We start from the raw sequence: 57,671 nt of genomic DNA, 5'->3' as shown, positions 1-57,671 counted from the left end.
CACGCCCGGCAGCGACGCCAGACGCGCTTTATCTTGCGCAAACTCCGGCAACGCGCGTAGCAGTGCCTGGGTGTAGGGATGACGCGGCGCGCGGAAAATATCCTGCGCAGCGCCGGTTTCGACGACCTGCCCGGCGTACATGACGATAATTTTGTGCGCCGCTTCCGCCACCAGCGCCAGGTCATGGGTAATCAGCACCAGCGCCATGTTCTCTTTTTGCTGCAACTCCAGCAGCAGCTCAATGATTTGCGCCTGAATGGTCACATCCAGCGCCGTGGTCGGTTCATCAGCAATTAACAGCTTTGGTCGACAGGCTATTGCCATCGCAATCATCACGCGCTGACTCATGCCGCCAGAAAGCTGGTGCGGATAGACATCCAGACGAGAGGCCGGATCGGGAATGCCCACCTGGTTCAACAGGTCAATCGCTCGCTGACGACGGGTTTTCTTGTTCCCGCCCTGATGTACCTTGATGGCTTCCATAATCTGAAAGCCAACGGTATAGCAAGGATTGAGGCTGGTCATCGGGTCCTGGAAAATCATCGCCACTTCAGCGCCCACCAGGTTGCGACGTTCCTTCTCGGAAATGCGCTTCAGATCCTGTCCGTTAAAGAGCAGGTTTTCCGCCATCACGCGGCCTGGGTAATCGATAAGCCCCATAATCGCCAGCGAGCTGACGGATTTGCCGGAACCAGACTCGCCGACAATACCGACCACCTCACCCTGCTTCACGCTGTAGCTAATGCGGTCGACGGCTTTGAACGGTGTCCCTTCGTCGCCGAAGTGCACCGATAATTGATCTACATTTAATAACGCCATCTCGAACCTCTTACTGCTTCAGTTTGGGATCGAGCGCGTCACGCAGACCGTCACCCATCAGGTTAAATGCCAGTACCGTCAGCAGAATCGCCAGCCCCGGGAAGGTCACGACCCACCAGGCGCTTTGCGCGAACTGCAATACGTCAGAGAGCATGGTGCCCCACTCCGGCGTTGGCGGCTGTGCGCCCATGCCCAGGAAGCCGAGGGCGGCCATATCGAGAATGGCGTTAGAGAAGCCCAGTGACGCCTGAACGATCAGCGGCGCAAGGCAATTCGGGAAAATATTGACGAACATTTGACGCATCGCACCTGCGCCCGCCACGCGGGAGGCAGTCACATAATCGCGGTTCACCTCTACCAGAACCGCCGCGCGGGTTAAGCGGACATAGTGCGGCAGCGCCACAAACGTCAACGCCAGCGCTGCGTTGCCGATGGAGGGGCCGAAGATCGCCACCAGCACCAGCGCCAGTAGCAGGCTTGGCAGGGCCAGCATAATATCGACCACGCGCATGATAATGTTATCGACCAGACCGCCGAAGTAGCCCGCGACCAGGCCGAGAATAATCCCCATTACCAGCGACAGGACGACCACCAGACAGCCGACCAGCAGTGACAAACGCGCGCCATACATCAGGCGCGAGAGGACATCGCGACCAACATCATCCGTTCCCAGAATATGCGCCCAACTGCCGCCTTCCTGCCAGACCGGCGGCGCCAGCAGCGCATCGCGGAACTGCTCTGCCGGGTTGTACGGCGCAATAAAGTTGGCAAACACCGCAATCAGGATCACGATGAGAACATACGCCAGCCCGACGACCGCGCCTTTATTGCGTTTGAAATAGTGCCAGAACTCCCGCAATGGCGTCATGGGCGCCGGTGCGGCATTAACATTATTTTCAGTAACCTGTGACATGATGGCCCCTTACTTCTTATGCCGAATACGCGGGTTCACCACGCCGTACAGCAGGTCTACCAGCAGGTTGACGAGAATAATCATCGTCGCTACCAGTAACACGCCGCCCTGCACTACCGGATAATCGCGGCGTTGCAGCGCATCGATCAGCCAGCGCCCCAGACCGGGCCACGAGAAGATAGTTTCTGTCAGAATCGCGCCCGCCAACAGCGTCCCGACCTGCAGGCCGATCACGGTGACGACTGGCAGCATGGCGTTACGCAGAGCATGGACGATAATGACGCGCATCCTGGTCAACCCTTTGGCGCGTGCGGTACGGATGTAATCCTCCCCCAGCACTTCCAGCATCGACGAACGGGTCATACGCACAATGACGGCCAGCGGGATTGTGCCGAGCACCATCGCAGGCAGGATCATATGCGCCAGCGCATCAATAAAGTTACCCTCTTCGCCCCAGATAGCGGTGTCGATCAGCATAAAGCCCGTCAACGGATTGGTATCATCAAGGAACACCATATCGCTCACGCGCCCGGAAACCGGCGTCAGGTTCCAGTGGACGGAGACCAGCATGATCAGCATCATGCCCCACCAGAAGATAGGCATAGAGTAACCAGTCAGCGCCAGGCCAACGGCAGTGTGATCGAAGATAGAACCGCGCTTCACTGCGGCCAGCACGCCCACCGGAATCCCCACGGCGACGGCAAAAATCATGGCGCAGACGCCAAGTTCCAGCGTCGCTTTAAAGCGAGGCACGAACTCGTCCCACACGGGGATTCGGCTTTTCAGCGAGATGCCTAAATCGCCATGCATCACCCCCCAGATATAATGGAGGTACTGCTGCCACATCGGTTTATCAAGACCGAGTTCAGCCAGCAGTTGAGCATGGCGCTCAGGGGAAATACCTCGCTCACCCGCCATGATCATCACCGGATCGCCGGGGATCATGTGGACAAAGGCAAAGGTGAGAAGGGTAATACCGATAAACGTCGGGATAACGAGTCCCAAACGTCGGAGAATGAACTGCAACATAACCCGAATTCTCTCTCATGACCCACGGCCTGGAACCGTGAGTCTGTATTGCTCACAAATCTTATCCCACGCAAACTGCATCGCGGATAAAGCATTACGCCGGATGGCGCTGCGCTTATCCGGCCTACACAACACCGGGGCGCAGCGCTCTTTTAATTATTCGACAGAGACGTTTTCGAAGTGATGTTTGCCTAATGGATCAACCACATAGCCTTTAACTTCTTTACGCACTGGCTCATAAACCGTGGAGTGAGCGATGATCAGCGCTGGCGCCTGGTCATGCATCACGACCTGGGCCTGTTTATAGAGTTCAATACGCTTGTTGTGGTCATCGGTCGCACGCGCAGGCTGAATCAGGTCTTCAAACGGCTTGTAGCACCATTTTGAATAGTTGGAGCCTTGCTGGGCGGCATCGCAGCTGAACAGCGTGGCGAAGAAGTTATCCGGATCGCCATTATCGCCGGTCCAGCCCATCATCACCGTCTGGTGCTCGCCATCTTTAGCGCGCTTGAGGTATTCGCCCCATTCATAGGTGACAATTTTGGCCTGAACGCCAATCTTCGCCCAGTCCGCCTGGATCATTTCCGCCATACGACGCGCATTCGGGTTATAGGGACGCTGTACCGGCATCGCCCACAGATCGATGGTGAAGCCTTTTTCCAGACCGGCTTCTTTCAGCAGCGCCTTCGCTTTTTCCGGATCGTAGCCGTAGTCTTTAATATCGTCGTTGTAGCCCCACATTGTCGGCGGGATCAGGTTTTTCGCCGCAACGCCCGCGCCCTGATAAACGGCTTTGATGATGGCCTCTTTATTCACGGCATAGGTCAACGCCTGGCGAACTTTGACATCATCCAGCGGTTTTTTCTGTACGTTATAGGAGAGATAACCCACGTTCAGACCGGCCTGCTCCATCAGATTGATGTTTTTATCCTGCTTCATACGGGCGATGTCAGCCGGGTTCGGATACGGCATCACCTGACATTCGTTCTTCTGCAGTTTGGCGTAACGCACGGAAGCGTCAGGCGTGATGGAGAAGACCAGACGGTCGATCTGCGGCTTCGTGCCCCAGTAGCCGTCAAAGGCTTTGTAGAGAATGCGGGAATCTTTCTGATATTGCACCAGTTGGAACGGGCCAGTGCCGACCGGGTTCAGATCCACTTTTTCCGGCGTACCGGCTTTCAGCATGTTGTCAGCATATTCTTTGGAAAGAATAGAGGCGAAGTCCATGGCTAAATCGGCAAGGAACGGCGCTTCCGGACGCGTCAGCACAAACTGCACCGTGTGATCGTCGACCTTCTTCACTTCGCTAATCAGATCCGGCAGCCCCATGCCTTCAAAGTATTCATAGCTGCCGCCAGACACTTTATGGTACGGATTCTGCTCGTTTTTCTGCCGGTCAAAAGAGAACACGACATCATCGGCGTTCAGCTCGCGCGTGGGTTTGAAATCCTTGCTGGATTGCCATTTCACCCCTTTACGTAAGTGGAACGTATAGGTTTTACCGTCTTCGCTGATATCCCACTTCTCAGCAAGACCCGGGATCACTTCCGTGGTGCCGATTTTGAATTCCACCAGACGGTTATAGATAGGTACGGAGCTGGCATCATAGGTGGTGCCAGACGTAAAGAGCTGTGGGTTAAAGCCTTCCGGCGAGCCTTCTGAACAATAAACCAGGGTTTTGGCCTGCACGCTGGCAGCAACGGTCATGGCCACCAGGCTCAAACCAAGCTTCAGCATCCCTGACTTCTTCAAGGAAATACTCATTCTTCTGCTCCAATTGTGATGTATGTTGTTTTGCCCTTTGCAGTGGCTTTTACCGCCCGGCCTTTTTTGTTTTTTACCTGGTCAGGTCAGTAGTGTGAGGTGGGGATTCCGTTCGCATAATCGACTGAGTTGCAGTGCGGATTCTCCATAAAATGCCCCTCATTCCCTACAATCTGTCAATAGAATGTCAAAACGTCAATACAGGTAACCAGCTTTTACAACAACGGTGAGAATTAACAAACAAAGATTAAAAAAAGTTCAAAAGGGTATTTTCAGCAGAGAAATTTGTGCTATGGGCAGAAAGGCAGAGTTATTCACTTAATATTTTGCAACAGTTAGTGATTAACAATTAGACATTAATTAAAAAATTTCTTTCGATATGTTGATTATCTGAGCGATTAATACCACTAACGCTAAAACGCCCAGGCGAAAATGCTGAGGTTATCCATAAACCGTGTGCAAAAAAGAGTTATCCGGACATTGAAAAACACCATCGAATATGTCACAAAATTGTAAATAAGTAGGCCGTCGTGCGGCCTACCGCGATCACAAAAACTAACTTTTGACCCTGGCCTGCGTGCGCTTTTCGCTCCAGTTAAACAACGAGTTCACCAGAATCGCCGTCAACGTCCCTGCTGCCATGCCGTTGCCAAAGACCATCTGTACGCCCGCCGGGAAATTCTGATACAGGCCGGGTACCAGTATAGGTAGCATTCCCATGGCCAGCCCCATCGCCAGCGCGTAGGTTTTACCCGGCGTATGCAGTGGCTCACGCGCAATCATATCAATGCCGATGACCCCGATAATGCTGAAGACAATCACCGCCGTACCGCACACCACCGAACCTGGCAGACAGGTCGCCAGACGTACCAGCGGCGCGAATATGGCAATCAGGATTAACAATCCTCCGGCAGCCGCAGTCACGAAACGCGATTTCACGTTAGTGGTGCGTACCACCCCAATATTTTCGCCGGAGGTGATAATTAAGGAGGTGCCAAAAATCCCCCCCAGCAGCGACATTACCGCATCACCACGAATGGTACGTGGAATCGCCTGCTGCACATTTTGCGTGGAATTGACTATTTCCGCGGTCGCAATCGTTTGCCCGGTTGCTTCAGCCATAGAGATGACCGCGTAAATCAGTAACGGCAGCGAGGCGGAGAGATCAAAAATCGGCCAGCCGAACGGCAAAAGCTGTGGGAAACTAAACAGCGGCCCGTGACCAACACCGCTAAAATCGGTGCTGCCCAGCGCCATTCCCAGCAACGTTCCCGCTAAAAGGCCGAACATCACCGCCAGCTGGCGCAAAATACCGCTAAACGCCAGCGCGAAAATCAGCGTTATCAGGATAGTCCCCAGCGATAAAATGATACTGGTTGGATGAGCGAAGTCGGCGCTCCCTGGCTGGCCAATGATCAACCCGCCGTACAGGCGAATAAGGTTAATCGACACCATTAGCAGCATGATGCCAATGATAAAGGGGGGAAAATGGTGCAGGCAGCGGCGGAAAATCGGCAACGCGATAAAGTAGAACAGCGAGGTCAGAATTACGGCGCCAATCGCGGTCTGGATATTGGTCTGTAAAGCGATCGCAACGAAAATCGCAATCGGCGCGCCCCCCGGTACCATAATAAACGGCAAACGCGCGCCCACCCCTTTCACACCCAGGCTTTGCAAAATAGCGCCCAGACCGCACATCAGAAAGGTCGCGCTAAGTACCGAGGCGGTCACCGTATCGGTAAAGTGGAGCGCTTTGGCGATCAGGAAGACGGAGGTAATGGGGGTGGCGGCAACGACCAGCACATGCTGAAGCGCCAAAAGTAAGGTGGTTTGCCAGGGTAATGCATCGTTATCCGGCGTAGTAAGGCCAGGCTGCGGCATGATTAACTCCCATAAAACATCAAAAAAATAACCGCCAGCGCGGGCTGGCGGTCTGCATTATTTCAACCAACTAATGGCATCAGCGGCATAGCGATGCGCACGGAAGGCGCTGTTCTGTTTTCCAGGAATAATGCCTTTACTGAGGTGCTCCGGATATTCATTAAAGAACGGAATGATATATTCCCATACCGTTTCGCCTTCCGGGGTGACTTCAAACAGGCGGCCAAACGCCGATTCACAGATAAAGGTGTTGCCGTTCGCCAGCCGCTGCGCGCTCCCCATATACGGCGAGAAAAACGCCGACGGGAAGATATCGCGATACTGCCAGGTAATCGCTTTGGTCTGCGGATCGAACTCCAGCACCGTGGAATGTGGCGAGGTGACGCCGGGACGCAGGTTGCCGTTATCGAAAACCAGAATCGACCCGTTCTCCATCTCAACCGGCGTGTGCTGCTGCGCTACCACTTCCGGCCCTGCATGCCAGATAACCTTCCCGCTCTCTTTATCCACGGCAATGACGCCGGAAGTGGTACGCAGGCTCATCAGCACCAGGCCATCACGGGTGACGGACAGGCCGTTAATCATCGGCCAGTGGCGGCGGTCGAAAATATCATGAATCGGGAAATCTTCCGGATTCAAATGCTCCCAGGCACGCCATTCCCAGACCACTTCACCGTCGCGATTGACCTCTTTGACGACGTCGCTCTGAATCACGCCGTCCGGCGCATCACGTCGCGGGTCGCCGCCGGTAACACGGGCGGCGATATCGGCAGGTAACGGCGACGCGGCGGTATACAGCAGATTACCGTTTTCCAGCCACTGAGCATCGTGGTGATGGTAAATATCTTCATAGTGCCAGACAATTTCGTTATCCGGCGTCACTTCGTAGAAGTCGCCGCCGTGCCAGAGATCCCACACCGGATAGAGGTTCGCTGAAGTGCGGTGGCTGCCGTTATAACCCAGATTACCGTTCGGCAGCAGCACCGCATCACGCCCGGCGCGAACCGGAAGCTGCCACTGATGCGCAACTTCGCCCTGCTCGTCCACCAGGTAAACCCGCCCTTCGGCGGTTTGCGGCGCAAAAAGCGTATAGCCGCCAAAGCTCTTCGCATTATCAGCGTAGATAAGGCCCGCCGGACGGCGTCCAAGGGTGAAAGTCGAATCCTGAGTTAAGTGTGCCACATCGCCTCCTGAGGAATAAATTTGCGCCAAAATACCCCATTAAAACGTTTTAATGAAGAGTTTTTTACGATCATCATTGAAAAAAAGCAAACGTTACCGTCAGGTAAATATGCTACCCTGTGCGCAAATTTTCGCAGGTCAGGAAGCAGATGGCTGTTCAAAATAAAAAACGTGCAAAGTTGATTGATGTTGCCCGCCATGCAGGCGTGTCGCCAGGGACGGTATCCAATGCATTGCACAACACCCGCTTTGTCGAGCCGCAGACGCGACGGCGTATTGAAGAGGCCATTGTTGCGCTCAACTACACGCCGAATATTCGCGCCCGCCAGTTGCGAACCGGCAAAACCAATACCATTGCCTTGCTCTCTTCGGTGCCGCTGGCGATTGCCTCCGGCGCATCACGACTGGGATTTATGATGGAGGTGGCGTTAACGTCCGCGATGATGGCGCTGGAAAAACAGCATGCGCTGATTCTGGTGCCGCCGGGGGCAAATCCACTGGATGCCGTCAGCTTTGACGCGGCGATCCTGATTGAGCCGGCGGAGAACGACCCGCAGCTCCAGGCGCTGGCGCAGGCTGGCATTCCTTGCGTCACCATTGGCCGCACGCCAGGCGCCGGGACTCCTGCACCCTGGGTTGAGCTGCACTCAGCGGCAACAGCACAACTTCTGCTAACGCATCTGGAGGCCTCCGGTGCCAGCAAATGTGCGTTATTTGTCGGTAACACACCGCGAACATCAGTTCTGGAGAGCAAAGCGGCTTACCAGCGCTGGTGCGCGGGACGCCAGGCCCCCGTCGTCTACTCTCTCAATGAAAGCGAGGGTGAAAATGCTGGCTACCAGGCCGCGCAACAGCTATTACAGGCACATCCCGACGTTGACGGCGTGCTGGTGCTGATCGATACCTTTGCCAGCGGCGCGGTACGCGCTTTCCAGGAACAGGCAGTCGCTATCCCGGAGCGGATGCGCGTGGTCACCCGCTATGATGGTATCCGCGCGCGCGAATCGCTGCCGCCGCTGACGGCAGTCAACATGCATCTTGATGAGGTGGCGCGACAGGCAATCACACTATTATTTGATTTGCTGGCGGGCAAGAAGGTCAGTCACAGCGACGGGATCATGCCTGAACTGGTGGTGCGAGCGTCAACCTGTCGGTGATAGAGGATGACTCGCCACTGCGTGGCTCGCCCTGCGGGCCGTTGCTGACGCAACGTTCTCTCGCTGCGCTCGAGTCGAACCTCTTGCCCCCGGAGGTTCTCATCCTCTTCAGGCTTCAGATACAAAAAACCCTGCTCGTTGAGCAGGGTTTCTGAATTTGGTCGGTGATAGAGGATGACTCGCCACTGCGTGGCTCGCCCTGCGGGCCGTTGCTGACGCAACGTTCTCTCGCTGCGCTCGAGTCGAACCTCTTGCCCCCGGAGGTTCTCATCCTCTTCAGGCTTCAGATACAAAAAACCCTGCTCATTGAGCAGGCTTTCTGAATTTGGTCGGTATAGAGGATGACTCGCTACTACGTGGCTCGCCCTGCGGGCCGTTGCTGACGCAACGTTCTCTCGCTTCGCTCGGGTCGAACCTCTTGCCCCCGGAGGTTCTCATCCTCGTCAGACTTCAGATACAAAAAACCCTGCTCGTTGAGCAAGGTTTCTGAATTTGGTCGGTGATAGAGGATTCGAACCTCCGACCCCTTCGTCCCGAACGAAGTGCGCTACCAGGCTGCGCCAATCACCGAATGCGGGCGCATCTTACTGCTCAGGCGCACGCCCGTCAATCCCTTAGTCGCAAAATACAATTCAATCGGCGAGAAAGTCGGCAGACAACCTACTTCGCGGCGACTTTCTGCGCATCGGAAATATGGCACCAGTTGTTGTTCTGGTTAATACCGCCGTTCGGCGATGTATACCCCAGGCAGCCCATTATCGTATCGTACAGCTCCACATGACGACGCGGCACCTTGATCTCCGCCTGCTGTTTCAGGTGAGCGAACATCTGCGCATGTTGCGGACTGGCAAGATATTTATCCGACATCCATACCAGCATCGGAACACGGAATTGCTCCGGCGGCGCCATATTGCGCGGCGTACCGTGCAAATGTTCGCGTTCGTTAATCGACTCGCCGTGGTCAGCCGCGTAGAACACAATCGCTTTTTTATCACGTAGCTGATCGAACACACTGGTAATAAAGTGATCCACATAGGTCACGGAGTTATCGTAAGAGTTGATCATCTGCGCTTTCGTGCAGCCGCTATCGACCCCAATACATTCGGGCTTCCACTGAGCGTAGCTGCGCGGATAACGTTGCGTATAGTTAAAATGCGACCCCTTAGTATGCAGGATAATCAGATGCTTACCCTCCGGGTTCTGGGCAAGTGAGTTCTGCATCTCATCAATCAACAGCATGTCATCAACCGTTTTACCGCGGTTACGCGGCTCGGCGCCGATCTGCTCGCGGTAGGAGATATTATCCGCCATGGTATTGCTATAGAACCACATCTCGCTCTGCATGGCGTACAGATCGGAACTGAATCCGAGCTGTTTGAGTACGGCAAAAACATTCTGCTCTTTTAACGTACGCTGCGGGTTATTATCCGCCCCGCCTTCCCGTACAAACATACAGCGTAAAGAAAGCTTCGTCGCGGTATCGCAGGAATAGCCGCGGAACGCCGCCAGATTTTTTTCCTGCGCCAGCTTCGGCGTGGTATTACGCTCGTAGCCGAAAATCCCCATGTGATCCCAACGGGTCGTCTCACCGATAATGAAAACAACGTAGGTGTCATCCCCATCCTTCGGCGCAACATAGGTAAATTTCCTGGCCGGGTTGATTAACGAATTATTGTCCGACGACTCATCTACCTGCGCCCAGGCATACAGCCCTAACGCAGATAACCAGTTTGAAGGCAGATAGGAGTTCGCCACCACGCCGCCATAGCTGGGTAAGTCGATACCTGTCGCCCGTTCAACCTTTTTTTGCTGTACATCCAGCAGGCGGATAGGCGCCCACACCATTACGCCTGCGAGTACCACTACAGCGGCGCTGCGAAAACGCTGCCCCGGCGTACGTAGCTGGCGCAACAACGTGTAGCGACAGTGGTTACTCCAGATAAAGATGAGCGGAAGCACGCTCACGGCAATCAGCCACAATACGAAGTGCAGCCCCACCACCTCTTTCGAGAGATCGATATCGGTGGTCATAACAGACGCAATAATGCCGTAGCCAATCACCACGTTCAGGAAGGTCATGTAATAACTGGCGCCAGCGGAAAACAGCACCACCAGCGTGGCCAGCACACGCCAGACGCGTCGGCCAAACAGTGAAAGAAGACGAAGTAAGAAGAAAGTGACCAGCACCGTGGCGCCAAGTTCGACAACCGCGGAGAGACCTTTCCAAACGGTAAATTCTTGCGCATAACTGCCAAAACGGCGGTAAAACACGGCGCAATTCATAAACAGACCGATATAGAGCGCAAGCAAGAAACTAAGTTTCTGTTGCGTCATCGATTTAATGTATCTCATGCAAACAAACCCTGGGAATCGGGATAAAAACGACCTGTACAACGATTCTTTAATCAAACAGGTAAATATGCGGCTAACGCAGATGTGAGAAAGTCTACAAGCGCGGCTAAGTAGACCACAGGAAGCGCAAAAAGTGTCTATAGAGAATGTGATTGACCTATATATTTTTGTAAATATATAGACAGGGTATTAGCTGAACTTCTAATAAGTCCAGGCAGCGGTTTATCTCGTTAAAAGCGAGCGTTCACCCCCAGGGTATACAAATAATCGCTATCCGTAGCGCTATTTTCCGCCTGGGAAAACGCCGCATACGCCGCCATGTGCGGGTTAAGTAACACGTCCGCGCCTACGGTGACATCCAGCCAGTTTCCCGCCTGATTTACTGCGGTCATACGACTCAACCCGGACTGCGCTTTCCAGATATTTTCCCCAAACTGTTGGTTATAGCTGATTTGTGCCCAGGGACGGACATCGCCGAACTGCGAGTTTACCCGCCAGCCTAACGTACTGACGCTGGCGTGCCATAACGGATCGGTAAGCGCTAATGTCGTCGCGCTATCGCCATATTCGTTATACATTGATGACGTCGAACCGTCGTAATGCAGCGCCGCTACCGGCCCAGTGGTCACGCGTCGGGAAAGCGGAAAATTCCAGCCCATACTGATACCGCTGGTCGCATCAAGCGGGGTTTCATCCGCCAGGCTAAGCACCGGACCCACCGTATTTTGCGTAGACTGAATACGTTCGGCCAGTATGTCGTTGTAATTCGGTTGGTGATCGCTGTCCCAGGTATAGCGTTCCGTCGTATGCCCCGGAGCCGCTTCAACGATATATTCTTGTTGCCAGGCATACGTGGTATTGATAAAAAACGAGCAGGCCATAAGGCCCGCCAGACAACGCAATGTCCGGCGACCACGGCGTTTTCTTACAATCATCAACGCGACTCCAGAGTAGAGCCGAATTCGGCGATATTATTGTCATTGAATGAAGGATGTCGGGCATCAGCCCTGTATTAACTATTGTCCTTTTAGCGGGCCCGTCAAGGCGGGTTGAAGGAAATTTTCGCGGTAACCACAATAACGAGGAAGTCTATGCAGCGTTGCGGCTGGGTCAGCCAGGACCCCCTTTATATTGCCTATCATGATAACGAGTGGGGCGTACCGGAAACTGATAGCAGAAAGCTGTTTGAAATGATCTGTCTTGAAGGTCAACAGGCCGGTTTATCCTGGATCACCGTGCTTAAAAAGAGGGAGAACTATCGCGCCTGTTTTCATCAGTTTGACCCGGAACGCATCGCAGCTATGCAGGAGGAGGATGTTGAACGCCTGCTGCAGAACACGGGCATCATACGACATCGCGGTAAAATTCAGGCCATTATCAGTAACGCCCGCGCCTGGCTTGCGATGGAGCAAAACGGCGAGTCTTTCGCCGATTTTGTCTGGTCATTCGTTGATGGCCAGCCGCAGATCGCCCAGGCGGCCAGCCTGGATGAGATCCCTACCTCAACACCTGCGTCCGATGCGCTTGCTAAGGCATTGAAAAAACGCGGCTTCAAGTTTGTCGGTACGACTATCTGTTACTCCTTTATGCAGGCGTGCGGACTGGTCAACGACCATATTACCGGCTGTTTTTGCCATCCGGGAGAAAAACATGATTCGCAAATCCCAGAGTGAAGACATGGCGTCTATTCTGGCGCTGTGGATGAAAAGTACCATTTATGCCCATCCCTTTATCGAAGAACGTTACTGGCACGAGAGCGAAGCAATTGTACGCGACGTCTATTTACCCGCCGCGCAAACCTGGGTATGGGAGGAAAATGGACACCTGAAAGGCTTCGTCAGCGTACTGGAAGCCCGTTTTGTCGGGGCGCTGTTTGTCGCCCCCGACGCGTTAAGACAGGGCATTGGCAAAGCGCTTCTGGAATATGTCCAGCAACGTTTTCCTCTGCTGAGCCTTGAGGTTTACCAGAAAAATCAATCCGCCGTAAACTTCTACCATGCGCTTGGTTTTCGTATTGAAGATAGCGCCTGGCAGGAGGATACCTCCCACCCCACCTGGATTATGAGTTGGCAGGCGGATCAAACGCCGTAAGCGGTAGCGTCGGGCCGGTATATTTCTCAAACCAGACCAGCGCGGTGTTGCCCGCACAACCGTTCCCCAGCCGGGAACTGGGAAGATCTTTTGTCAGGACGTTTACCGCGCCGTTTTTGCATATGCCGCCTGCGGTAGGTTCAGGGTCCGGCCATGCGCCTTCGTGAATACAGATAACGCCAGGCCGAATTCCGTCGGTAACGACCGCGCCCGCCAGAACCTGCCCGCGATGATTCCAGACGCGTACCGTATCGCCATCGACGATTCCGCGCGTTGTCGCATCCTGCGGATGAATCGTCACCGGTTCGCGTCCGGCTACCGCATACCGCTCCCGTAACGAACTGTAGTTAAGCTGGCTATGCAGACGGTGCGCCGGATGCGCGGAAAGTAGCTGAACCTGCCCCGCATCGGCGTTCCCGTGCCACTCATCCGGCACCAGCCACATCGGATGACCGGGACAATCCGCGTAACCATAGCTGGCAATGCGCGCAGAATAGATTTCGATTTTGCCGCTGGCCGTTTTTAGCGGATGGTTATCAGGATCGCGGCGAAAATCCGCGAAGCGCACAAACTGCGCGTTGGCGGGATTTTCCGGCATCTCCAGTAAACGGTTAGCCTGCCAGAATGCGGCAAACGGCGGCAGCGTCACCCCCTGGCTGGCGCCACGCTGGGCGGCAATATTATAGAAAGTCTCCAGCCACGCCAGCTCACTTTTTCCTTCGGTGAACCGAGCATAACCGCCGGCTTCCCACCGTTCGCTCAGTTCAGCAAAAACGTCAAAATCATTCCGCGCCTCCCACCGGGGCGACACGACCTGCTTCATCGGCGCCAAATGCTGATTGCTATAGTCGCCGGTCATGGTTAAATCGTTACGCTCATAGCTGGTGGTCGCGGGCAGAACAATATCCGCGTGTTTCGCGGCGGCCGTCCAGAAACATTCCGAGATAACGACCAGTTCCGGTTTTTGCCACGCGCGAATCAGACGGTTGGTATCCTGATGATGAGTAAAGTTCGCGCCGCCCGCCCACCAGATAAAACGAATATCCGGGAAGCGGCGATCCATCCCATTGTGTTGGTAAAACCCACCGGGGTTTTCCAGCGCCTCGACAATACGCGCCACCGGTATTTTATCTACCGCATCGACCCCGCCAGGGATGCTTCCCTGCATCGAGGCTAACACGGCGGTGCGGCGCGTCGGGTTTCCGCCGTTAGCAAAATGATAAGAAAAACCAAACCCGCCGCCAGGCGTACCAATTTGCCCCAGCATTGCGGCCAGCGTGACGATCATCCAGTGCTTTTGCTCGCCGAACTGCTGACGCTGCATTCCCCAACCGGCCATCAACATGGTGGTGTTATGATGAAATATTTCCGCCAGTTCACGAATTTTCACCGCAGAAACGCCGCAAATTTCCGCCGCCCATTCCGCTGTTTTGGCCGTACCGTCGGTCGTGCCCACAAGATAGTCGGCGAAGCGGTCATAACCCGTCGCACAGCGGGCAAGGAACGCTTCATCCTGCCAACTGTTTTCCACCAGCGTATGGGCGATTCCCAACATTAACGCCACATCGGTGCCCATATGTGGGGCGATCCACTCCATCTTATCGCCAAAAAAGTCGACGCTTTCCGAGCGCATCGGATCGATGCAGATCAGGCGTTTGCCGCTTTGTCGCAACGCCGCAAAATAGTCGAGCCCCTGCTCATCCGAGGCATTCCAGGCAATTTTCAGAGTATTCAGCGGGTTCGCGCTCCAGATCACCACCACCTCGCTGTGTTCCAGCACCACCGGCCAGCTAGTCTGCTGCTGGTAAACCTCGTTGCCACCCACCACATAAGGCATGATAGCCTGCGCCGCGCCGGTGGAATAATCACCAAGATGGCCGGTATACCCTCCCGCCAGCGCCATGTAACGCTGCAATAGCGTAGCCGCTTTATGCAATACGCCGTTCGAACGCCAACCGTAGGAGCCAGCGAAGATGGACGATGGTCCATAACTTTCACGAATACGTTTGTGCTGAGCGTGGATCAAATCCAGCGCGTCATCCCAACTTACGCGAACAAACTCATCCTGCCCGCGTATGCCTTGCGGCTTATCGGGAGAAGCCAGGAACCCTTTACGCACCATCGGGAAGCGAACCCGCGTTTTACTGTGAACCTGGTCATGCACAACGGTTTGCAGGGAGTTTTGGTGTGCCGTCGGGAGTTCGCCATACGAGGCAAAAATGCGTTCTCCGTCGGTTTCAACGCGGACTGGCCCCCAGTGTGCGGCGGTCAATACCGAATGACGCGATGGTACGTGGGTCAAGGTTCGCTCCTGAATTATTGGGATTATTTATTTTGCCGATCAATGTTACTTACAAATTTCAGAGTTTTCCCTGGAATTTTCTTCATGTGCAGACGTCATAATCAACCGCCACGGTCGCTGTGGTAAAAATAAAAAAGTGATAAGGATTTAAGATGAAAAAACGTGTATTTGTGATTGCTGCCATCGTGAGCGGCGCCCTGGCAGTATCTGGCTGCACAACAAACCCTTACACCGGCGAACGCGAAGCAGGTAAATCCGGCATTGGCGCGGGTATTGGATCGCTGGTTGGCGCAGGCATCGGCGCGCTCTCCTCCTCCAAAAAAGATCGCGGTAAAGGCGCACTGATTGGCGCGGCGGCTGGCGCGGCGCTGGGCGGCGGCGTGGGTTACTACATGGACGTACAGGAAGCAAAACTGCGTGACAAAATGCGGGGCACAGGCGTTAGCGTGACGCGAAGCGGCGATAATATCATTCTGAATATGCCGAATAATGTCACCTTCGACAGCAGCAGCGCGACGCTGAAACCGGCAGGCGCTAACACGCTGACCGGCGTGGCGATGGTGCTGAAAGAGTATCCCAAGACCGCCGTCAATGTGGTGGGCTACACCGACAGTACCGGTAGCCACGATCTGAATATGCGCCTGTCGCAGCAGCGTGCTGACTCTGTCGCCAGTTCGCTGATCACCCAGGGCGTCGACGCCAGCCGTATCCGTACCAGCGGAATGGGTCCGGCGAACCCGATCGCCAGCAACAGCACGGCAGAAGGTAAGGCGCAAAACCGCCGCGTCGAAATTACCTTGAGTCCATTGCAGTAAACGACAGTACCGGGTAAGGCGGTATGCTTTACCCGGCCTGCATTACTCCCTCGCCAGACCGGACACATCGCGCATTACTCGGTATTCATTCATTATTTACCACGACACGGCTGCCGACAGCGGGGAAATTGGCTGGTCGATGATGGCTAAACGGGTTAATAATAAGCCTGTTCCGGTTGGCGCATGCCGCGCTTACCTTTTGATTTACGGAGAGCCGCATGAAGCCGTCCATCATTCTCTACAAAACCCTGCCTGATGATTTGCTGCATCGCCTGGAGGCGCATTTTACCGTCACCCAGGTACCGAACCTGCATCCGGAAACGGTCGCGCGACACGCGCAGGCATTTGCCAGCGCGCAAGGCCTTCTGGGCGCCAGCGAAACCGTTAACCGCGCGCTGCTGGAAAAAATGCCGGCGCTACGCGCGGCGTCGACCATCTCGGTGGGATACGATAATGTCGAGGTGGACGCCCTTACTGCCCGCAAAATAGTCCTGATGCACACGCCTGCCGTTTTGACGGAAACCGTTGCCGATACGGTGATGGCGTTGATGCTGACCACTGCCCGCCGCGTGGTGGACGTCGCAGAACGGGTTAAAGCGGGTGAATGGACGGAAAGCATTGGCCCGGCGTGGTTTGGCGTCGATGTGCATCACAAAACACTCGGTATCGTTGGGATGGGGCGTATCGGGATGGCGCTGGCGCAGCGGGCGCACTTTGGGTTTACCATGCCGGTTCTCTATCACGCCCGTCGGCGGCATCAGGAGGCGGAAGACCGTTTTAACGCCCGCTACTGCGATCTGGATACGTTGTTGCAGGAGGCTGATTTTGTCTGCGTGATCCTGCCGCTAACGGCAGAAACGCGACATCTGTTTGGTGCAACACAGTTTGCCAGAATGAAATCGTCCGCCATTTTTATTAATGCCGGACGCGGCCCGGTGGTCGATGAAAACGCGCTGATTGCCGCGCTACAAAACGGTGAAATATATGCGGCAGGTCTGGATGTTTTTGAACAGGAACCGCTATCCGTGGATTCGCCCCTGCTGAACATGTCTAATGTCGTCGCAGTGCCGCATATTGGCTCAGCAACGCATGAGACGCGCTACAACATGATGGCCTGTGCGGTGGATAATTTGATTGATGCGCTGCAGGGAAAAATAGAGAAGAACTGCGTCAATCCGCAGGCGGCGGGATAACACTACAGGCCCGATAAGCGCTGGCTTGCGCTTATCGGGCAGACTGTCATTACTGGGTTGCGTTTACCGCCGCCGTCCAGGCCTGATTAAACGCCTGATGCTGCGAGGCCAACGGCCCAATCAGCGCATTATATTGGCTGGCCTGCTGTGAGGTCGGGAACTGAATGCCGTTCGCGACAAAGCTCACCTGCTCGCCCTGTTGCGCAATATAATCGCCCACTTGTACCAACTGCTGCGTAAAGATCTGCGCCGCCGGGATCAGCGGCTGCAAAGCATCTGCCGGCACGGTGACTACTTTTTTGTAGACCTGATCAAACACAGGTTTCAGGTCATCGGCCTGCTTTAACGCGCCATGCGCGGCATCAGCCTGCAGTTTTGCATTCTGCAACTGTTGCGCCAGCACGCCTAACGAACCATTTGCCTGCCGCAGCGGCTCGCGTTGCGTCATATAATCCTGCGGAACGCGGATGGCGTTAACGCTATCGACCACCGGGCGCAGACCGGAATCCATCGCCTGGTTTACCTGCTGCGAGTAGCCATACAGTATCGCGTAATCAGACACGAACGGACCAAACTGTTTTTTCTGATCGGCCGTCAGCGTTGGTAAACGCTCTCCGCTACGCATTGCTGTATTCTGCAGGAAATCGACAAACGCTTTGCGCTGATCGCCTTCTTTATCAAAACACCCGCTCAGGCTAAACACCATTAATAACGCCACAACAGGCGCAAACCAGCGAGAGCAGGACTTACCTGTCGCCATTGTTAATACTCCTTTCACCCAAAAATGCGCACAACGACACCTGCGTGCCTGACGGCTTACAAGGATAGTCCAGGTCAGGCTTGCAGGATACCCTTTCCACGCGATCTTGTAGCGGAAAATTATGTTTATCTGCATCAGTGCTTGATTTGTTATTTTATTGTTAATTTTTGACCTGGCAATGCGATAAAAAACGCGGCAAGAAAGCTTTCCAGCGGGGAATGTAATATTTTTTTAATCTTTACAATTATTTTCTGAAAGACGGATATACCTTCCTGGATCAAATTGTTAGCGTCCTAAAAGTTGCGTAGCGTAAGGCATCGAAACGAATCGATAGCGCTTCCTGGCGGCGCGTCGCCCCCCACCCGCAAGTTTCCCGACTATTCTTAAGAGGCTTCGATGCACTTCACGATCCCGCTGTGTGATTTACAGGAGTTCTCAATGGAATATAAAGATCCGATGTTTGAGCTGCTGAGCAGCCTGGAACAAATTGTTTTTAAAGATGAAACGCGAAAGATCACCCTGACGCAAAAACCCAATCCTTTTACCGAATTTGAACAGTTACGGAGAGGGACGGGACTAAAAACAGATGAATTCGCCAGAGCGCTGGGCGTAACGGTTGCCATGGTTCAGGAATGGGAATCGAAACGCGAAAAACCCACGCCAGCAGAGCTCAAATTGATGCGCCTGATACAGGCAAACCCACGCTTAAGTAAGCAATTGATGGAGTAATTTTTACCCCTTTCTGTTTTAACGGTCCTGCGTAAGGACCGTTTTCCCCACCCGATTCCTGGCCTGGAGAAATAAAGTAAAATAAAAGTTGCATCGCCCGGCATTACATGAGTTAATGTGCTCAACGGTTTGACGTACAGACCATTAAAGCAGTTTAGTAAGGCAAGTCCCTTCAAGAGTTATCCATTAGATACCCCTCGTAGTGCGCATTTCCTTAACGCTTAAAAAATCTGTAAAGCACGCCATAACGCCGAAAGGCACACTTATTTTTTAAAAGGTAATACACTATGTCCGGTAAAATGACTGGTATCGTAAAATGGTTCAACGCTGATAAAGGCTTCGGCTTTATTACTCCTGATGACGGTTCTAAAGACGTGTTCGTACACTTCTCCGCTATTCAGAACGATGGTTACAAATCTCTGGACGAAGGTCAGAAAGTTTCCTTCACCATCGAAAGCGGCGCTAAAGGCCCGGCAGCTGGCAACGTAACCAGCCTGTAAGCTTAAAAAGCTCAGAATTTTGAATCCCTGCCTGATGGCGGGGATTTTTTTATTCCAATTCCCCCCTCTCTCCCAGCATAACTTTGCATTACTTTACCCTGCGTCCCTTTGACCTTTCCCTTAGGGGAACCCCTATAGTAGGCAAGGATATTGTTCACAAGGAATTGAAGTTATGTCGAAATCATCATGGTTATTACTTTTGGGTTTATGCGCCAGCGGCTCCGCGCTTGCGGCATCCGCAGAATCCGCTTTTCTGGCGCAACATGGGCTGGCGGGAAAAACGGTTGAGCAGATCGTGGATGCGATTGATCAGACGCCACAGAGCCGTCCTTTGCCTTACTCCGCGTCGATTACCAGTACCGAACTCAAATTATCTGACGGAGAGCAGATTTATACGCTGCCGTTAGGCGACAAATTCTATCTCTCTTTTGCGCCCTATGAATGGCGGACACACCCCTGTTTTAACCACAGCCTTTCCGGCTGTCAGGGAGAAATGCCGAATAAACCGTTCACTGTAAAAGTGACAGACAGTAAAGGCGCTGTCATCGTACAAAAAGAGATGCAAAGCTATCGAAACGGATTTATCGGTGTTTGGCTACCGCGCAATATGGAAGGGACGCTCGAAGTAAGCTACAACGGTAAAACGGCGTCACATGCCATTGCCACCAGTGATGACAGCCAGACCTGTCTGACGGAATTACCATTACGTTAAAAAAATGCCCGATAACATAATGGGTTATCGGGCCTACAAAGCGCCAACAAGATAAAATTAACAGGGTGCCTTGAGAATGCATAACGCCACAAGAATGGCAGAGGTGGGCTCACTTTGTACTGACCCCAAAAACCTGGACAGATTAACCGAGGCATCAGCGAAAGAGTCCATTTAATACATGGGCTCTTTTTTGTTTCTGGCTATAACTAAATAACATTGTCCGCAATCGGATTATCCATTCCGTTGCTTTCTTGCATCACGCGGATTCCTGTCTCATCAATATTTTGTTCGTCGTATTCTTCCTGAATTTAACCTTAGACGTTCTATCAAATTATCGCTTATAGCGATTTGAACATAACAGTCTTTGTATTCTATTGAGGGAGCCTAAGGAACAATGTTCGCTGCTGAGTTTGTGATGATTTGAAACCATGGTGAATGTAGAAATTTTTGGCTTCTTCGGTAAGTGCATGAACCATGATTGCACGTACACCAATATTCTCGGCAACCCGATAACAACGAAGCACTGCATCATGAAGTAAATCAGCACCAAGCCCTTTTCCATGGAATGAGAGATCGACAGCAAGACGGGCAAGTATAATGACAGGGATGGGATCTGGCATGTTACGCCGAAGGTTGCCTGTCGCTTCTGTATGGTTGACGCTACCGGTGGCCAGAGAGTAAAAACCGGCTACTTGCTTCGTGTCTTTCTTGCACACCACAAATGTTCTGGCCGCTCCGAGAGCCTGGTTTTTGAGGCCCTTTTGCTTCAACCAGTCATCGAGCACAGCTTCACCGCTGACGAACTCAGCTACCTGATGAAAAGCGGACAAAGGTTCTGGTGCTGTTACACGTCCCACTGAGGTTTCCTTGCCAGCAGTTTTTCGATAACGGGATCATCTGCGACCGGTGCATCAAGCAGATTGATGAACTCCTCATATTGCTCATCGTTAAAGTTAAATACACGGCGGTCAAGGATCACATTCTCGGCAGCCTGGCAGGCCGTTTCCAGAATGAAATCTGTACGTGACTTGTGAAGGATTTCCGCAGCTGCATCAATGAGCGCCCGCTGCGATTCCTTAGCTCTAAGGTTAAGTTGAACATCTGATTTCATGAGACACCCTTTGTATAGCATTTGCTTTACAAGCATAGCATAACCACCATGTATAGCAAACGGTATACATCAAGTCGTCGTTTTTCATTTTTCGAATACTGATGTTCGCTTTGTGCCAGAAGCGGAAATTGCTCATTGTAGCGGTTTACTGAGTTCAACAAGGCAAAAGAACAATGCTGCCTTTCTGCAGGCTGACTATTATTTCGCCAAACATTTCCTCATCAGAGCATTTTGTAATGTCACTCCACGGCAAATAGGAAAGCCTCGCTCCACTATATGAAAGCCGTGTCGTAGAAAGAACACTTCCGCAGCCTTACTTACATTTGAAGTAAGTTCACTAATTCCACGCTGTCTGGCTTCCTCATGAATGCAATTCATCAGTAGTGTCCCTACCCCCTGTCTTGAATAGGTTCCTGATACAAAGAAATGATCAATGTATCCATTTGGTTGAACATCTGCATATCCAGCTATTTCACCATCCAGCTCTACAACAAAAGGTTGTAATTCCTTAATGTGATTGGCCCATCGCTCCAGGTCGATATCTGCTGGGGCCCAAGCATCAATTTGTTCACGTGTGTAGTAGTGTGATGCGATCGTATGTACAGATGAGAAAAAAACTCTGAATAACGATATTTCATCCCCATTACTGAACCTTCTGATTTTCATAAAACCTCATTGTGAGAGTTACTTGTAGAACAATACTAATTTTTGTGAAATAGGGCGTCCACTCCTCGCTCATAGCAGACATTTACGTGAGCGTATCTACCAACGTTCAGGTTTCCTGATAGCATCCCTGTACAGACCTTGTTAATTTCTGCCTGGATAGCTCTTTAGGCGGTATTCAACCGGGCTGAGTCCGTTAAATCTAAGGCTAATTCGTCGGGTATTGTAGTATCGTATGTAATCCTCAATAGCTATCTTAAGTTCATCAATATCCTTAAATTTACTGGTGTAAAAAATTTCTGATTTTAAAGTCCCGAAAAAACATTCTGCACAGGCATTATCAAGGCAGTTGCCTTTGCGGGACATACTTTGGATGATGCCAAACTCTCGTAACTGATACTGGTACCATCGATGACGGTATTGCCAGATCTGTTCTGAATGAAGAACCGGATTGGTACCCGCATCAAGTCTGGCAAATGCCTTCATGAGTATGTCATCGATCATCGGCATGGTTGGACGTTCTGAAATACTGCAGGAGATCACTTTGTTATTGAAGAGATCAATAATGGGTGCAATGCACTTTTGATTTATAGTCAGGTGGGGCTTTTCTCTGTCTGCCTTTTGGTGAATACCTGAGACACACAGTCTCAAGCACCCGCAGCTATTCTAACGCCAATATCCGTACCGCCAGCGTTAATGTATTCCTGAAATATTTCTTGCCAATCAATAGAAATAACCGCGTCTATGAGTTACAGAATTATTAGCGAATCGACTAATACTATTTACGTTATAAAAAACCTGCCCGAAAGCAGGTTTTGTTTATTTAACTGAACGCTTATTGCAGTAACGAAATATCCGCAACCTGCAGGAACAGTTCGCGAAGTTTCGACAACAGCGTCAGGCGGTTGATACGGATATCTTTCTCTTCCGCGTTAACCATGACATTTTCGAAGAATTCATCCACCGGCGCGCGCAGAGCAGCCAGCTCAATCAACGCTTCCTGATAACGACCATCGGCAAAGTACGGCTGAAGCTTATCACGCAGCACAACCAGATGTCTGGCCAACTCAATTTCCGCCGCTTCTTTCAGTACGGAGGCGTGGACGATATCGTTCAGCGGCTCAGTGGCTTTCGCCAGGATGTTGGAGACGCGCTTGTTCGCCGCCGCCAGCGCAGAGGCTTCTTCCAGGGTACGGAAGTGCGATACCGCTTTCATGCGGGCATCAAAATCTGCCGGACGGGTCGGACGACGCGCCAGTACCGCCTGGATAGTGTCGACGGTGTAACCTTCATCCTGATACCAGGCGCGGAAACGGCCCAGCATAAAGTCGATGACATCATCAACCACGTTGGCGTTGGTCAGCTTGTCGCCATACAGACGCACGGCTTCTTCGGTCAGCGTTTGCAGATCGAGATTCAGGTTCTTCTCAACGATAATACGCAGCACGCCCAGCGCGGCACGACGCAGCGCAAACGGGTCTTTGTCGCCTTTCGGATGCTGACCGATACCGAAGATACCCGCCAGAGTGTCCATCTTGTCAGCGATCGCCAACGCGCAGGCCACCGGGTTAGACGGCAGGTCATCACCGGCAAAGCGCGGCTGATACTGCTCGTTCAGCGCCACGGCCACATCTTCCGCTTCACCATCGTGACGCGCGTAGTGCATCCCCATCACGCCCTGGGTGTCGGTGAACTCGAAGACCATGTTGGTCATCAGGTCGCACTTGGAGAGCAGGCCCGCACGAGTGGCGTGGTTGACGTCAGCGCCAATCTGACCGGCAATCCAGCCCGCCAGCGCCTGAATACGGTCGGTCTTGTCGCGCAGCGTGCCCAGTTGTTGCTGGAACAGCACGGTTTGCAGACGCGGCAGATGGTCTTCCAGACGTTTTTTACGGTCGGTATTGAAGAAGAATTCAGCATCTGCCAGACGCGGACGCACCACTTTCTCGTTACCGGAGATAATTTGTTGCGGATCCTTCGACTCGATGTTGGCGACGAAGATAAAGTTCGGCAGCAGCTTGCCCGCGTTGTCATAAACCGGGAAATACTTCTGGTCGCCCTTCATGGTGTACACCAGCGCTTCGGCAGGCACGGCGAGGAATTTCTCTTCGAATTTCGCCGTCAATACCACCGGCCATTCCACCAGCGAGGCCACTTCTTCCAGCAGGCTTTCGCTCAGGTCGGCATTACCGCCAATCTTGCGTGCTGCTTCTTCGGCGTCCGCTTTGATTTTGGCTTTACGCGCTTCGTAATCGGCAATGACTTTACCGCGCTCCAGCAGAATTTGCGGGTACTGGTCAGCATTGTCGATAGTAAACTCCGGCTCACCCATAAAGCGGTGGCCGCGAATGACGCGGTCAGACTGAATGCCCAGAATGGTCGCCGGAATCACTTTATCGCCCAGCAGCAGGGTCACGGTGTGCACCGGACGCACGAAGTGTACGTCAGACGCGCCCCAGCGCATCAGTTTCGGGATCGGTAGTTTCGCCAGCGAGGTGGCTACCATGTTCGGCACCAGCGCTTCGGTACTTTCGCCCTTCACGTGGGCGCGATACAGCAGCCATTCGCCTTTGTCGGTCTTCAGACGTTCAGCCTGATCAACGGTGATCCCGCAGCCGCGCGCCCAGCCTTCTGCCGCTTTGCTCGGTTTGCCTTCGGCGTCGAACGCCTGAGCAATCGCCGGGCCGCGTTTTTCGACTTCGCGATCGGGCTGAGATTCAGCAAGATTCGCCACTTTCAGCGCCAGACGGCGCGGGGCGGCAAACCATTCAACGTTACCGTGCGCGAGGCCGGCGTTATCCAGCTCCGCAGTGAAGTTCGCAGCAAAGGACTCAGCCAAACTGCGCAGTGCTTTTGGTGGCAGCTCTTCAGTGCCGATTTCCACCAGAAAAGTTTTCTCAGACATGGCCGCCTCTTACTTGTCTTTGTTGCACATCGGGAAGCCGAGGGCTTCACGGGAAGCATAATAAGCTTCTGCCACTGCTTTGGTCAGGGTGCGAATACGCAAAATGTAGCGCTGACGTTCGGTGACGGAGATAGCTTTACGCGCATCCAGCAGGTTGAAGCTATGGGCGGCTTTCAGAATACGCTCGTAGGCCGGCAGCGGCAGCGGGTTTTCCAGCGCTAGTAGCTGCTGGGCTTCTTTCTCATACTGCTCGAAGCAGGTGAATAAGAAATCCACATCGGCGTATTCAAAGTTATAGGTGGATTGCTCCACTTCGTTCTGATGGAACACGTCGCCGTAGGTGGTTTTACCCAGCGGGCCATCGCTCCAGACCAGGTCGTAAACGCTGTCCACGCCCTGGATATACATCGCCAGACGTTCCAGACCGTAGGTGATTTCACCGGTCACCGGCTTGCACTCCAGGCCGCCGACCTGCTGGAAGTAGGTGAACTGCGTCACTTCCATGCCATTCAGCCACACTTCCCAGCCGAGTCCCCAGGCGCCCAGCGTCGGGTTCTCCCAGTTATCTTCCACGAAACGGATGTCGTGAATGGTCGGGTCCATACCCAGCTCTTTCAGAGAACCGAGGTACAGCTCCTGAATGTTGTCCGGAGACGGCTTAATCACTACCTGGAACTGATAGTAGTGCTGTAAGCGGTTCGGGTTTTCGCCGTAGCGGCCATCGGTCGGACGACGAGAAGGCTGCACATAGGCAGTCGCCATCGGCTCTGGCCCCAGCGCGCGCAGGCAGGTCATTGGATGAGAAGTTCCCGCGCCGACTTCCATGTCCAATGGTTGAACAATGGTGCAGCCCTGGCGAGCCCAGTAATCCTGTAAGGTCAGGATCAAGCCCTGGAAGGTCCTGGTATCAAACTTTTGCATATTATTTCGTGCTGGATACGTGTGGATTTAAAGGAAGGAGCCAGTATACCCGCTGGATGCGAGATATACAGTATGAAACCGGTTTGTTTAGCGAAAATTGCCGGATTTCGCGGCATCACACCTCACCAGGCGCGGCTTTTACCGCATAGAAAGATGTAAAAACTGCCCATCTGCATCAAAAGAGCAGACAAAACTCTCTTTACGGAAGGTATTACCACGCATCTCATAGCTCCCCTGAAACTGTTCGAAGCCGGTAACAGCAATTTTCTGTGCGCCAGTGTTGTAACGCTGCGCCGCCTGAGCTTTACACAATGCTTCCATATCCAGCGTGCGTGTTGGGCTCACTTTACTCTGCTGGGCTTTTTGCGTCGGTGGCGGTGTCGCTGTGCATCCCACCAGAGCGATGGCTATCATCACAGTACAGAAATACTTCATTATCATTTTTATTACCGTCTGGTTTGCTGGTCAGTCTTATTATTAAGGTTTGTGGGTAACAGAAACATTGTGCGAATCTCCTTACGCCATCACAAGATGTAGCGTAGAAAGTCGGATTTTTCCAGTGAGCCACCGCGCTGGAACTCTATTCAAACGGAAGCTGAGGAACTGATGCAGCCTAAAATTAACTGGATTGATAACCTGCGAGGGATCGCCTGTTTAATGGTAGTGATGATCCATACTACAACGTGGTACATCACCAACGCCCACAGCGTCAGCCCGCTAAACTGGGATATTGCGAATGTCCTGAATTCGGCTTCGCGCGTTAGCGTTCCCCTGTTTTTTATGATTTCAGGCTATCTTTTTTTTGGCGAGCGCTGCGCGCAACCGCGGCATTTTTTACGTATCGCCCTCTGCCTTATCTTTTACAGCGTTGTCGCCCTGGCTTACATTTCACTTTTTACTTCAATCAACGTCGAGCTTTCGCTAAAAAATGCGCTACAAAAACCCGTGTTTTACCATCTGTGGTTTTTCTTTGCGATTGCGGTGATCTACCTGGTATCGCCATTAATCCAGGTAAAAAACGTGAGCGGCAAAATGCTCCTGATGCTGATGGTGGTCATTGGTATTATTGCTAACCCCAATACTGTGCCGCAAAAAATCGGCGGCGTTGAATGGTTACCCATCAATCTGTATATCAGCGGCGACACGTTCTACTACATTCTCTACGGTATCCTGGGCCGCGCCATTGGAATGATGGAGACGCAAAAGTCATCGCTGACGCTTATCTGCACTGCCCTGTTCATCATCGCGGTATTTGTTATTTCTCGCGGCACATTACATGAATTACGCTGGCGCGGAAATTTTGCCGATACCTGGTATCTGTATTGCGGTCCCATGGTGTTTATTTGCGCCGTCTCACTGTTCACGGTAGTTAAAAATAAGCTGAATGTGCGGACGTTACCTGGACTGGGGCTTATCTCCCGCCACTCGCTGGGTATTTATGGTTTCCACGCGCTGATTATCCATGCGCTACGTACCCATGGTCTGGAGTTAAAACGCTGGCCGCCGTTAGATATCGTGTGGGTTTTTGCCGCGACGGTGACAGGAAGCCTGCTACTTTCCATGTTGTTACAGCGTATTGATAAACGGAAATGGGTTAGCTAAACGACAATGATGGCTCCGGCCATCATTCATCATCACTGTAGGAAGCGTAAAGATCGGTTCCATATATACTGACCCCCAGCGCCACCAGACACAGTATTTTCAGCGCGCCCGCCAGCGCCAGGTTAAATACGCCGACCACGACCATGCCGATGCCAAGCAACAGCAAAGATTTGCAACGAGAAAGCAAGCGGTCATTCCCCGTGTGTTCCTGGCGAATTAAGACTGGAAAACCGCACATGACGATTGCCGCAAAAAAATATCCCTTTTCGCTCAATGTATGACAGCCTGGCCACAGTCCCACCAGGTATACCACTGCACCGACAACTAACATTCCCAGGCCGAATATCCGTTTCCTGCGTGCAACGTGATCGTCCATCTCACTCTCCTTGTGGTTGAGTGAGACACATTAAGCGAAGAAATAGCGATGAAAAAGGCGCCTGCTCAGCAATAATATAAAAATCAGAAAACACACATACTTACTTCGATATAATTCAATAGAATTAATATTTACGGGAAATGCCTTTCAGCCAAAACCGAAAGGCATTCTGACTTATGACATCAACGGCAACAGCTGCTGATAGAGTCGACGGAAGGTTTCACGACGTTGTTGATAAACCGCATGACGCTGCGCATCAGGATAATGCGCCTGCTCCAGCGGCAACTGCGGCAATACATCGGCGAGCGGAGTCTGTTTATTCACCGCAATTTGCGCCAGACGCGCCGCGCCCAGCGCTGGCCCCACATCGCCGCCAGTACGATAATCAAGCTGTAGCCCGCTAATATCAGATAGCATCTGACGCCAGTATTCGCTGCGCGCCCCGCCGCCGATAAGCGTCACGCTGGCGGGTTTGACGCCGCAGGCGTGAACCACATCCATGCCATCCGCCAGAGCATATCCCACGCCTTCCAGTACCGCCCGCGCCAGTTCCGCCGGGCCATGCTGATGGGTTAAACCAAAGAAAACGCCTTTTGCCTGCGGATTATTATGCGGCGTGCGCTCGCCGGACAGGTACGGCAAAAACCAGATCGGATCGGTATGCTCATCCGCCAGCTGCGCGGCGGCAATCAGCGTCGGGACGTTCTTCTGCCCGGTGAGTTTAGCCGCCCAGTCCAGACAAGAGGCGGCGCTCAACATTACAGACATTAAATGCCAGCGTTCCGGCAGCGCATGGCAAAAACTGTGTACTGCGCTCTCCGGTTTACTCAGAAAGCCGTCGCTGACGGCAAAATAGACGCCCGATGTTCCAAGTGAGAGCATCGCCTGTCCGGCATCGATCATTCCTACGCCGACCGCGCCAGCCGCATTGTCGCCGCCGCCCGCCACCACAGGTACTGCTGGCATTCCCCATGCGCTGGCTACCTCTGGCAGCAACGTTCCGGTAATGTCACTACCTTCAAATAACGCTGGCATCTGCTGTCGGGTTAAATGACAGGCGTTGAGCATAACGTCGCTCCAGTCGCGCTTTTTCACGTCCAGCCACATCGTTCCCGCCGCATCCGACATATCGCTGGCAAAGACGCCCGTCATTCGCAGCCGCAGAAAATCTTTCGGCAGCAGAACTTTGTCTATCTGGCGGAAAATATCCGGTTCGTGGCGCTGCACCCAGACTAATTTGGGCGCGGTAAAACCGGGCATCATCAGATTACCGGTTATCGCACGCGACTGCGGCACCTGTTTTTCCAGCCAGGCGCACTCTTCGCTACAGCGTCCGTCATTCCATAAAATCGCTGGTCGCAGAACCTGCTGACGGCTATCAAGCAATGTCGCGCCATGCATTTGTCCGGCGATGCCCAACGCCCGGACGCCACTTAACGACTGTTGCCGACCTAAACCTTTAACCGCACGATCCGTCGCCTGCCACCACTGCTCTGGTTCCTGTTCCGACCATAAGGGATGCGGACGCGATACGGTCAGTTTTTCAGTATGCGTAGCCAGCACATCGCCCTGCTCATTCAACAGGATAGCTTTTACACCCGATGTACCAAGATCGATCCCGATATACATAGTGTGGGTTCCTTTACTGAAAGCGCCCGGCAGCGCTACGCTTACCGGGCTAATCACGACTACAGGCCGGGCTAACGCGGAGTCGCCCGGTAGATAGAGTTATTTATCAAACAGATAACGGTTAACCAGATTTTCTAACAGCTCCTGATGACCGCTTTGATGTACTGGCGCCAGATGGTGCTGCTCCGCATACTGCGCCAGTTCGCCTAAGGAGAGTTGTCCTTTCAGAATCTGCTGCCCCAGCTCGCCATTCCAGCCTGCATAGCGCTTCGCCACGCGTTTATCCAGCTCGCCGTCTTCCACCATACGCGCGGCGATTTTCAGCGACAACGCCATCGTATCCATCGCGCCGATATGACCGTAGAACAGATCGTATTTATCGGTGCTCTGACGACGAACTTTGGCGTCGAAGTTGAGACCGCCCGTCGTGAATCCACCCGCTTTCAGGATTTCGTACATCACCAGCGCGTTCTCTTCAACGCTAATCGGGAACTGATCGGTATCCCAGCCCAGTTGCGCATCGCCGCGGTTGGCGTCAACGGAGCCAAAAATACCCAGCGCGATAGCGGTCGCGATTTCATGGTGGAACGAATGGCCCGCCAGCGTCGCGTGGTTCGCCTCAATGTTCACTTTGATCTCTTTTTCCAGGCCGAACTGTTTGAGGAAGCCATAGACCGTTGCAACGTCATAATCATACTGATGTTTTGTCGGTTCCTGCGGTTTCGGTTCAATCAGCAGCGTGCCCTGGAAACCCATTTTATGTTTGTGCTCGACCACCATTTGCATAAAGCGGCCAATCTGTTCGCGTTCCTGGCGCAGATCGGTATTCAGCAACGTTTCATAACCTTCGCGCCCGCCCCACAGTACGTAATTTTCGCCGCCCAGTTTATGCGTGGCGTTCATTGCCGTAACCACTTGCGTCGCTGCCCAGCTAAAGACTTCCGGGTCCGGGTTAGTGGCGGCGCCTGCGCCATAGCGCGGGTTGGTAAAGCAGTTCGCCGTTCCCCACAGCAGTTTTACGCCACTCTGCTCCTGTTTCGCCGCCAGCACATCCACCATCTGCGCGAAGTTGTTTTTATATTCTTTCAACGACGCGCCTTCCGGCGACACATCCACGTCATGGAAGCAGTAAAAAGGCACATTCAGTTTGTGGAAAAATTCAAACGCCACGTCCGCTTTGCGTTTCGCCAGCTCCAGCGCTTCGCCCGGTTGCTGCCACGGGCGATTAAACGCGCCTACGCCAAACATATCCGCGCCGTTCCAGCAGAAGGTATGCCAGTAACAGGCCGCGAAACGCAGGTGATCTTCCATACGTTTACCTAAAACCAGCTCGTCGGGATTGTAATGACGAAATGCCAGCGGGTTAGTCGATTGAGGGCCTTCATAGCGAACACGATCGAGTTGGTCAAAATAAGCCTGCATAGTGAGCTCCATAATCAGATAAGACGGCAAGTAAACGACATAACGTCATACTGGAATTTCCTGATTTATTGCTCAATTACGTTATTTCACACCGCTATTAAGAGAATCCCCAAATGTGCTCTGGCTCTCAAAAAAAACGCTGAAAACCACAGAAGAAAAAAGCGATCGCGATCGAATCCTGGCAAATAAACAAAAAACCGTAATATATAGATAAGAAATGACAATTGTCATCCGCCGTTTGCTGTGATGAATTTTGCATAACGTTTCAGGCGAAAATAATTTGTTATCATTCGCCAGGCCGTTGTGTCAGCCGTTTTGATAGTATCCACGAGCCCAGGTTTACTTTTGCAGGATATATCCTCATGTTTGATAAACGTCACCGCATCACTCTGTTATTTAACGCGAATAAAGCCTATGACCGTCAGGTAGTGGAGGGGGTGGGTGAATATTTACAAGCCTCGCAATCCGAATGGGATATATTTATTGAGGAAGATTTCCGTGCCCGTATCGATAACATTAAAGAGTGGTTAGGCGACGGCGTTATTGCCGATTACGATGATGACGATATCGCGCAATTATTAGCCGATGTCGACGTACCCATTGTCGGGGTCGGCGGTTCTTACCATCTTGCTGAAAATTATCCGGCCGTTCATTACATCGCCACCGATAATCATGCGCTCGTTGAAAGCGCTTTCCTGCATTTAAAAGAAAAAGGCGTCAATCGCTTCGCGTTTTACGGTTTGCCCGACTCCAGCCGCAAACATTGGGCGGCGGAACGGGAATACGCCTTTCGCCAGCTGGTCGCCGAGGAAAAATACCGCGGCGTAGTCTATCAGGGGCTGGAAACCGCGCCGGAAAACTGGCAGCACGCGCAAAATCGCCTCGCCGACTGGCTTCAGACGCTGCCGCCGCAAACCGGCATCATTGCCGTAACGGATGCCCGCGCCCGTCACGTATTGCAGGCCTGCGAACACCTGCATATTCCGGTGCCGGAAAAACTTTGCGTTATCGGTATTGATAACGAAGAGTTAACCCGCTATCTGTCGCGCGTCGCGCTTTCCTCCGTCGCACAGGGGGCGCGGCAAATGGGCTATCAGGCGGCGAAACTGCTGCACCGCTTGCTGGCACGTGAAGAGATGCCGTTACAGCGCATTCTGGTGCCGCCGGTGCGCGTCATTGCGCGCCGCTCGACAGACTATCGCTCCCTGACCGATCCGGCGGTTATCCAGGCGATGCACTTTATTCGTAACCATGCCTGTAAGGGTATTAAAGTCGAGCAGGTGCTGGACGCGGTTGGGATTTCACGTTCAAACCTGGAAAAACGTTTTAAGGAAGAAGTTGGCGAGACGATACATGCACTGATCCACGCCGAAAAGCTGGAAAAAGCGCGTAGTTTGTTGGTTTCTACCACGTTGGCGATAAACGAAATTTCGCAAATGTGCGGCTACCCGTCGCTGCAATATTTCTATTCGGTGTTTAAAAAGGAGTACGTCACTACGCCTAAAGAGTATCGCGACCAGCATAGTGAAGCGTTGTTGTAGTTTATCCAGCCTACAGATGCCTTGTAGCCGGATAGCGTAGCGCCATCCGGCACACAGAATTACATATGCGCGGCGATCAGACGCTGGTTGTCCTGGTACATCGCGAACAAGTAGTTGTTATAGCGCGACCCCTGGGTAGAGTAACCCTTCAGCTTATGAATCATCGCCGTGGCGGTGACTTCCTGATCCGCCTTACGCAGTTGGGCGCGCGACTTGCGGAAAGAAGAATAAGCCGGATGCGTGTTCAGGTTGGTGACATACGCGCTCACCGACTCCTCAACCGACGCGAATTGCGAGTAACCTTTCACCTTACCCGGCGTATTGGTACAACGCCCTTTCGTACACTTCATGCCGAACAGGTTGTTGTTGCTACGCGCCAGTTTAGAGGTTCCCCAGCCGCTTTCCGCCGCCGCCATCGTCGCCACCATGCTGGTTGGGATAATGTCGACGCGCTCCAGCAACGTATTCCACGGAATACGACGCGTGTTGCCGGACCAGCTCACTTTATAGCGCTTCGCGATATCTTTCATACGCGCGCGTTCAGACGGCGACCAGCGGTTCTGGTACTGTTTTGAGATCAGCCAATTACGGTCCGCGGTAATCGCGGCATTTTGGCTGGTGATGTAAGGCATAACGGTCCGGAGAAACGCTTTTTTTCTGGGGGTTCCGGAAGGGTATTTTCGCAAATCAGGAAGTGAACTGCTCTTTGCACTATTGCGAGAATACTCTTGTTTACTGCTAACCTGTTTATAACTTGTCTCAGTTATGTGGGACTTTTGACTCGTTTGTGTTGCGTGCGTCTTTGCCAGCACCTCACCCGAAAATGCGATGGTGAGTAACATAAGAATCATTGCCCCATATCGTCGCATGGGAGTCAATATCATTAGGTCTCCTGGTCGGATTGATACATTCCAACACCTTTTATTTTTCACGAAGTTAAGGTTTGAACCCCAAATTCTAGCAAAAATAGGCTTAAAAAGCACCTCAGGGAATAGTCTTAATCCGAAACTATGTCAACTATTAACGATAACAGGCAGCAATAATGCCAATAAAATGTGGTGCTTATCGCAAATAGAGGCGTTTTTTTGCGCCTCGTCGCTCACCCTCGCGCCTCCTCCTGCGCGACTCTCTGCTGGGGAGGAGTTCATTCGCCTAAAAACCAGGCAAGCTGATGAATATTGCCCACAAAGGATAGCGTGATGAAACTTGCCGCCTTCGCTCTGACGCTGATACCCGGTATCGCGATCGCCTCATCATGGACCTCACCCGGTTTTCCGACGTTCTCGACGCAGGAAACCGGACGCTTTACCAGCCATGCTGCATTAACAAAAGGTACACGCGCGTTAACGCTCCATATTGACCAGCAGTGCTGGCAGCCCTCCGGCGCCATAAAACTCAACCAGATGTTGTCGTTAAAACCCTGTGAAGGCGCGCCACCGCAATGGCGTCTGTTTAAAGATGGCGACTATACAATAACGGTAGATACCCGCTCCGGTACGCCGACCCTGTTGTTATCGATAAAAACTGAACCTGAACGCACCGCGCAGCTCGCCTACCAGTGTCCCGTCTGGGATGGTTCGCCGCTCACGCTGGATGTTCGCCAGACCTTTCCGGAAGGGACGGTAGTGCGCGATTATTACAGTGGTCAAACCGATACCGTCCAAAACGGGCAAATCACGCTGCAACCTGCCGACAGCCACGGGCTTTTATTGCTGGAACGCGCGGAAACCCATGCATCAGCGCCTTTTAACTGGCGCAACGCCACCGTTTATTTTGTGCTTACGGATCGCTTTCGCAATGGCGATGCAACCAACGACCACAGCTATGGTCGCCATAAGGATGGTATGCAAGAGATTGGCACTTTCCACGGCGGCGATTTGCGCGGGTTGACGAGTCAACTGGACTATCTACAGCAATTAGGCGTGAACGCCTTGTGGATAAGCTCGCCGTTTGAACAGATCCACGGCTGGGTCGGCGGCGGAGCAAAAGGCGATTTTCCTCATTACGCCTATCACGGCTATTACACTCAGGACTGGACGACGCTGGATGCCAATATGGGCAGCGAAGCCGATCTCCGCGCGCTGGTCGACGGCGCGCACCAGCGCGGCATCCGTATTTTATTTGACGTAGTAATGAATCATGCCGGTTACGCCACGCTGGCGGATATGCAGGAGTATCAGTTCGGCGCGCTCTATTTATCCGGCGCGGAACGGCAAAAAATTCTCGGCGATCGCTGGACAAACTGGCGACCCGCCGCCGGACAAAGCTGGCACAGCTTTAACGACTACATCAACTTCAGCGACAGCGCCGCCTGGGAAAAATGGTGGGGGAAAAAGTGGATTCGTACCGATATTGGCGACTACGACAGTCCGGGATTTGACGATTTAACCCTGTCGCTGGCCTTCCTGCCGGATATAAAAACGGAATCTGCCACGCCTTCCGGCCTACCCGCGTTCTATGCCAACAAACCCGATACTAAAGCAAAGTTCATTGAAGGCTATACGCCACGGGATTATCTGACTCACTGGTTAAGCCAGTGGGTGCATGATTACGGCATTGACGGGTTCCGGGTCGATACTGCCAAAAACGTTGAGCTTCCTGCCTGGCAACAGCTAAAAACCCAGGCCAGCGCGGCGTTACATGAATGGAAGCAGGCCAATCCGGACAAAGCGCTGGATGATAGCCCGTTCTGGATGACTGGCGAAGCGTGGGGCCACGGCGTCATGAAAAGTGATTATTATCGCTATGGTTTCGACGCGATGATCAATTTTGATTATCAGGAGCAGGCGGCGAAAGCGGTCGATTGCCTGGCGGAAATGGGGCCAGTCTGGCAGCAGATGGCGGATAAAATGCAGGATTTCAACGTATTAAGTTACCTCTCCTCGCATGATACGCGCCTTTTCCGTGAGGGCGGTGATAAGGCGGCGGAACTGCTGCTGCTTTCGCCAGGCGCGGTGCAGATCTTTTACGGCGATGAATCCGCTCGTCCCTTCGGCCCCACCGGCTCCGACCCCCTGCAAGGCACCCGTTCAGATATGAACTGGCAGGACGTGAGCGGAAAGTCAGCCGCAGCCGTCGCGCACTGGCAGCGTATTAGTCAGTTCCGCGCCAGACATCCCGCCATCGGCGCAGGCCAACAAACCACGCTGACGCTAAAACACGGATATGGTTTTGTACGCCAGTACGGCGACGATACGGTGATGGTCGTCTGGGCGGGCCGCCGCTAATCGTGACGCTACCGGTCCCCTCGCGTACCGGTAGCCCCTTCAAAATAAAAAACTAACCTGACAAAAATTTGTAGCATAAAACATCAACACCACCGCCTTACCCCCATTTGCGCCCCGCTATTTGTAGCGTTATGGTTATCCACTTTGACAGACAGTTCGATAGATCACCCGTTATGACATTTTCACTTTTCGGCGATAAATTTACCCGCCATTCAGGCATTACCCGCCTGATGGAGGATCTCAACGACGGCTTACGCACGCCAGGCGCCATCATGCTTGGCGGCGGTAACCCGGCACACATCCCTGCAATGCAGGATTATTTCCAGACGCTACTGACAGAGATGGTAGAAAGCGGCAAAGCCGCTGATGCGCTTTGTAATTATGACGGTCCCCAGGGAAAAACGGCGCTACTGAATGCACTGGCCGTACTGCTACGTGAAACGCTGGGATGGGATATCGAACCACAGAATATTGCGCTGACAAATGGCAGTCAGAGCGCGTTTTTCTACTTATTTAATCTCTTCGCCGGACGTCGCGCCGATGGCAGTACGAAAAAGGTACTATTCCCGCTTGCGCCGGAATACATCGGCTATGCGGACTCCGGTCTGGAAGACGACCTCTTCGTTTCGGCGCGGCCGAATATTGAGCTGCTGCCGGAAGGCCAGTTTAAGTATCACGTCGATTTTGAGCATCTGCACATCGGCGAAGAGACGGGGATGATTTGCGTCTCGCGCCCGACCAACCCAACCGGTAACGTTATCACCGATGAAGAGCTGATGAAGCTGGACAGACTGGCGAATCAGCACAACATCCCACTGGTGATTGATAACGCTTACGGCGTACCGTTTCCTGGCATTATCTTTAGCGAGGCGCGCCCGCTGTGGAACCCCAATATTATCCTATGCATGAGCCTCTCAAAGCTGGGGCTGCCCGGCTCCCGCTGCGGGATTATCATCGCCAATGATAAGACGATTTCCGCCATTGCCAACATGAACGGCATTATCAGCCTTGCGCCCGGCGGCATGGGTCCGGCGATGATGTGCGAAATGATTAAGCGTAACGATCTGCTGCGGCTGTCGGAAACGGTTATCAAACCTTTCTACTACCAGCGCGTTCAACAGACGATCGCGATCATTCGTCGCTATTTATCCGAAGAACGCTGCCTGATTCATAAACCGGAGGGCGCAATATTTCTGTGGCTGTGGTTTAAAGATCTGCCGATTACCACCGAGCTACTCTATCAACGCTTGAAAGCGCGCGGCGTGCTGATGGTGCCAGGCCACTATTTCTTTCCCGGACTGGATAAACCCTGGCCGCACACACACCAATGTATGCGGATGAACTACGTGCCTGAACCGGACAAAATTGAGGCGGGCGTAAAAATTCTGGCAGAAGAGATAGAACGCGCCTGGCGTGAAGGCTGACGGCTATTCCGGCCATCATGCAGGCCGGAACGACATTCAGAAAGGTTGAGAATAGAGGCGCTGGCGCTGCACGTGTGTTGCGTCAACGCACTGTAACGCACTGGTCGGGCAGGCTTCCACGCACGCCGGCCCCGCTTCCCGATGCCAGCAAAGATCGCATTTAATCGCCTGCGCGCCTGACGCGGACGCCACCACGGTCATCGCACCAAACGGGCAAGCCAGCATACAGCTTTTACAACCAATGCAGCGCGATGGCGTCACGAAGATATGCCCCCGATCACGGCGAATCGCCTGTACCGGGCAGACATTCGCGCACGGCGCGTCCTCACACTGATGGCAGACCGTGGCCGTGGTGAAGCTATCTTCTTTTATCACCCGGATACGCGGCACAAAGTCCGCCGTCGTCACCGCCGCGCTATTCTGCTGTTGCTGGTGCGACACCACGCAGGCGACCTCGCAGGTACGACACCCGATACACGCCGACGCATCCGCCATAATAAACCGGTTCATTGTTCTCCCCCTGCGTTAAAACGCCAGAATGCCAGAGAGCCATTCCCCGCCGCTTTGATCCCACTACGCAAACGGACAAATTTTGTCAGATGCCTGATAAAACCTGGCGAGCTGTCTTATTCGCGAACGGTAAATCCCAGCTCATTAGAGATAGCCTGTGCGGTTTCACGAATTTGCACCAGCTCATCGTACATTGCGGGTAAACCGGTAATGGTGTTGCGAGTCAGCGACTGGAGAAGTTAATGGTCTCGCCGGTCGCGATATGTAGCGCTTCAAGGTGCGACGAATGGCGAGTACGAGTATCAGACCGGCGAGGTGATTATTAAAACCTTTGAAGAGCGCGGTCTGGATCCGGCGCAAATCCCGGCGGTATTGGTTCATTCGCACGGCCCGTTTGCCTGGGGTAAAAATGCCGTCGATGCCGTCCACAACGCCGTGGTGCTTGAGGAGTGTGCCTATATGGGGCTGTTCTCGCGCCAGCTGGCCCCGCAGTTGCCGGATATGCAGCCTGAACTGCTCGATAAACATTATCTGCGTAAACACGGCGCGAATGCCTATTACGGGCAGTAATGCCGGCAGTCACAGTCTGTGTCGGATGGCGGCTGCGCCTTATCCGACCTACAAGATTTGCAATATCAATACGTTGTGATGAACTCTTGTAGGCCCGATAAGCAAAGCGCCATCGGGCATTCAGTTTGCAACCGCGTTGTCAGAGGGCCAAAGATTATACTCAAGAATTAACGTGTTCCTTACTGTAGCGCCGCTTCCAGGCGGTAGGCGTCAGGCCAGTGTGCTTGCGGAAGATCTGGCGAAAGTAACCAACGTCATTAAAACCGCACCGCTCCGCCACCTCTTTTAACGAACGCGCGTCGCTAATCAGCAACTTTTCCGCCTCGCGCACCCGCTGGCGGTGGATGGCTTCCGTTAGCGTAAGGTGAAATACCCGCCGATAAACGCGTCCCAGATAATCCACATTGCAATGCAGTTCTTTCGCCAGAACCGAGCTGGAAAGCGGCTGGTGATAGTGCGTTCGAATCAGCTGCTGTACTTTCCAGGCCAGCGACACGCCAGCGGCCTCGGCGTTTTCATTCTGCCGGGCGTCAACGGTGAGCTGCTGCAAAATCAGCAGCACGATGAACTCCAGCGCCGGGCTGCGCTGGTGCTTTTCCTGCTCGTTCATAAACTGGCGAAAAAGCGCAATCAGCGCCTGCGGATCGGCAACCTGGGTATGCTGCGGCACGGAAAGATGCGTCAGCCAGCGCGGGTCGCTGTCCGGCGCTTTGACCTCAAAATGGAGCCAGTAAAATTTAAGATCGGCGGGAAACTCCTCAACGCCAATATGGCGGCGATGCGGCCAAAGCAACAGGCTTTCCCCGGCTTCGACACAGAAAATACATTCTTCTTCCTGAATTTTCAGGCAGCCTTTTTCCACAAATATAATTTCCCACGATTGCAGACGCCTGGCAGGATGACGCCCAATGCCGCGAGAAATAAATAATCCGCCGTTTTGGACTTTAATCGGTAATGTTATGGATAATTCGAGCATTAATATATCATTTCCCGCTCATTCAGCACCGTATTTCATATTACCTTTTGATTATTAACTAAAAATAGTCATTTCACTCGATCCATCTCACATTTTTAAATACGGGTCGGAATCGTCATCTTTTTTTACTCTTTTATCGCCTTGTCGCTCACCGCTATCTGGGCAAAATGAATCAGGTCATAACGCGAAAATAAAAATTACTGCCATAAAATACCCCGTCAGCGAGGAATATCTATGACCTCTACAGCCTTAAGGAGCACGAAATGAACGTACTGGAAGTCGATCTGCATAAACTGACGATCAGCGATCCGTTCCTCGGACAGTATCAACAACTGGTTCGCGATGTGGTTATTCCTTACCAGTGGGATGCGTTAAACGATCGTATTCCAGAGGCTGAACCCAGCCATGCCATTGAGAATTTCCGCATTGCCGCAGGTCAGCAGACGGGCGACTTTTACGGCATGGTCTTTCAGGACAGCGACGTGGCGAAATGGCTGGAAGCGGTTGCCTGGTCACTGTGCCAGAAGCCCGATCCCGCGCTTGAGAAAACCGCCGATGAGGTGATTGAACTGGTGGCCGCCGCACAGTGTGACGATGGCTATCTCAATACGTACTTTACGGCAAAAGCCCCGCAAGAACGCTGGAGCAACCTGGCGGAGTGCCACGAGCTTTATTGCGCCGGACACCTGATTGAAGCGGGCGTCGCCTTCTTTCAGGCCACCGGCAAGCGTCGGCTGCTAGACGTCGTTTGTCGCCTGGCCGATCATATCGATAGCACTTTCGGCCCTGGCGAAAATCAGTTGCACGGCTATCCGGGCCACCCGGAAATTGAGCTGGCGCTGATGCGTCTGTATGAGGTAACAGAGCAGCCGCGCTATATGACGCTGGCAAGCTACTTTATCGGGCAGCGCGGCGCCCAACCGCACTTCTACGACGAAGAGTACGAAAAACGCGGCCAAACCTCTTACTGGCATACCTACGGCCCGGCGTGGATGGTCAAAGACAAAGCCTACAGTCAGGCGCATCTGCCAATTTCACAGCAGCAGACGGCAATCGGCCACGCGGTACGTTTTGTCTATCTGATGACTGGCGTGGCGCATCTCGCTCGCCTGAGCAACGATGAAGGCAAACGCCAGGACTGCCTGCGCCTGTGGAAAAATATGGCGCAGCGTCAGCTGTATATCACCGGCGGGATTGGCTCGCAGAGCAGCGGCGAAGCCTTTAGCAGCGATTACGATTTACCGAATGATTCGGTCTATGCGGAAAGCTGCGCTTCAATCGGCCTGATGATGTTCGCCCGCCGGATGCTGGAAATGGAAGCCGATAGCCAGTACGTCGACGTGATGGAGCGCGCGCTGTACAACACCGTCCTCGGCGGTATGGCGCTGGATGGCAAGCATTTCTTCTACGTCAACCCGCTGGAAGTGCATCCAAAATCGTTAAAATTCAACCATATTTACGATCACGTTAAGCCCATCCGCCAGCGCTGGTTTGGCTGCGCCTGCTGCCCACCGAATATCGCCCGCGTGCTCACCTCCCTTGGTCACTACATCTACACGCCGCGTGCGGATGCGCTGTACATCAATATGTACGTGGGTAACAGCCTGGAAGTACCCGTTGAAAATGGCGCGCTAAAACTGCGAATCAGCGGGAACTACCCGTGGCATGAGCAGGTGAAGATCGCCATCGACTCTGTGCAGCCGGTACGTCACACGCTGGCGCTACGTCTGCCGGACTGGTGCCCTGAGGCAAAAGTGACGCTCAACGGGCTGGAAGTGGAGCAGGATATTCGCAAAGGTTATCTACATATCCGTCGAACCTGGCAGGAGGGCGATACGATAACCCTGACGCTGCCGATGCCGGTTCGCCGCGTGTATGGCAATCCGCTGGCGCGTCACGTCGCCGGTAAGGTTGCCATTCAGCGCGGGCCGCTGGTCTATTGCCTTGAGCAGGCCGATAACGGCGAAGAACTGCATAATCTGTGGCTACCGAAAGAGAGTGAGTTCCGGGTCTTTGAGGGCAAAGGGCTTTTTGCGCATAAGATGCTGATTCAGGCTGAAGGCGAGAAGCAAAGCGCCCCAGATGCGCAGCATCAGGCGTTATGGCACTACGATAACGCGCCGTCATCGCGCCAGCCGCAGACGCTAACGTTCATTCCGTGGTTTAGCTGGGCCAACCGTGGCGAGGGCGAAATGCGGATTTGGGTTAACGAGCGGTAATACTGTGCCGGATGGCGGCTGCGCCTTATCCGGCCTACAAGATTTGCAATATCAGTACATTGCGATGAATTTTTGTAGGCCCGATAAGCGAAGCGCCATCGGGCATTACCACCAGGCTAATATCAACGCGGTAGGCCCGATAAGCGCAGCGCCATCGAGCATTACCTCTTGCGTCAGAACAGCCCCAGCGGCTTATCGGAATAGCTCACCAGCAGGCACTTGGTTTGCTGGTAGTGTTCCAGCATCATCTTATGCGTTTCGCGCCCGATGCCCGACTGCTTATAGCCGCCGAACGCAGCATGTGCCGGATAGGCGTGATAGCAGTTGGTCCATACGCGCCCGGCCTGAATGCCGCGCCCCATCTTATAGGCCAGATTGCCGTTGCGGCTCCAGACGCCGGCGCCGAGGCCATACTGCGTATCGTTAGCGATTTCCAGCGCCTCCTCCATGGTTTTAAAGGTGGTTACCGCCAGCACCGGGCCAAAGATCTCCTCCTGAAAGACGCGCATATTGTTCTTACCAAACAGAATGGTAGGCTCAAGGTAATAGCCCTCTTTAAGTTCGCCATCCAGCTCCTTGCGTCGCCCACCGGTCAGAATATCGGCCCCCTCTTTTTTACCGATATCGATATAATTGAGGATAGTCTCAAGCTGGCCGTGAGAGACCTGCGCCCCCATCTGTGTACCGCTATCTAGCGGGTTCCCGCTGCGAATGCTCTCTACCCGGCGAATAGCGCGCTCCATAAAGCGCTCATAGATGGACTCCTGGACCAGCGCACGGCTTGGACAGGTACACACCTCGCCCTGGTTAAAGGCAAACAGGGCAAATCCCTCCAGCGCTTTATCAAAGAACGCATCTTCCTCATCCATCACGTCGGCGAAGAAGATATTGGGCGACTTGCCGCCTAACTCCAGCGTCACCGGAATAATATTCTGCGTGGCGTACTGCATGATCTGTTGACCCACTTCCGTCGAACCGGTAAACGCCACCTTCGCGATACGTTTCGAGGTCGCCAGATATTCGCCGATCTCGCCGCCCGCGCCGTTCACGACGTTGACGACGCCCGGCGGTAACAGATCGCCAATGACTTCCATTAACAGCAGAACGGAAAGCGGCGTCAGGCGTGCCGGTTTAAGCACCACGCAGTTACCCGCCGCCAGCGCTGGCGCCATTTTCCAGCTTGCCATCAACAACGGAAAGTTCCACGGGATTATCTGCCCCACGACGCCAAGCGGTTCGTGAAAATGGTAGGCCACGGTTTCGCTATCAACTTCGCTGATCCCGCCCTCCTGCGCACGTATACAGGAGGCGAAATAGCGGAAATGATCGATCGCCAGCGGTACGTCGGCGGCGCTGGTTTCACGAATCGGTTTACCGTTATCCCAGGTTTCCGCTGTCGCCAACAGTTCGAGGTTTTGTTCCATCCGATCGGCGATCTTAAACAAGATAGCGGCACGGTCTTGTACTGACGTATGCGCCCACTTATCTTTCGCCTTATGCGCGGCGTCGAGCGCTAAATCGATATCTTTTTTACCGGAGGAAGCGACTTCACATAGCGGCTGGCCGGTCACTGGCGTCAGGTTTTGATAATATTCGCCGTCGGCGGGCGCAACCCAGTCACCGCCAATAAAATTGTCATAGCGGGCTTTTAACTTCAGTGGGTACCCGTATTCACCTGGCTGAATACGTGTTGAAGGGGGATTGTTCGTCATGACCAACTCCTTATTGTAAAGGTACTCCACAAGGGTAGACGGTACTGGTGAATTTTTCGCCAATGGTTTTCCGCTTTACGACAGCAATCACGAATTACTTTCCTTTACGTTTCTCCGTCTGGTTTTAGCCATACTAAACAGGTGCCTGTTTAACGTACGGAGAACACTATGCAGCAATATATCGGTATTGATGTGGGAGGAACTCACGTCAAATATGGCGTGATTAACAGTGACGGCGAAGAATTAACCCATCATCAATTCGATACGCCAGAGGACGCCTCCACATTTACCCGCAAATGGCAGGATGTGGTGGCGCGTTGCCAACAGGACTATGACATTGCGGCAATCGGGGTCAGTTTCCCCGGCCACATTAATCCCCATAACGGTCATGCGGCAAAAGCGGGCGCGCTGGCTTACCTGGATGACGTCAACCTGATGGAGTTGTTCAGCGGGCTGACCGATCTGCCGCTGGTCGTGGAGAACGACGCGAACTGCGCGGCGCTGGGCGAAATGTGGCGAGGCGCCGGGCAGCATTATGACAATCTGGTCTGCATTACCATTGGAACCGGCATTGGCGGCGGTATTATCGTCGGACGAGAACTGTATCGCGGCGCACATTTCCATGCCGGTGAATTCGGCGTCATGCCGGTCGGGAATAATGGCGAAAGTATGCATAAAATCGCGTCAACCAGCGGATTAATGGCGTCGTGCCGCCAGGCGCTGGCGCTGCCTGCCGAAGAGATGCCGCCTGCGGATGTGATCTTCGAACGAATGGCGACCGATGTTCATCTGCGTGAGGCGGTCAATGACTGGGCGCGTTATCTGTCACGCGGCGTTTACAGCGTGATCTCTATGTTTGATCCGGGCGTGGTGCTGATCGGCGGAGGAATTAGCGAACAGGAAAAGCTCTACCCGCTCCTGACGCGGCATCTTGAAACGTTTGAAATGTGGGAGGCGCTCCAGGTGCCGATTCAGCCCTGCCAACTGGGAAATCAGGCGGGCAGGCTGGGCGCCGTCTGGCTGGCGCAGCAAAAGCTCGATCGAAGCTAACGTGTTACGCCTTATCCGACCTGCATCGTCTACGCAGGCCCGGTAAGCGTCCGCGCCACCGGGCAAAGGCGTTACATCGCCGCGCGATAAATTTCCACAATCTCGTCGTGAGTCGCCTGAATCGGGTTCGTCAGACCACAGGCATCTTTAAGAGCATTGGTCGCCAGAACCGGGATATCTTCTTCCTTCACGTTTAGCTCGCGCAGTCCCGCCGGAATGTTGACTTTCTGCGACAGTTGGCGAATGGCCGCCACACACGCCTGCGCGCCTTCCGCCTCGCTCATGCCTGATACATCGACGCCCATCGCCGCTGCGCAATCACGCAGGCGAGCCGCCGCTACCTGGCTGTTGAATACCTGCACATGCGGCAGCAGAACCGCGTTACATACGCCGTGCGGTAGGTTGTAGAAACCGCCAAGTTGATGCGCCATAGCATGAACGTAGCCCAGCGACGCATTGTTAAACGCCATTCCCGCCAGGAACTGAGCATAAGCCATCGCTTCACGCGCCTGGACATTGCTCCCCTCTTCAACCGCAACAACCAGATTTTCCGCAATCATCGTTACCGCTTTCAACGCGCAGGCATCGGTAATAGGCGTTGCCGCAACGGAAACATAAGCTTCAATCGCGTGGGTTAACGCATCCATACCGGTTGCCGCCGTCAGGGATTTCGGCATACCAACCATTAAAGAGGAGTCGTTGACAGAGAGCAGCGGCGTAACGTGTTTATCGACGATAGCCATTTTAATATGACGCTCTTCGTCGGTGATGATACAAAAACGGGTCATTTCAGACGCGGTGCCGGCGGTCGTATTAATCGCAATCATCGGCAACTGCGGTTTCGCGGAGCGGTCAACGCCTTCATAGTCACGAATATCGCCGCCATTCGCCGCCACCAGCGCGATACCTTTCGCACAGTCGTGCGGGGAACCGCCGCCCAGCGAGATAACGCTGTCGCAGCCATTTTCTTTCAGAAGCTTCAACCCAGCAGCCACATTGCTGGTGGTAGGGTTAGGCTGCGTACCATCATAAATCACGCTAAAAATATCACGTTCCTGTAGCGCTTTTTGAATATCACCCGCCATCCCTAATTTTGTCAGCATAGCATCCGTAACAATTAATGTACGGCGAAAACCATATTCCGCCATCGTATTCATTGCGTTCTTTAATGAATCGGCACCAATTACATTCACGGAGGGAATAAAAAACGTTGAAGCTGCCATTATATTGTCCTTAATTACCAGAATAAGGTGCGAAGAATACGGGTGAAATTATCCTAATAATATGATCACGATGACTATTTTAAGAAGTCAGAAAAATAAAAAGCACATTAGGTTAATTTCCTGATGTGCTTTTATAAATCAACTCAATAATTGTATTGATTCATTTCTGATTTAATTTAACCATTTCATTCCTTTTGCGGAAATAATAACGCATCACGTAATAAATGATCATTCCCACGACGTCGTGTAAATCCAATCCGGTCAAAATATTCAAGGATCTGAATGGCCAGCTTCCGCCCTACATTCAACCTGTCGCGAAAATCCGCCGCACACGTTGATCCTCTCTCTTGATCCAGCTCGCGGATCATATTGGCGAAAGCGACTATCCGATCGTTACGATAGTACCGATCTTTTACGATCGCGGTAATGATGCCTTGCTGTGCCGCCTGCCGCAGCACCAGCCGCATCAATTGTTCTTCCGTTCCGGTCTCTTTCGCCAGATCGCGTACCCACCAGGGCTCATCGCCAAATAGCGGTTCGACTTTGTGCCAGACGGCCTGCTGCTCATCGCTAAATCCTGCTTTATGATCCGGCAGATGCAACCAACCGTGATGGCTATGAATCAGGCCGTCATCGCGCATCCGCTCGATCAGCATCAGGACCAGCGCTTCATCTTCCATTGGCAGGGCCATGCGGCGTAAACGCTCGCGTCCCGGCCCCGGTTCATCGCGGTGCTGTTCGTGGTAGGTCGCCAGCGTATCAAGAATCTTACGCTGCCAGCGGGCGGCGACGGGCGCACTTAGCAGATTGTCTCCGGCCTGGATAAAACCATGTTGCTCAATAAGCTGACGCATACCGAGAGGATTAAGCTGACGCGCCCAACCGAAATCCGGCAGGTTGACGGCGCCGCGTTCCAGATGAATGGCCAACGCCGCGCTATCGTCCTGCGCGGCGGCAAGCGTTGAAAGCCAGTGCAAATAATCAGGCTTACGTTTACCGCGACGCGGCGCCTTAAGCGTCACCACGCGTGCGCCGGCAAGGGTGGCGCGTGCGGAAATATCACGCAGCACCAGTCTGTCATTATCGGCCAGCCACAACGGCGTATCGAAGATCAGCTCGGCCAGCCCGCCTTCCAACAAAGAGACGCGACCGGTCACATGGCTGGCGGCATGGTGAATATGTAGCGGCTGCCATTGGGAAAGCGGCGCATGAAGCGCCAGAGAAACGATCACCCGGGAAAAAGCCTCCCCCACCGGCGCATCAGAAAGCAGCCAGTCGCCGCGGTTAAGCTGCTCCTTCTCCGCATCGCCCGCAATATTGAGCGCAATACGTTGCCCGGCATACGCATGGTCGGTGGGCTGATTTTGCGCGTGTAGACTTCGTACGCGCATCGGCGTATTAACGCCGGTCAACCATAGCGTATCGCCCACGTTTACCTCTCCGCTCAGCGCCGTTCCGGTCACCACCAGTCCCGCCCCTTTCACCGTAAACGCACGGTCGATAGCCAGACGGAAACGATGCTGCGCGGCGTGCAAACGTGCAGGAAGCTGCTGTAAATGAGCGCGAAGTTCTGCAATACCGCGCCCTTCATTGGCGGCGGTGACAAATACAACGGTATCGGCGAAGCCATAGTTGTCGAGCGCCGCCAGTACCTCTTCACGTACTTCACCGATACGCGCCTCGTCCACGCGATCGGCTTTGGTCAGCGCGACGGTGAGCTGGAGATTGCCCGTCAGTTGCAGGATCTGTAAATGCTCGCGCGTTTGCGCCATGACGCCGTCATCACAGGCGACCACCAGCAAAGCGTGATCGATACCGCCTACGCCCGCCAGCATGTTAGAGAGGAATTTTTCATGTCCAGGCACATCGATAAAGCCCAGTACACGACCATCCGGCTGCGGCCAATAGGCGTAACCCAGATCGATAGTCATCCCGCGTTTTTTCTCTTCCGGCAGGCGATCGGCATTAATGCCGGTAATCGCCTGGAGCAACGTCGTTTTACCGTGGTCTACGTGTCCGGCAGTTGCAATAATCATTTCAGCATCATCTCCATAAACCGGCTTTCGTCTTCAAGACAGCGCATATCCAGCCATAAACGGCCATCATAAATTCGGCCAATGACCGGTACAGGCAGCGTGCGCCAGTGGGCCGCCAGCGCCTCCAGCCGACTACCGCGCCCGTCGTGCGGGGTAAAGGTCATGGCGGCGCTGGGAAGGCGGTCTACCGGTAATGAACCGCTGCCGATTTGCGACAGGCAGGGCTTAACCTCCAGCGTAAATTCATCGCCGTAACGTGCCGCCAGCCGCGCCTGTAACCGCTGCGCTTGTTCGCGAATCGACGCTTCACTGCGGGTTAACAGACGCAGCGTGGGTAATTTCTCCGCCAACGCTTCCGGGTGCAGATACAGACGTAACGTTGCCTCCAGCGCCGCCAGCGTCATTTTATCCGCGCGCAGAGCGCGTTTCAGCGGATGGCTTTGCAGTTGGGCAATCATCGCTTTTTTGCCGACGATGATCCCGGCCTGCGGCCCGCCCAGCAACTTATCGCCGGAGAAGCTTACCAGGCTGACGCCTGCGGCAATGAGCTGCTGCGGCATCGGCTCTTTGGGTAAGCCATATTGACTTAAATCCACCAGCGAACCGCTGCCCAGATCCGCCACCACCGGAATATCCAGCTCTCGCCCGATTTCCGTCAGTTCCGCTTCCTCTACCGTTTTGGTAAAGCCCTCAATGCTGTAATTACTGGTATGCACCTTCATCAACAGCCCGGTATTTTCATTTACCGCCTGACGGTAATCTTTCGCATGCGTCCGGTTGGTGGTGCCCACTTCATGCAGCGTACAGCCCGCCTGGCGCATAACATCCGGAATACGAAACGCGCCGCCGATTTCGACCAGTTCGCCACGCGAAACCACTACCTCTTTGCCGCTGGCGGTCGCCGCCAGCATCAGCAATACCGCCGCCGCATTGTTATTGACGATACAGGCGTCCTCCGCCCCGGTGATACGGCATAACAGCGTCGCCAGCGCCCGGTCGCGATGCCCCCGCCCGGCGCCATCCAAATCGTATTCCAGAGTCACCGGCGCGCGCATCGCCTGCGTTACCGCCTCAATCGCTTCTTGCGCCTGCAATGCGCGGCCAAGATTGGTGTGCAGCACCGTCCCCGTCAGGTTAATCACCGGGCGCAGCGCGCTTTGCGCCGCATTTTCCAGCCGGAGTTTCGCCTCTTGCGCCCAGTCTGCGTACCAGTCGGGAAGCGTTTGCGTATTCCGGATGACGTCGCGCGCGTCGTCAAGCATCCGCCTAAGCAGATCAACCACCTGGGTATGACCATACCGATCGCGCAGAGAAAGAAAAGCGCTATCGTGCAATAAGCGATCGATAGCAGGAAGCTGGCTGTAGAGTGTACGCGTTTCGCTTGTCATGAAAATGCCTGGCTGTTGGTGGCCCTCTCCTGGCGGGAGAGGGATATCGACATAAGGGGGATTGTAACGTGAGTTTGCTCAGGCGGACATAATGCGCGTCAAGCCTTTGGCGCTTCGGTGCGGGCAAAGCTTTCGCGTTGAAAAAGCGTTTCGACCAGTTTGACCAGGTGGGGGCGGCCAACGCACCAGCCGGGCGCGACCCGGCGGAAGTTGAGATAGCCTACCGCACAGGCAATCGCGATAGTCGCCAGATTGACCGTATCCGTTTTTAGCGTCCCGTCGCTCAGATAACTTTCGAGCATATCCAGGCTGCGGTTGATTTTTTCCCGCTGGCGCAGCAGTTCCGTTTCCGATTGTTGCGCCGCCGGACGCACCTGTTCGCGCACAGAAACCAACGCAGCATCCATAATGCCGTCTGCCAACGCTTCAAGCTGGCGAACTTTAAGCGCTGCCATCGGGTCACGCGGGACCATCGCTGGCGCGATATCCAACAGTTCAATATATTCCGCGATGATAGGAGAATCGAACCAATACTCGCCCGCATCGGTGACCAACGCGGGTACTTTACCTAACGGGTTATAGCGCGCCACCCCGCTATCCGCGTTGTAGGGAAGTTCATTCACAAATTCGAAGGTGATGCCCTTTTCCAGTAACAGAATCGAAATTTTACGCACAAAAGGGCTGGTATAGCTGCCAATGAGTTTCATGCCGGGTCCTTTTTGCCAACAAAAAATCATAGTATGGCTCAAATAAGACGAAAAGAGACACAAAAGGAGGTTGCTGAATGACATAACGTGAGAGGACTCGCGACAAAATGTTTGTCGGATCGTATTGACGTTACCCGGGCTTAAAATTTCTTGTGAAGAGGATCACAAAAATTCAACAAAGCACCAAAATAAAAATGTGAAATATCTCACATAAAATGGCCTTTTAAGGGCTAAAAATTAGATTCGTTGTTTTTTTACACAGCCACTTTGTGATCAATATCACATCAATTACCTCTCTACCCCCTATATTTATGTGACGCAAATCACATAAATTGTCCCTGTCTGGACAGTTGAACGATTCAGTGCCAGATTTCGCAATATCTACAGGGTCCGGCTACCTCTGCCGCTACATTAACAAACCTCGGGCTTTCAGCCTGCGCGACAGCAACATAAGAAGGGGTGTTTTTATGTCATCCGATATTAAGATCAAAGTGCAAAGCTTTGGTCGATTCCTCAGCAATATGGTGATGCCTAATATCGGCGCGTTTATCGCGTGGGGTATTATCACCGCATTATTTATTCCAACAGGGTGGTTGCCTAACGAAACGCTGGCGAAACTGGTTGGTCCGATGATCACCTACCTGCTGCCGCTGCTCATCGGTTATACCGGCGGTCGTCTGGTTGGCGGCGAACGCGGCGGCGTGGTGGGCGCTATCACTACCATGGGCGTTATTGTCGGCGCGGATATGCCGATGTTCCTCGGCTCGATGATCGCCGGTCCATTAGGCGGCTACTGCATTAAGAAATTCGACAGTTGGGTAGACGGTAAGATCAAATCCGGTTTTGAGATGCTGGTGAACAACTTCTCCGCTGGCATCATCGGTATGATCCTCGCCATCCTGGCGTTCCTCGGTATTGGTCCGGCGGTTGAAGTCCTGTCCAAAATTCTGGCGGCGGGCGTTAACTTCATGGTGGCGCACGATATGCTGCCGCTGGCGTCCATTTTTGTTGAACCGGCGAAAATCCTGTTCCTCAATAACGCGATTAACCACGGCATCTTCTCACCGCTGGGTATCCAGCAGTCCCATGAGATGGGTAAATCCATCTTCTTCCTGATTGAAGCTAACCCGGGTCCGGGGATGGGCGTCCTGCTGGCGTACATGTTCTTCGGTCGCGGCAGCGCTAAACAGTCTGCGGGCGGCGCGGCGATTATCCACTTCCTGGGCGGTATCCATGAGATCTACTTCCCGTACGTGCTGATGAACCCACGCCTGATTCTGGCGGTGATTCTCGGCGGTATGACCGGCGTATTCACCCTGACCATCCTGAACGGCGGTCTGGTCTCTCCGGCATCTCCAGGTTCCATTCTGGCGGTACTGGCGATGACGCCAAAAGGCGCTTACTTCGCTAACATCGCTGCCATCGTGGCGGCAATGGCAGTTTCCTTCGTGGTGTCTGCAATTCTGCTGAAAACCAGCAAAGTGAAAGAAGAAGATGACATTGAAGCGGCCACCCGTCGTATGCATGACATGAAAGCGGAATCTAAAGGCGCCTCTCCGCTGGCGGCTGGCGACGTGACTAACGACCTGAGCCATGTGCGTAAAATCATCGTGGCTTGCGATGCCGGTATGGGTTCCAGCGCGATGGGCGCAGGGGTACTGCGTAAGAAAGTACAGGATGCGGGCCTGAGCCAGATCTCCGTCACCAACAGCGCCATTAACAATCTGCCGCCGGATGTGGATCTGGTCATTACTCACCGCGACCTGACCGAGCGCGCGATGCGTCAGGTACCGCAGGCGCAGCATATTTCGCTGACCAACTTCCTGGATAGCGGCCTGTACACCAGCCTGACCGAACGTCTGGTTGCCGCACAGCGCCACAATACTAATGAAGAGAAAGTACGCGACCATCTGAAAGACAGCTTTGAGGAGGGTGATAACAACCTGTTCAAACTGGGTGCGGAGAATATCTTCCTCGGACGTAAAGCGGCCACGAAAGAAGAGGCGATTCGCTTTGCCGGTGAACAGCTGGTGAAAGGCGGCTATGTTGAGCCGGAATACGTCGAGGCGATGCTGGACCGCGAAAAGCTGACGCCGACTTACCTCGGTGAATCCATCGCAGTACCGCACGGTACAGTGGAAGCGAAAGATCGCGTGCTGAAAACCGGCGTGGTGTTCTGCCAGTATCCGGAAGGCGTACGCTTCGGTGAAGAAGAAGACGATATTGCCCGTCTGGTCATTGGTATCGCCGCACGTAACAATGAGCACATCCAGGTCATCACCAGCCTGACCAACGCGCTGGATGATGAATCCGTGATCGAACGTCTGGCGCACACCACCAGCGTGGATGAAGTGCTGGAACTGCTGGCAGGTAAAAAAGCTTAACAGTTAAGTATCCCCAAAATAGTTCGAGCTGCAGGAAGGCGGCAACGCAGTGAATCCCCAGGAGCGTACATAAGTACGTGACTGGGGTGAGCGAGGAGAGCCAACGCATCTGCAGTTCGAAATATGAAGGCGATATCCTCTCCCTTGTGGAGAGGGTTAGGTTGAGGGAAAAGCCTCACCCCAGCCCTCTCGGGTAAAAACATTAATGAAGGTTAATACTATGAAAGCATTACATTTTGGCGCAGGTAATATCGGTCGTGGCTTTATCGGCAAACTGCTGGCTGACGCGGGGATACAACTGACGTTCGCGGATGTAAACCAGGTCGTACTCGATGCCCTGAATGCCCGTCATAGCTATCAGGTTCATGTCGTGGGAGAAAATGAGCAGGTTGATACCGTCTCCGGCGTCAACGCTGTCAGCAGCATCGGCGATGAAGTTGTCGACCTGATTGCCCACGTTGATTTAATCACCACTGCCGTGGGCCCGGTTGTGCTGGAACGTATCGCTCCGGCCATCGCTAAAGGGCTGGTAAAACGCAAAGCGCAGGGCATCTCTACCCCACTGAATATCATCGCCTGTGAAAACATGGTGCGCGGCACCACGCAGCTCAAAGGTCATGTGATGAACGCGCTGGCGGATGGCGATAAAGCCTGGGTTGAACAGCACGTCGGTTTTGTCGATTCCGCCGTTGACCGTATTGTGCCGCCTTCCGCTTCCGCCACCCATGACCCGCTGGAAGTGACGGTAGAAACCTTCAGCGAGTGGATTGTCGACAAAACCCAGTTCAAAGGCGCGTTGCCGACCATTCCGGGGATGGAGTTAACGGATAACCTGATGGCATTTGTCGAACGTAAACTCTTCACGCTGAACACGGGTCATGCTATAACCGCGTACCTCGGCAAATTAGCCGGTCATCAAACCATTCGCGACGCCATTCTCGATGAGAGTATTCGCGCGGTGGTGAAAGGCGCGATGGAAGAAAGCGGCGCGGTGCTGATCAAACGCTACGGTTTTGATGCCGACAAACATGCGGCATACATTCAGAAAATCCTCGGTCGTTTTGAAAACCCGTATCTGAAAGATGACGTTGAGCGCGTGGGTCGTCAGCCGCTGCGTAAGCTGAGCGCAGGCGACCGTCTGATCAAACCGCTGCTTGGCACCCTGGAATATGGTCTGCCGCATGTGAATCTGGTCAAAGGGATCGCGGCGGCGATGCATTTCCGTAGTGATGAAGATCCGCAGGCGCAGGAGTTGGCGGCTCTGATTACCGAAAAAGGCCCGCAGGCCGCGCTGGCGCAAATTTCCGGGCTGGATGCCAATAGCGATGTGGTGGCGGAGTCGGTTAACGCATATAACGCCACCAAATGACGCAGAACCCGGCGCAGGTTAGCCTGCGCCCAAATAACAGTTTGTCAGATATGCAGGCAATAATGGAACAAACCCAGGCCTTTGAAAATCGTGTGCTTGAGCGTCTGAATGCTGGCAAAACCGTACGGAGCTTCCTGATTACCGCCGTCGAGTTATTGACCGAGGCGGTGAATATTCTGGTGCTCCAGGTGTTTCGCAAAGACGACTATGCGGTGAAATACGCTGTGGAACCGTTGCTGGACGGCGACGGGCCGCTGGGCGATCTTTCGGTACGTCTGAAACTTATCTATGGCCTGGGCGTACTCAGTCGCACCGAATATGAAGATGCGGAGCTGTTAATGGCGCTGCGCGAAGAGCTGAATCACGACGGTAACGAATACGCATTCACCGACGACGAAATTCTAGGACCGTTTGGCGAACTGCACTGCGTCATGGCGCTGCCGCCACCGCCGCATTTTGATACGTCCGACGCGGCGCTATACGCCATGCAAATTCAGCGCTATCAGCAGGCGGTACGTTCGACGATGGTCCTCTCCCTGACCGAGCTGATTTCTAAAATCAGCTTAAAAAAGGCCTTTCAAAAGTAAATCCCGCCGTTAACCTCTTTCTTCTTCTTTTGGCCGGTACAGCCGCCGGTAATATTCCAGACGCTGCAAATAAATGGGCGCGCTCTCCGACGGCACTTCGGAAGGAACATAATCACGCGGCGGCGTTTTATTCAAGTATTCACGGAACGCCTGGCTGGACGCCATAAAATCGACGGCTTTATCAATAAGAAGTGGTACGTTCTCACCTATTTTTGCCATGATAGATCCTCCATGTGTGACCCGCGTCTGACTCCCGCGGTCGCTTATTTGAGTTTAGGATCAATTTAGCGTGGTCATTGAGGAAAATGTGCTTAATCGCTTTTCTTGCCGGCAAAAAAGGCGCTTCATCTTTTCTTTCGAAAAAAAGATTTTATTCTCAAAGAGATAACTAAATAATTAGCGGTGTAATACTTGCCATAATTGATTATCTTTACGCCATGAGTTGTGAAGAATCACTCACTGCGCGCATACTATAGGGTATCTATCCCATTTCTATCAGAAGCTATCCCATGAAAGAAGTTGAAAAAAACGAAATTAAACGCCTGAGCGATCGTCTTGACGCTATTCGCCACCAACAGGCAGCTCTCTCGCTGGTTGAATCCGCCGATAAATACGCGGAGCTGGAAAAAGAAAAAGAGACGCTGGAAGCAGAAATTATCCGTCTGCGCGAAGTACACAGCCAAAAACTGAGTAAAGAAGCGCAGAAGCTGATGAACCTGCCGTTTCGCCGCGCGATCACTAAAAAAGAGCAGGCCGATATGGGCAAACTCAAAAAAAGCGTACGCGGCCTGATCGTGGTACACCCGATGACGGCGCTGGGCCGGGAAATGGGGCTCAAAGAGATGACCGGCTTCGCGAAGAGCGAGTTCTAAATACTTCCGCATCACAGGCTCTCAAGGCCCCCGTCGTTCAACGGATGCCTTGAGAGCATCGGGCTATATTCCGAATTTTTATCCAGACGTATTTACACCGCTTATATACAAGTTCATTTTTAACGGTAATCTCGATTTTTCAGGAATATAAACGCCACCATCAGGTCTATTTGTATTTATACAATGAATTTTTTCATCGACTGTTCTCATGACCCGCAGAATATAATTGACCCACTAAATTAAATAATATTATTATCTACAAGGCAATGCACCTATACATAAATTTCATGATTATATTTTTATAAGGTATTGTTATGGGCAATTGATAATGAATTTCTGGCATTTATACAAATTCATAGAGGCAATGAATATTTTCGTTGTAATCATACATTAATTGATTATCGACAATGCCGTAACCCCGCAGAACGGTGAGTTAGCTGTATAAATAATAGTTTAACTATTTATATCATATAAATTATAAACAAGGATATTTTATATGCACAAAAATGGGAAATTTATTCCCCTGCTTGCTTTGGGATTCACATTTTTTTTATCTGGTTGTGATTACCTCGCAGATAAGCACCTTGTTGAAGAACTGAAAAAACAACAAAAAGAACAAGAAACAAAGATAAACCTGTTAGAAAAACAACAAAAAGAACAAGAAGCAAAGGTAAATTTGCTAGAAAAACAACAAGCTACAGTTATCAACACGACTCAAAAGGTCGCCGAAGTCGTTGGTCGCATTGAACGCAAACAACGGCTATTCGATTACACAGAACTGGATCCATCACAAACGCACTATTTTATTATTAACAACGGCAACATCGGATTAGCCGGGCGTATTCTATCTATTGAGCCAATAGATGATGGAAGTGTTATTCATCTTGATTTAGTTAACTTACTCAGCGTTCCCGTATCAAACCTGGCGTTTAATATGACGTGGGGTACGAAAAAACCTTCCGAGGCAAAAGATCTGCCTCGCTGGCGACAACTCTTGCTCAACACGCAAATGGATTCGACAATCGAACTCTTACCGGGAGCATGGACAAACGTCACGCTAACATTAAAAGGCGTATCGCCCAATAATCTTAAGTATCTAAAAATAGGTATTGACATGGAGAATGTCATATTCGACAGCATACAACCTATTAACGATACAAAAAAGAAGCCAAAAAAATAATAGCCATTGATACAATTATTTTAGAAAAGGAAATTACTCATTCATGAATAGAATATTTAAAGTCCTCTGGAATGCCGCTACGGGAACATTTGTTGTCACCAGCGAAACCGCAAAAAGCCGCGGCAAAAAAAACGGCCGCAGAAAGCTGGCAGTTTCCGCACTCATCGGTCTTAGCAGCATTATGGTTTCTGCGGATGCACTGGCCAACGCAGGAAACGATACAGGCGACGGCGTTACTCCAACGGGTACCCAGACTGGAGGAAAAGGGTGGATTGCAATTGGTACCGATGCCACAGCCAATACTTACACCAACGTTGATGGCGCAAGCGCCGCAATGGGTTATAAAGCCTCCGCGATGGGGAAATGGAGTACCGCCATTGGTTCCTACAGCCAGTCCACCGGCGACTCTTCGTTAGCGCTTGGCGTAAAATCGGTTTCAGCCGGTGACCGGGCCATTGCAATGGGCGCCTCATCCTCAGCCAGTGGAAGTTATTCAATGGCAATGGGCGTGTATGCCAATTCGAGCGGCGCAAAATCGGTTGCGTTAGGTTATAAATCTGTCGCGAGCGGAGCAACTTCCTCTGCATTAGGTTATCAAGCTACTGCGAGCGGCGACGACAGCGCTGCTTTTGGTAATGGCGCAAAAGCGATAGGCACCAACTCAGTTGCCCTTGGCTCGGGCTCTGTCGCCCAGGAAGACAATTCCGTCGCCGTGGGTAACAGCACCACTCAGCGGCAGATAACCTACGTTGCTAAAGGCGACATCAATTCCACCAGTACCGATGCCGTTACAGGTGCGCAAATTTATTCTTTAAGTCAATCCGTTGCCGACCGACTAGGCGGAGGCGCCTCCGTTAACTCTGATGGTACAGTGAATGCTCCCCTCTACGAGGTAGGCACAGGCACCTACAATAACGTAGGCAGTGCGTTAAGCGCACTGAACAACTCTATCACTAACACAGAAGCCTCTGTCGCTGGCTTAACCAATGACGCGTTATTGTGGGATGACAGCGCAAGTGCCTTTAACGCTACCCACAACGGAAGCGACAGCAAGATCACCCATCTGGCGGCGGGTACCCTGACCGCGGACAGCACCGATGCCGTTAACGGCTCCCAGTTGTTTGCCACCAATGAAAATGTGTCTCAGAACACCACTAATATCGCTGCCAATACCGACAGCATTAACCAGAACACTACCGATATCGCCGCCAATACCACCAGCATCAATCAGAACACCACTGATATCGCCACCAATACCACCAGTATCAACAGTCTGAGCAACTCCGTCACCATGCTCACCGACGATGCCCTGTTGTGGGATGGCAGCGCAAGCGCATTCAGCGCTAACCGCAACGGAAGCGACAGCAAAATCACCAATCTGGCGGCAGGCACCCTGGCCGCGGACAGCACCGACGCCGTTAACGGCTCCCAGCTGTTTGCCACCAATGAAAATGTGTCTCAGAACACCACTAATATCGCTGCCAATACCGACAGCATTAATCAGAACACCACTGATATCGCCACCAACACCACCAGTATCAACAGTCTGAGCAACTCCGTCACCATGCTCACCGACGATGCCCTGTTGTGGGATGGCAGCGCAAGCGCATTCAGCGCTAACCACAACGGAAGCGACAGCAAAATCACCAATCTGGCGGCAGGCACCCTGGCCGCGGACAGCACCGACGCCGTTAACGGCTCCCAGCTGTTTGCCACCAATGAAAATGTGTCTCAGAACACCACTAATATCGCTGCCAATACCGACAGCATTAATCAGAACACCACTGATATCGCCACCAACACCACCAGTATCAACAGTCTGAGCAACTCCGTCACCATGCTCACCGACGATGCCCTGTTGTGGGATG

The 57,671-nt window shown here is 53.0% G+C and carries 47 protein-coding genes, 1 tRNA gene, 3 other RNA genes and 4 pseudogenes (1 of these 55 running past the window's edge); 21 read left to right on the top strand and 34 right to left on the bottom strand.

Features of this window, described 5'->3' with window-relative positions; all coding sequences use genetic code 11:
- From dppD to ACLD4K_RS06635, 6 genes are all read right to left on the bottom strand, one after another.
- A protein-coding gene (gene dppD, locus ACLD4K_RS06660) for a dipeptide ABC transporter ATP-binding protein (protein WP_001196509.1) crosses the window boundary here: on the bottom strand, nucleotides 1-819 show its 5' portion. It extends 165 nt beyond the left edge of the window; 819 of the gene's 984 nt are visible here — the first part of the coding sequence; the start codon lies at nucleotides 817-819; its stop codon lies beyond the left edge, outside the window.
- Between the two features lie 10 nt (nucleotides 820-829).
- A complete protein-coding gene (gene dppC, locus ACLD4K_RS06655) occupies nucleotides 830-1,732 on the bottom strand; it encodes a dipeptide ABC transporter permease DppC (protein ID WP_000084690.1) in 903 nt (300 codons plus the stop codon).
- A 9-nt stretch (nucleotides 1,733-1,741) separates the two neighbouring features.
- Nucleotides 1,742-2,761 (bottom strand): dipeptide ABC transporter permease DppB, encoded by a 1,020-nt coding sequence (dppB, locus tag ACLD4K_RS06650; RefSeq protein WP_000938843.1) that lies wholly within the window; start codon nucleotides 2,759-2,761, stop codon nucleotides 1,742-1,744.
- A 156-nt stretch (nucleotides 2,762-2,917) separates the two neighbouring features.
- Nucleotides 2,918-4,525, bottom strand: a complete 1,608-nt coding sequence (dppA, locus tag ACLD4K_RS06645) for a dipeptide ABC transporter periplasmic-binding protein DppA (protein WP_183059206.1) — start codon at nucleotides 4,523-4,525, stop codon at nucleotides 2,918-2,920.
- 555 nt (nucleotides 4,526-5,080) lie between these two features.
- The gene (locus tag ACLD4K_RS06640; protein WP_001136076.1) at nucleotides 5,081-6,406 is read right to left on the bottom strand and encodes a uracil-xanthine permease family protein; all 1,326 of its coding nucleotides are present in this window, start codon (nucleotides 6,404-6,406) and stop codon (nucleotides 5,081-5,083) included.
- Between the two features lie 57 nt (nucleotides 6,407-6,463).
- A complete protein-coding gene (locus tag ACLD4K_RS06635; protein ID WP_411011576.1) occupies nucleotides 6,464-7,588 on the bottom strand; it encodes an aryl-sulfate sulfotransferase in 1,125 nt (374 codons plus the stop codon).
- Between the two features lie 149 nt (nucleotides 7,589-7,737).
- On the opposite strand from ACLD4K_RS06635, the gene ACLD4K_RS06630 reads away from it, so the two are divergent.
- Nucleotides 7,738-8,745, top strand: coding sequence for a substrate-binding domain-containing protein (locus tag ACLD4K_RS06630; RefSeq protein ID WP_411011575.1), 1,008 nt, complete (start codon nucleotides 7,738-7,740; stop codon nucleotides 8,743-8,745).
- On the opposite strand, the gene ACLD4K_RS06625 is transcribed toward ACLD4K_RS06630, so the two are convergent.
- From ACLD4K_RS06625 to ACLD4K_RS06600, 6 genes are all read right to left on the bottom strand, one after another.
- Nucleotides 8,736-8,869, bottom strand: a non-coding RNA gene (locus tag ACLD4K_RS06625) — RtT sRNA. The two genes, ACLD4K_RS06630 and ACLD4K_RS06625, sit on opposite strands and share 10 nt — an antisense overlap.
- 34 nt (nucleotides 8,870-8,903) lie before the next feature.
- Nucleotides 8,904-9,037: non-coding RNA, RtT sRNA (locus ACLD4K_RS06620), on the bottom strand.
- 34 nt (nucleotides 9,038-9,071) lie between these two features.
- Nucleotides 9,072-9,204: non-coding RNA, RtT sRNA (locus ACLD4K_RS06615), on the bottom strand.
- Between the two features lie 34 nt (nucleotides 9,205-9,238).
- Nucleotides 9,239-9,315, bottom strand: a tRNA-Pro gene (locus ACLD4K_RS06610).
- Nucleotides 9,316-9,405: 90 nt separating this feature from the next.
- Nucleotides 9,406-11,097: a kdo(2)-lipid A phosphoethanolamine 7''-transferase gene (gene eptB / locus ACLD4K_RS06605; protein WP_411011574.1), complete on the bottom strand. Its 1,692-nt coding sequence runs from the start codon at nucleotides 11,095-11,097 to the stop codon at nucleotides 9,406-9,408.
- A 230-nt stretch (nucleotides 11,098-11,327) separates the two neighbouring features.
- The gene (locus ACLD4K_RS06600; RefSeq protein ID WP_411011573.1) at nucleotides 11,328-12,032 is read right to left on the bottom strand and encodes an autotransporter domain-containing protein; all 705 of its coding nucleotides are present in this window, start codon (nucleotides 12,030-12,032) and stop codon (nucleotides 11,328-11,330) included.
- Nucleotides 12,033-12,188: 156 nt separating this feature from the next.
- Here ACLD4K_RS06600 and tag point away from each other — a divergent pair, with 156 nt between their 5' ends.
- Together tag and ACLD4K_RS06590 are read left to right on the top strand one after the other, a co-directional pair.
- Nucleotides 12,189-12,770 carry a DNA-3-methyladenine glycosylase I gene (gene tag, locus ACLD4K_RS06595; protein WP_183059201.1) on the top strand — a complete coding sequence of 194 codons (582 nt, stop codon included), beginning with the start codon at nucleotides 12,189-12,191 and terminating at the stop codon, nucleotides 12,768-12,770.
- Nucleotides 12,748-13,188 (top strand): N-acetyltransferase, encoded by a 441-nt coding sequence (locus ACLD4K_RS06590; RefSeq protein ID WP_183059200.1) that lies wholly within the window; start codon nucleotides 12,748-12,750, stop codon nucleotides 13,186-13,188. Before tag ends, ACLD4K_RS06590 begins: the two co-directional genes overlap by 23 nt.
- Here the strand turns inward: ACLD4K_RS06590 and ACLD4K_RS06585 are convergent.
- Entirely contained in the window at nucleotides 13,157-15,490 is a 2,334-nt protein-coding gene (locus tag ACLD4K_RS06585; protein WP_411011572.1) for a molybdopterin guanine dinucleotide-containing S/N-oxide reductase, read from the bottom strand. The two genes, ACLD4K_RS06590 and ACLD4K_RS06585, sit on opposite strands and share 32 nt — an antisense overlap.
- 152 nt (nucleotides 15,491-15,642) lie before the next feature.
- Between ACLD4K_RS06585 and ACLD4K_RS06580 the strand changes: the two genes are divergently transcribed.
- On the top strand, nucleotides 15,643-16,305 hold the full coding sequence (locus ACLD4K_RS06580; protein ID WP_000747548.1) for an OmpA family lipoprotein: 663 nt from the start codon (nucleotides 15,643-15,645) through the stop codon (nucleotides 16,303-16,305).
- 218 nt (nucleotides 16,306-16,523) lie between these two features.
- A complete protein-coding gene (gene ghrB / locus ACLD4K_RS06575) occupies nucleotides 16,524-17,498 on the top strand; it encodes a glyoxylate/hydroxypyruvate reductase GhrB (protein WP_001528209.1) in 975 nt (324 codons plus the stop codon).
- A 49-nt stretch (nucleotides 17,499-17,547) separates the two neighbouring features.
- On the opposite strand, the gene ACLD4K_RS06570 is transcribed toward ghrB, so the two are convergent.
- Nucleotides 17,548-18,258 (bottom strand): DUF3053 domain-containing protein, encoded by a 711-nt coding sequence (locus ACLD4K_RS06570; RefSeq protein ID WP_000190524.1) that lies wholly within the window; start codon nucleotides 18,256-18,258, stop codon nucleotides 17,548-17,550.
- A gap of 438 nt (nucleotides 18,259-18,696) precedes the next feature.
- Between ACLD4K_RS06570 and ACLD4K_RS06565 the strand changes: the two genes are divergently transcribed.
- From ACLD4K_RS06565 to cueP, 3 genes are all read left to right on the top strand, one after another.
- Nucleotides 18,697-18,987 carry an HTH-type transcriptional regulator gene (locus ACLD4K_RS06565; protein WP_000455790.1) on the top strand — a complete coding sequence of 97 codons (291 nt, stop codon included), beginning with the start codon at nucleotides 18,697-18,699 and terminating at the stop codon, nucleotides 18,985-18,987.
- Nucleotides 18,988-19,274: 287 nt separating this feature from the next.
- Nucleotides 19,275-19,487 (top strand): RNA chaperone/antiterminator CspA, encoded by a 213-nt coding sequence (gene cspA / locus ACLD4K_RS06560; protein WP_000014594.1) that lies wholly within the window; start codon nucleotides 19,275-19,277, stop codon nucleotides 19,485-19,487.
- Nucleotides 19,488-19,659: 172 nt separating this feature from the next.
- Nucleotides 19,660-20,199, top strand: a complete 540-nt coding sequence (gene cueP / locus ACLD4K_RS06555; RefSeq protein ID WP_411011571.1) for a copper-binding periplasmic metallochaperone CueP — start codon at nucleotides 19,660-19,662, stop codon at nucleotides 20,197-20,199.
- Nucleotides 20,200-20,570: 371 nt separating this feature from the next.
- Here the strand turns inward: cueP and ACLD4K_RS06550 are convergent, their stop codons facing one another.
- The 7 genes and pseudogenes from ACLD4K_RS06550 to ACLD4K_RS06520 all read right to left on the bottom strand — a co-directional run bounded on the left by ACLD4K_RS06550 (nucleotide 20,571) and on the right by ACLD4K_RS06520 (nucleotide 26,240).
- Nucleotides 20,571-21,056: a GNAT family N-acetyltransferase gene (locus ACLD4K_RS06550; protein ID WP_000533909.1), complete on the bottom strand. Its 486-nt coding sequence runs from the start codon at nucleotides 21,054-21,056 to the stop codon at nucleotides 20,571-20,573.
- The gene (locus tag ACLD4K_RS06545) at nucleotides 21,044-21,331 is read right to left on the bottom strand and encodes a DUF1778 domain-containing protein (RefSeq protein WP_074182586.1); all 288 of its coding nucleotides are present in this window, start codon (nucleotides 21,329-21,331) and stop codon (nucleotides 21,044-21,046) included. The genes ACLD4K_RS06550 and ACLD4K_RS06545 overlap by 13 nt, the downstream gene beginning before the upstream one ends.
- A gap of 177 nt (nucleotides 21,332-21,508) precedes the next feature.
- The gene (locus ACLD4K_RS06540) at nucleotides 21,509-21,976 is read right to left on the bottom strand and encodes a GNAT family N-acetyltransferase (RefSeq protein ID WP_000702452.1); all 468 of its coding nucleotides are present in this window, start codon (nucleotides 21,974-21,976) and stop codon (nucleotides 21,509-21,511) included.
- 141 nt (nucleotides 21,977-22,117) lie between these two features.
- A pseudogene (locus tag ACLD4K_RS06535) lies at nucleotides 22,118-22,549 on the bottom strand (transposase); the annotation flags it as partial.
- 259 nt (nucleotides 22,550-22,808) lie between these two features.
- Nucleotides 22,809-24,878, bottom strand: coding sequence for a glycine--tRNA ligase subunit beta (glyS, locus tag ACLD4K_RS06530; protein WP_001522165.1), 2,070 nt, complete (start codon nucleotides 24,876-24,878; stop codon nucleotides 22,809-22,811).
- A 9-nt stretch (nucleotides 24,879-24,887) separates the two neighbouring features.
- A complete protein-coding gene (glyQ, locus tag ACLD4K_RS06525; RefSeq protein ID WP_001168551.1) occupies nucleotides 24,888-25,799 on the bottom strand; it encodes a glycine--tRNA ligase subunit alpha in 912 nt (303 codons plus the stop codon).
- A 138-nt stretch (nucleotides 25,800-25,937) separates the two neighbouring features.
- Nucleotides 25,938-26,240, bottom strand: coding sequence for a YsaB family lipoprotein (locus ACLD4K_RS06520; protein ID WP_000605592.1), 303 nt, complete (start codon nucleotides 26,238-26,240; stop codon nucleotides 25,938-25,940).
- Between the two features lie 165 nt (nucleotides 26,241-26,405).
- On the opposite strand from ACLD4K_RS06520, the gene ACLD4K_RS06515 reads away from it, so the two are divergent.
- Nucleotides 26,406-27,401: an acyltransferase gene (locus ACLD4K_RS06515; RefSeq protein WP_411011570.1), complete on the top strand. Its 996-nt coding sequence runs from the start codon at nucleotides 26,406-26,408 to the stop codon at nucleotides 27,399-27,401.
- A 22-nt stretch (nucleotides 27,402-27,423) separates the two neighbouring features.
- Here the strand turns inward: ACLD4K_RS06515 and ACLD4K_RS06510 are convergent, their stop codons facing one another.
- The 3 genes from ACLD4K_RS06510 to xylA form a co-directional block, all read right to left on the bottom strand.
- The gene (locus ACLD4K_RS06510) at nucleotides 27,424-27,777 is read right to left on the bottom strand and encodes a YiaA/YiaB family protein (protein WP_000340933.1); all 354 of its coding nucleotides are present in this window, start codon (nucleotides 27,775-27,777) and stop codon (nucleotides 27,424-27,426) included.
- Between the two features lie 174 nt (nucleotides 27,778-27,951).
- On the bottom strand, nucleotides 27,952-29,406 hold the full coding sequence (gene xylB / locus ACLD4K_RS06505) for a xylulokinase (protein WP_000275322.1): 1,455 nt from the start codon (nucleotides 29,404-29,406) through the stop codon (nucleotides 27,952-27,954).
- A gap of 99 nt (nucleotides 29,407-29,505) precedes the next feature.
- Nucleotides 29,506-30,828, bottom strand: a complete 1,323-nt coding sequence (gene xylA, locus ACLD4K_RS06500; RefSeq protein WP_001522011.1) for a xylose isomerase — start codon at nucleotides 30,826-30,828, stop codon at nucleotides 29,506-29,508.
- Nucleotides 30,829-31,190: 362 nt separating this feature from the next.
- On the opposite strand from xylA, the gene xylR reads away from it, so the two are divergent.
- The gene (gene xylR / locus ACLD4K_RS06495; RefSeq protein ID WP_108638677.1) at nucleotides 31,191-32,369 is read left to right on the top strand and encodes a D-xylose utilization transcriptional activator XylR; all 1,179 of its coding nucleotides are present in this window, start codon (nucleotides 31,191-31,193) and stop codon (nucleotides 32,367-32,369) included.
- 59 nt (nucleotides 32,370-32,428) lie between these two features.
- Here the strand turns inward: xylR and ACLD4K_RS06490 are convergent, their stop codons facing one another.
- Entirely contained in the window at nucleotides 32,429-33,253 is an 825-nt protein-coding gene (locus tag ACLD4K_RS06490; protein ID WP_076935836.1) for a protein bax, read from the bottom strand.
- A 315-nt stretch (nucleotides 33,254-33,568) separates the two neighbouring features.
- On the opposite strand from ACLD4K_RS06490, the gene ACLD4K_RS06485 reads away from it, so the two are divergent.
- Both ACLD4K_RS06485 and avtA read left to right on the top strand, forming a co-directional pair.
- Nucleotides 33,569-35,596 carry an alpha-amylase gene (locus tag ACLD4K_RS06485; protein ID WP_411011569.1) on the top strand — a complete coding sequence of 676 codons (2,028 nt, stop codon included), beginning with the start codon at nucleotides 33,569-33,571 and terminating at the stop codon, nucleotides 35,594-35,596.
- 173 nt (nucleotides 35,597-35,769) lie between these two features.
- Complete coding sequence (gene avtA, locus ACLD4K_RS06480) at nucleotides 35,770-37,020, top strand: valine--pyruvate transaminase (protein ID WP_000144383.1); 1,251 nt, start codon at nucleotides 35,770-35,772, stop codon at nucleotides 37,018-37,020.
- A 36-nt stretch (nucleotides 37,021-37,056) separates the two neighbouring features.
- Here the strand turns inward: avtA and ACLD4K_RS06475 are convergent, their stop codons facing one another.
- Entirely contained in the window at nucleotides 37,057-37,530 is a 474-nt protein-coding gene (locus tag ACLD4K_RS06475) for a 4Fe-4S dicluster domain-containing protein (RefSeq protein ID WP_080190173.1), read from the bottom strand.
- Nucleotides 37,531-37,664: 134 nt separating this feature from the next.
- Nucleotides 37,665-37,766: pseudogene (locus tag ACLD4K_RS06470) on the bottom strand (IclR family transcriptional regulator); the annotation flags it as partial.
- Nucleotides 37,767-37,815: 49 nt separating this feature from the next.
- Here ACLD4K_RS06470 and ACLD4K_RS06465 point away from each other — a divergent pair.
- A pseudogene (locus ACLD4K_RS06465) lies at nucleotides 37,816-38,100 on the top strand (class II aldolase/adducin family protein); the annotation flags it as partial.
- 160 nt (nucleotides 38,101-38,260) lie between these two features.
- On the opposite strand, the gene ACLD4K_RS06460 reads toward ACLD4K_RS06465, so the two are convergent.
- Nucleotides 38,261-39,076: a helix-turn-helix domain-containing protein gene (locus tag ACLD4K_RS06460; protein WP_411011568.1), complete on the bottom strand. Its 816-nt coding sequence runs from the start codon at nucleotides 39,074-39,076 to the stop codon at nucleotides 38,261-38,263.
- Between the two features lie 263 nt (nucleotides 39,077-39,339).
- Between ACLD4K_RS06460 and ACLD4K_RS06455 the strand changes: the two genes are divergently transcribed.
- On the top strand, nucleotides 39,340-41,295 hold the full coding sequence (locus ACLD4K_RS06455) for a glycoside hydrolase family 127 protein (RefSeq protein WP_411011567.1): 1,956 nt from the start codon (nucleotides 39,340-39,342) through the stop codon (nucleotides 41,293-41,295).
- Between the two features lie 173 nt (nucleotides 41,296-41,468).
- Here ACLD4K_RS06455 and aldB read toward each other — a convergent pair whose 3' ends face one another.
- Entirely contained in the window at nucleotides 41,469-43,007 is a 1,539-nt protein-coding gene (gene aldB / locus ACLD4K_RS06450) for an aldehyde dehydrogenase AldB (RefSeq protein WP_000183988.1), read from the bottom strand.
- 168 nt (nucleotides 43,008-43,175) lie between these two features.
- Here aldB and ACLD4K_RS06445 point away from each other — a divergent pair, with 168 nt between their 5' ends.
- Nucleotides 43,176-44,057: an ROK family protein gene (locus ACLD4K_RS06445; protein ID WP_001188271.1), complete on the top strand. Its 882-nt coding sequence runs from the start codon at nucleotides 43,176-43,178 to the stop codon at nucleotides 44,055-44,057.
- Nucleotides 44,058-44,128: 71 nt separating this feature from the next.
- Here ACLD4K_RS06445 and yiaY read toward each other — a convergent pair whose 3' ends face one another.
- From yiaY to ACLD4K_RS06425, 4 genes are all read right to left on the bottom strand, one after another.
- Nucleotides 44,129-45,280 carry an L-threonine dehydrogenase gene (yiaY, locus tag ACLD4K_RS06440; RefSeq protein WP_061377055.1) on the bottom strand — a complete coding sequence of 384 codons (1,152 nt, stop codon included), beginning with the start codon at nucleotides 45,278-45,280 and terminating at the stop codon, nucleotides 44,129-44,131.
- A gap of 185 nt (nucleotides 45,281-45,465) precedes the next feature.
- Nucleotides 45,466-47,316, bottom strand: a complete 1,851-nt coding sequence (gene selB / locus ACLD4K_RS06435; RefSeq protein ID WP_411011566.1) for a selenocysteine-specific translation elongation factor — start codon at nucleotides 47,314-47,316, stop codon at nucleotides 45,466-45,468.
- Entirely contained in the window at nucleotides 47,313-48,704 is a 1,392-nt protein-coding gene (selA, locus tag ACLD4K_RS06430) for an L-seryl-tRNA(Sec) selenium transferase (protein ID WP_411011565.1), read from the bottom strand. The genes selB and selA overlap by 4 nt, the downstream gene beginning before the upstream one ends.
- 98 nt (nucleotides 48,705-48,802) lie before the next feature.
- Nucleotides 48,803-49,411 carry a glutathione S-transferase gene (locus ACLD4K_RS06425; RefSeq protein ID WP_094964404.1) on the bottom strand — a complete coding sequence of 203 codons (609 nt, stop codon included), beginning with the start codon at nucleotides 49,409-49,411 and terminating at the stop codon, nucleotides 48,803-48,805.
- A gap of 467 nt (nucleotides 49,412-49,878) precedes the next feature.
- Between ACLD4K_RS06425 and mtlA the strand changes: the two genes are divergently transcribed.
- The 3 genes from mtlA (at nucleotide 49,879) to mtlR (ending at nucleotide 53,751) form a co-directional block, all read left to right on the top strand.
- A complete protein-coding gene (gene mtlA / locus ACLD4K_RS06420) occupies nucleotides 49,879-51,795 on the top strand; it encodes a PTS mannitol transporter subunit IICBA (protein ID WP_079944113.1) in 1,917 nt (638 codons plus the stop codon).
- 220 nt (nucleotides 51,796-52,015) lie between these two features.
- Nucleotides 52,016-53,164 carry a mannitol-1-phosphate 5-dehydrogenase gene (gene mtlD / locus ACLD4K_RS06415; RefSeq protein ID WP_411011564.1) on the top strand — a complete coding sequence of 383 codons (1,149 nt, stop codon included), beginning with the start codon at nucleotides 52,016-52,018 and terminating at the stop codon, nucleotides 53,162-53,164.
- Nucleotides 53,161-53,751 carry a mannitol operon repressor MtlR gene (mtlR, locus tag ACLD4K_RS06410; protein ID WP_183059187.1) on the top strand — a complete coding sequence of 197 codons (591 nt, stop codon included), beginning with the start codon at nucleotides 53,161-53,163 and terminating at the stop codon, nucleotides 53,749-53,751. Before mtlD ends, mtlR begins: the two co-directional genes overlap by 4 nt.
- Before the next feature lie 9 nt (nucleotides 53,752-53,760).
- Here the strand turns inward: mtlR and ACLD4K_RS06405 are convergent, their stop codons facing one another.
- The gene (locus ACLD4K_RS06405; protein WP_001062558.1) at nucleotides 53,761-53,970 is read right to left on the bottom strand and encodes a hypothetical protein; all 210 of its coding nucleotides are present in this window, start codon (nucleotides 53,968-53,970) and stop codon (nucleotides 53,761-53,763) included.
- 290 nt (nucleotides 53,971-54,260) lie between these two features.
- Between ACLD4K_RS06405 and ACLD4K_RS06400 the strand changes: the two genes are divergently transcribed.
- From ACLD4K_RS06400 to sadA, 3 genes and pseudogenes are all read left to right on the top strand, one after another.
- Nucleotides 54,261-54,623, top strand: coding sequence for a YibL family ribosome-associated protein (locus tag ACLD4K_RS06400; RefSeq protein ID WP_183059186.1), 363 nt, complete (start codon nucleotides 54,261-54,263; stop codon nucleotides 54,621-54,623).
- A 496-nt stretch (nucleotides 54,624-55,119) separates the two neighbouring features.
- Nucleotides 55,120-55,803, top strand: a complete 684-nt coding sequence (locus tag ACLD4K_RS06395; protein WP_411011563.1) for a hypothetical protein — start codon at nucleotides 55,120-55,122, stop codon at nucleotides 55,801-55,803.
- Nucleotides 55,804-55,846: 43 nt separating this feature from the next.
- A pseudogene (sadA, locus tag ACLD4K_RS06390) lies at nucleotides 55,847-57,671 on the top strand (trimeric autotransporter adhesin SadA); the annotation flags it as partial.

The sequence above is a fragment of the Salmonella sp. 741265055_HSA genome (assembly GCF_046569525.1).
Lineage (GTDB): Bacteria > Pseudomonadota > Gammaproteobacteria > Enterobacterales > Enterobacteriaceae > Salmonella > Salmonella enterica.
Note: the sequence above shows the minus strand (reverse complement) of the source record. Positions and strands in the feature narration are given on the sequence as shown.

What these genes read in the sequence shown, in the direction of transcription:
- dppC (WP_000084690.1), bottom strand. Translation starts at nt 1,732, where the DNA reads ATGTCACAGGTTACTGAAAATAATGTTAATGCCGCACCGGCGCCCATG.
- dppB (WP_000938843.1), bottom strand. Translation starts at nt 2,761, where the DNA reads ATGTTGCAGTTCATTCTCCGACGTTTGGGACTCGTTATCCCGACGTTT.
- dppA (WP_183059206.1), bottom strand. Translation starts at nt 4,525, where the DNA reads ATGAGTATTTCCTTGAAGAAGTCAGGGATGCTGAAGCTTGGTTTGAGC.
- ACLD4K_RS06640 (WP_001136076.1), bottom strand. Translation starts at nt 6,406, where the DNA reads ATGCCGCAGCCTGGCCTTACTACGCCGGATAACGATGCATTACCCTGG.
- ACLD4K_RS06630 (WP_411011575.1), top strand. Translation starts at nt 7,738, where the DNA reads ATGGCTGTTCAAAATAAAAAACGTGCAAAGTTGATTGATGTTGCCCGC.
- eptB (WP_411011574.1), bottom strand. Translation starts at nt 11,097, where the DNA reads ATGAGATACATTAAATCGATGACGCAACAGAAACTTAGTTTCTTGCTT.
- ACLD4K_RS06600 (WP_411011573.1), bottom strand. Translation starts at nt 12,032, where the DNA reads ATGATTGTAAGAAAACGCCGTGGTCGCCGGACATTGCGTTGTCTGGCG.
- tag (WP_183059201.1), top strand. Translation starts at nt 12,189, where the DNA reads ATGCAGCGTTGCGGCTGGGTCAGCCAGGACCCCCTTTATATTGCCTAT.
- ACLD4K_RS06590 (WP_183059200.1), top strand. Translation starts at nt 12,748, where the DNA reads ATGATTCGCAAATCCCAGAGTGAAGACATGGCGTCTATTCTGGCGCTG.
- ACLD4K_RS06580 (WP_000747548.1), top strand. Translation starts at nt 15,643, where the DNA reads ATGAAAAAACGTGTATTTGTGATTGCTGCCATCGTGAGCGGCGCCCTG.
- ghrB (WP_001528209.1), top strand. Translation starts at nt 16,524, where the DNA reads ATGAAGCCGTCCATCATTCTCTACAAAACCCTGCCTGATGATTTGCTG.
- ACLD4K_RS06570 (WP_000190524.1), bottom strand. Translation starts at nt 18,258, where the DNA reads ATGGCGACAGGTAAGTCCTGCTCTCGCTGGTTTGCGCCTGTTGTGGCG.
- ACLD4K_RS06565 (WP_000455790.1), top strand. Translation starts at nt 18,697, where the DNA reads ATGGAATATAAAGATCCGATGTTTGAGCTGCTGAGCAGCCTGGAACAA.
- cspA (WP_000014594.1), top strand. Translation starts at nt 19,275, where the DNA reads ATGTCCGGTAAAATGACTGGTATCGTAAAATGGTTCAACGCTGATAAA.
- cueP (WP_411011571.1), top strand. Translation starts at nt 19,660, where the DNA reads ATGTCGAAATCATCATGGTTATTACTTTTGGGTTTATGCGCCAGCGGC.
- ACLD4K_RS06545 (WP_074182586.1), bottom strand. Translation starts at nt 21,331, where the DNA reads ATGCTATACAAAGGGTGTCTCATGAAATCAGATGTTCAACTTAACCTT.
- ACLD4K_RS06540 (WP_000702452.1), bottom strand. Translation starts at nt 21,976, where the DNA reads ATGAAAATCAGAAGGTTCAGTAATGGGGATGAAATATCGTTATTCAGA.
- glyS (WP_001522165.1), bottom strand. Translation starts at nt 24,878, where the DNA reads ATGTCTGAGAAAACTTTTCTGGTGGAAATCGGCACTGAAGAGCTGCCA.
- glyQ (WP_001168551.1), bottom strand. Translation starts at nt 25,799, where the DNA reads ATGCAAAAGTTTGATACCAGGACCTTCCAGGGCTTGATCCTGACCTTA.
- ACLD4K_RS06520 (WP_000605592.1), bottom strand. Translation starts at nt 26,240, where the DNA reads ATGATAATGAAGTATTTCTGTACTGTGATGATAGCCATCGCTCTGGTG.
- ACLD4K_RS06515 (WP_411011570.1), top strand. Translation starts at nt 26,406, where the DNA reads ATGCAGCCTAAAATTAACTGGATTGATAACCTGCGAGGGATCGCCTGT.
- ACLD4K_RS06510 (WP_000340933.1), bottom strand. Translation starts at nt 27,777, where the DNA reads ATGGACGATCACGTTGCACGCAGGAAACGGATATTCGGCCTGGGAATG.
- xylB (WP_000275322.1), bottom strand. Translation starts at nt 29,406, where the DNA reads ATGTATATCGGGATCGATCTTGGTACATCGGGTGTAAAAGCTATCCTG.
- xylA (WP_001522011.1), bottom strand. Translation starts at nt 30,828, where the DNA reads ATGCAGGCTTATTTTGACCAACTCGATCGTGTTCGCTATGAAGGCCCT.
- xylR (WP_108638677.1), top strand. Translation starts at nt 31,191, where the DNA reads ATGTTTGATAAACGTCACCGCATCACTCTGTTATTTAACGCGAATAAA.
- ACLD4K_RS06490 (WP_076935836.1), bottom strand. Translation starts at nt 33,253, where the DNA reads ATGATATTGACTCCCATGCGACGATATGGGGCAATGATTCTTATGTTA.
- ACLD4K_RS06485 (WP_411011569.1), top strand. Translation starts at nt 33,569, where the DNA reads ATGAAACTTGCCGCCTTCGCTCTGACGCTGATACCCGGTATCGCGATC.
- avtA (WP_000144383.1), top strand. Translation starts at nt 35,770, where the DNA reads ATGACATTTTCACTTTTCGGCGATAAATTTACCCGCCATTCAGGCATT.
- ACLD4K_RS06475 (WP_080190173.1), bottom strand. Translation starts at nt 37,530, where the DNA reads ATGAACCGGTTTATTATGGCGGATGCGTCGGCGTGTATCGGGTGTCGT.
- ACLD4K_RS06460 (WP_411011568.1), bottom strand. Translation starts at nt 39,076, where the DNA reads ATGCTCGAATTATCCATAACATTACCGATTAAAGTCCAAAACGGCGGA.
- ACLD4K_RS06455 (WP_411011567.1), top strand. Translation starts at nt 39,340, where the DNA reads ATGAACGTACTGGAAGTCGATCTGCATAAACTGACGATCAGCGATCCG.
- aldB (WP_000183988.1), bottom strand. Translation starts at nt 43,007, where the DNA reads ATGACGAACAATCCCCCTTCAACACGTATTCAGCCAGGTGAATACGGG.
- ACLD4K_RS06445 (WP_001188271.1), top strand. Translation starts at nt 43,176, where the DNA reads ATGCAGCAATATATCGGTATTGATGTGGGAGGAACTCACGTCAAATAT.
- yiaY (WP_061377055.1), bottom strand. Translation starts at nt 45,280, where the DNA reads ATGGCAGCTTCAACGTTTTTTATTCCCTCCGTGAATGTAATTGGTGCC.
- selB (WP_411011566.1), bottom strand. Translation starts at nt 47,316, where the DNA reads ATGATTATTGCAACTGCCGGACACGTAGACCACGGTAAAACGACGTTG.
- selA (WP_411011565.1), bottom strand. Translation starts at nt 48,704, where the DNA reads ATGACAAGCGAAACGCGTACACTCTACAGCCAGCTTCCTGCTATCGAT.
- ACLD4K_RS06425 (WP_094964404.1), bottom strand. Translation starts at nt 49,411, where the DNA reads ATGAAACTCATTGGCAGCTATACCAGCCCTTTTGTGCGTAAAATTTCG.
- mtlA (WP_079944113.1), top strand. Translation starts at nt 49,879, where the DNA reads ATGTCATCCGATATTAAGATCAAAGTGCAAAGCTTTGGTCGATTCCTC.
- mtlD (WP_411011564.1), top strand. Translation starts at nt 52,016, where the DNA reads ATGAAAGCATTACATTTTGGCGCAGGTAATATCGGTCGTGGCTTTATC.
- mtlR (WP_183059187.1), top strand. Translation starts at nt 53,161, where the DNA reads ATGACGCAGAACCCGGCGCAGGTTAGCCTGCGCCCAAATAACAGTTTG.
- ACLD4K_RS06405 (WP_001062558.1), bottom strand. Translation starts at nt 53,970, where the DNA reads ATGGCAAAAATAGGTGAGAACGTACCACTTCTTATTGATAAAGCCGTC.
- ACLD4K_RS06400 (WP_183059186.1), top strand. Translation starts at nt 54,261, where the DNA reads ATGAAAGAAGTTGAAAAAAACGAAATTAAACGCCTGAGCGATCGTCTT.
- ACLD4K_RS06395 (WP_411011563.1), top strand. Translation starts at nt 55,120, where the DNA reads ATGCACAAAAATGGGAAATTTATTCCCCTGCTTGCTTTGGGATTCACA.